This window comes from Caballeronia sp. LZ035, from assembly GCF_031451175.1.
GTDB lineage: Bacteria > Pseudomonadota > Gammaproteobacteria > Burkholderiales > Burkholderiaceae > Caballeronia.
This window is the reverse complement of sequence record NZ_JARUXS010000004.1, coordinates 1104664-1161541: the sequence shown is the minus strand read 5'-3', so window position 1 is coordinate 1161541 and position 56878 is coordinate 1104664. Positions and strand designations below refer to the sequence as shown.

Genomic DNA, 56878 nt, shown 5'->3' with positions numbered 1-56878 from the left:
GTGCTCTTGCTGCTGTACCCGCGGCTCGCGACCGTACGCATTGTGGGCTCGGACGTGGCCCATGCCGTGCCTCTGACGCTGATTGCCGGTGCGGGCCACTGGATGCTCGGTTCAGTGGACTGGTCCCTGCTCGCCTCGCTCCTCGTGGGCTCCATTCCAGGTATTGCCGTGGGCAGCATGCTCTCCTCGAAGGCGCCCGAAGCCCTGTTGCGACACGTGCTCGCCGCCACGCTGCTGCTCGTGGGAGTCAAGCTCGTTTTCAGTTGATGTTAGTCACGTCGCATGATGGTTTCCAGTCGGCCAAAAGACATAAGCCGATTCTGACCCTGCCGCACCCCGGCCCCACCTGATTCTGGATTCGTCCTAGGCCATTCGGCCAGCTTTCATACGGCCGGCCAATGCGGCATCATGGCCGCTCCATCGACCGCCAGGTAATACGGGCGTCTGGCGTGCGTCATCGGGCGCGTGCCGTGTCTTCACGAGGAGTCAGGCGATGAATCAGAACGACCATCCGCAAAAAGCGCTTTCTGGCGAGCATGCATCCTTGAGCAACGAAGGCTCGGCCAGTGACGCTCCCGCGGACCCCGCGCGGCGCAGGCTGCTGGCGGCGGGCGTCGCGGGTGTCAGTTTCGCGGGGCTGACGCTCAGTGGATGCAACCTGTTCGAACAGAAACCGTCGACACCGAAGACAGCGGCAGACCTCGCGCTCGACCGCACCCTTGCGGCCCAGGTCAGGAACATCGTGGTGATCTATGCGGAGAACCGCAGCTTCACCAACCTCTACGGTAATTTTCCGGGCGTTCAATACCCGCTCTCGGGCGTGCCCGCGTCGCATTACACCCAGCTCGACCGCGACGGCGTCACGCCCATGGCCTCGTTGCCGAAGATCTGGGGCGGTCTCGTCCCGCAGGCGCAGGAAGTGGACGGCGTGCGTTACGCCATTACCGAGCAGCAGATCACCGGCTTGCGCAACGGGCCGTTCCAGATTCCCGATGCCCACGGCGCGCCGCTGCCCAATTCCGTCATCACGCGGGATCTCGTGCACCGGTTCTATCAGAACCAGATGCAAATCAACGCCGGACGCAACAATCAATTCGCGGCGTGGGGGGATTCCGGCGGCCTCGTCATGGGTCATTATCAGAACTCACCGGACACCCTGAAGCTCTGGGGACTCGCGCAGCAATACACCTTGTGCGACAACTTCTTCATGTCGGCATTCGGCGGGTCATGGCTGAACCACATCTTCCTGATCTCGGCTCAGCCGCCCTTCTACACAGATGCCAGCACTGGCCCGGCAGCCAAGCTGCTCGCCGTGGTCGAAGGCGACGACCCCACGGGTTCGCGCCTGAAGCTCGCGCCGAATTCGCCTGTGTCGGCCCTCGAAGGCCCGCCGAAGTTCGTCCGCGACGGCGCCCTGACCGCCGACGGTTACGCGGTCAACACCATGTTCCCGCCGTTCCAGCCGAGCAATGTGCCCCCGCCACCCGGTGGCGATCCGAGCCTGGCGGACCGGGCCAACGCGCTCGTGCTGCCGCCTCAGACTTACGCGAACATCGGCGACCGGCTGTCCGCGAAGAACGTCGATTGGGCGTGGTATAGCGGTGCATGGCAGTACGCGCTGGACCATCGCGACACCGGCGCGGTGCCGGATTTTCAGTATCACCATCAGCCCTTCAACTACTTCGCCAACTACGCACCCGGCACGGCCGCGCGCGCCCAACATCTGCGCGACGCCGGCCTTGGCGACGACCCGTCCACGAACAAGCTGCTGGCCGACATCGACGCCGGCCGCCTACCCACCGTCACGTTCTACAAGCCGCAGGGCAATCTCAATATGCACGCGGGCTATGCGGACGTTGCGTCGGGCGACCGCCACATTTCGAATGTGATCGAACATATCCAGCGCGGGCCGCAGTGGCAGAACACCGTCATCATCGTTACCGTGGATGAAAACGGCGGATGGTGGGATCACGTGTCCCCGCCGAAGGGCGACCGCTGGGGGCCCGGCTCGCGCATTCCAGCCCTGGTGATCTCGCCCTTCGCGAGGAAAGGCCATGTCGATCACACCGTGCACGACACCAACTCGATCCTGCGCTTCATCTCACGGGTGCATGATCTTGAACCGCTCGAAGGTGTCAACAGACGGGACTGGGCGATGGCCGAACGCGGGCAGGCGCCGCTCGGCGACCTGACCACCGCGCTCGACCTGACCTAGCGTCGGGCATGTGCCGCTAGCCGCGCTCAACCCACGCGCGCGCGGCTATCTCGATCAGATAGCCGTAGTGCAGCGCGCCCACCGGCACCACGGCGCGCGCCGGCTTCCACGCGCCGAAATGGCGGGCGTAGATCTCGTTGAACGCCTTCCAGTGCTCGACGCCGGCAAGGTACACCGTCACCTCGATACAGTCGTCGAGGCCCGCGCCCGCCGCTTCCAGCACGGTACGCAGATTGGCGAGCGTCTGTTCAGCCTGCTCTTCGAACGGGCGATCGCCGGTATGCGTGCCGTCCGGGCGCACGGGCAACTGGCCTGAGACGCAAACGAGATTGCCCGCCCGCGTCGCGTGGCTGTAATGGCCCGCAGGAATGGGCAGGCCAGGGGCGTTGATGAGTTCGATCGGTGGCATGGCTGTTCTGTCGAATGACGTTGATGAGGAGGAAAGCGCCGCTCGACGAAAACCCGTTGTCGGCGATCGAAGAGCAATCCAGGCGCGTCGGATTCTTGATCTGGAGTCAAGTTTGATTTGAAACTATCACTGTTTTTGCGAAAGTCGAAGCGGTTCATACTCGCTTCATCGAACCTGAATCATCCACTGGAGCAAGAACATGAACATTTTCATTACGGGTGCTGGCGGTTTCATCGGCGGTTCAATCGCCGCCGGGCTCGCGCGTGACGGACATCGCGTCCGCGGACTCATCCGTCGCGCCGAACAGGCCGGCGACCTGAAGCAACTCGGCATCGAGCCGGTCATCGGCAGTCTGGACGACGTCGCGTTGCTCGCCGCCGAAGCCCAGGCAGCCGACGCCGTCATCAACGCCGCAAGCAGCGACCATCGCAGCGCGGTCGAAACGCTCCTTGGCGCGCTCGAAGGCTCGAACAAGCCGTTGCTGCATACGAGCGGCTCCAGCATCGTCGGGGACGCGTCGGGCGGCGAAGCGTCGGAGCGGATCTACGCGGAAGACGATCTGCCCGAACCGACGCAGGACAAGGCGCCGCGCGTGGCCATCGACCGTCTCGTGCTCGACGCCGCCCGCCGCGGCGTGCGCTCGGCGGTATTGTGCAACACGCTGATCTACGGCCATGGCGTGGTGCCGGGTGCATGCAGCGTCCAGTTGCCGCGCCTGGAGAGACAGGCGCGGACAAGCGGCGTCGTGCGCCACGTCGGCCGGGGCCTGAATATCTGGTCGAACGTGCATATCGACGATGTCGTGGAAGCCTACCGGCTCGCGCTCGTGAAGGCGCCCGCCGGCACGTTCTATTTCGTTGAAAGCGGCGAAGCGCAGTTCCGCGACATGACGACCGCGATGGCTCGCGCGCTCGAACTGCGCGGCCCGGAAGACTGGCCGCTGGAAGAAGCAATCAAGGAATGGGGCTATGAAATGGCCTCTTACGGCCTCGGCTCGAACAGCCGCGTGCGCAGCCAGCGCATCCGTGAAACGCTCGGCTGGCAGCCCAGGCGGACGTCCGTGATCGAGTGGATCGAAAACGAACTCGTCACTAAACCGGCGTAAGCACGGCCCACCGCACATGAGCAGCACCGCGCGGCAAACTGGCTTGACCAATTTGCCGCGCAGGCAGAGGGCAACACCTTATTTCAGCGCGCTCGAATAACGCTCGACATCCGCTTGGGGCATGCCGGATTTCTCCGCCGATTCACGAATCTGCCGCCACGTGGTCGGATCGACGGCAATGCCCTTCGCGCCACATTCCGCGCGACGCGCTTCTTCCGCATCGCCCGGCGCCAGGATCTCAGCCACGCCCTCGGCACGCGGCGAAGCCTTCATCCAGGCAAGAAACGCTTCCGCTTCCTGCTGCGCGGCGGGCGCGTCGAACGCGTTCGGGTCGAGAATCACCGAGGTCATGCAATTCATGATCGCGCTCGTCTTCTCCAGCGTGCTTTCATGTGTCGTGTAACCGCCCGACAGCGCCCCGCCGAAAATCTCGCACAGCGCGGCCAGCCCCGAGCCCTTGTGCAGCCCGAACGCAGTCAGCGTACCGAAGGGCTCCTCGTGCATGACCTTCGGTTCGATGGTCGGATGCCCTTCATGGTCGAGCAGCATGCCCGGCGCGACCTTCACCCCCTTGTTGTACGCGACGCGCGTCTTGCCGTACGCAATGCCGGCCGTCGCGAAGTCGAGCACCAGCGGCGCTTTGCCATCGCGCGGATAAGCCGCGCAGAACGGATTCGTACCAAAACGGCTGTCGATCCCGCCGAACGGCGCCACCAGCGGATCGCCCGCGACGTTCACGAAATGGAACGACACCAGGCCGGCCTTCGCGCACTGTTCCGCCCAGTGACCGATCCGTCCGATGTGATGCGCATTGCGCAGACCGACCGCGCACACGCCCAGTTTCCTGGCGCGCTCGATGCCAAGTTCCATCGCCTCATAGGCGACGACCTGGCCAAAGCCCTTGCGGCCGTCGATGCTCAATACCGCGCCGGCATCGCGCACGATTTCGGCGTGCGTGTTGAGTTGCAATTGCCCTTCGCCGAGCGATGCGACATAGCGCGGAATCATGCCGATGCCATGCGAATCGTGCCCCGACAGGTTCGACATCACGAGGTGGTCCGCGATCAGTTCGGCCTCGCGCGGCGCGCTGCCGGCGTGGGTCCAGATGGCGCGGACATAGGCGTGAAGCGTGTCGGCGGCAATGCGCCGCTCCGGGGCGTTTGTGCTGGGCGTGGAAGATGCGTTCATTGCGACACTCGTCTCCATGATGATTGGCTTGCGCGTCCAGCGTCGGGACGCGTGCAGGCCTATCACTTTACCGACGATCAACTGGCCTTACCAGTTTGAATTCGCGGTTTTCCGCGAGCGGCCGAAAAAAAGCCCGGACGAGCCGGGCTACACTCAACCATCTTGCAAGGCCGTCTACGTCAAGGCGCCAGCGCGATCACTTCCGCCACCGACGCCGTCAGCTTCTTCGCGTAAGGCACATGAAGAAATTCGTTCGGTCCATGCGCGTTCGACTTCGGACCTAGCACGCCGCACACCATGAATTGCGAGCGCGGAAAGCCTTCCTTCAGCGTGTTCATCAACGGAATCGTGCCGCCCTGCCCGATAAAGGCCACATCCGCGCCGAAATGCCGCCGTGACGCGTCGTTCAGCGAACCGGCGAGCCAGGGCGCGAGGTCGGGCGCATTCCAGCCTGTCGCCGCTCCGGCTTCCGGCTTGAATGTCACCCGGGCGTTGTAGGGCGGATCGAGTTCGAGCAGCGACTTCAGTTGCGCGACCGCCGCCGTCGCTTCGACGAGCGGCGGCAGGCGCAGCGACAACTTGAACGCCGTGCGCGGCGCCAGCACGTTGCCGGCATCGGCGAGCGCGGGCAGGCCGGCCGCGCCTGTCACGGTCAGCGAAGGACGCCAGGTGGAATTGAGCAGCGCCTCGTGCGGGTCCGTGGTGGTCGGCAGGACACTGCCGCCGTCCTGACCGCAGCTCCACGGCAGCTTTTTCCAGACATCGTCGCCGAGAATATTGGCGGTGACCGCGGCTTCGCGCTGCCGCAGCACCGGAATCTCGCAATGAAAATTCTTCGGCAGGAGATCGCCGGTGCTCGCGTCTTCGAGGCGCTCGAACAGCTGCCGCATGATGCGGAACGTCGACGGCGCAATCCCGCCGTAGCCGCCTGAATGAATGCCTTCGTCGAGCACCTGCACCTCGAGGTCGCCGCTGACCAGACCGCGCAGCGATGTGGTCAGCCACAGCTGATCGTAGTTGCCCGCGCCCGAGTCCAGACAGATCACCAGACCGACCTCGCCGAGCCGGTCGCGCAATGCATCGATGTAGGGCAGCAGGTCGTAGCTGCCCGACTCCTCGCAGGTCTCGATGATGCCCACGCAGCGCGGTCGCTCCACGCCTTGCGCATCCAGGGCCGCGAGCGCCGTGATGCTGGCGTAGGTGGCGTAGCCGTCGTCGGCGCCGCCGCGGCCATAGAGCTTGTCGTTCTCGAGTTTCGGCGTCCAGGGGCCGAGGTCATTGCGCCAGCCTTCGAATTCCGGCTGCTTGTCGAGGTGGCCGTAGAGCACCACGGTTTCCGTGCTTCCCGAACGGGTCGCGGGCGCCTCGAAGAAGATGACCGGCGTGCGTCCGGCCAGGCGCACGATCTCGACCTTGAGCCCTTTGACCGGCTGCGTCTTCACCCAGTCCACCGCGTCCGTCACCACGCGCTCAATGAAGCCGTGGCGCGCCCAGTCGGTGTCGAACATCGGGCTTTTTGCAGGAATCGCGATGTAATCAGTCAGCGCCGGAACGATCTCGTCGTTCCATTTGCGCTCCACAAAATCGCGCAGCGCAGCGGAGTCCAGCCGCACCGCCTCGTCGTGTTGCATGCCGCCGCCGGTAGTCATGAGCGTGTGTCCATTGAAGCAAAAATCTCATGATAGACGGGATTCACGCCAGACTCGAATTGCGAATCATTGCTCATACAATTTGTTTGACTGCGCTCAACGCAGGGGCGCCTGCGTTCCGGCAACATCCTCACGGCCCAGCCGATACCACCACGCGCGTCACAGCCGGATCGGCGTCGATTGCCTGTTCGGTGAACGGAAAACGCGACCAGCGCTTCGCCGCGAATGCGCGGGTCGCGTCGCCGGAGTGAGGCGATGCCGGATCGTCCGATTCCGAGTGCGACAGCATCGTGTCTGCTTCCACGCCATCCGTGCCGTCCGCGCCGAACGTCACGACCTGGACATAGCTGTCGCCCTGCCCGTTCGGATCCATCGGATAGCCTTTCGCGTCCAGCGGCCGCCGCGCGCACACGACCGTGAAATATCCCGCCTCGTCACATCCGCCGTAGAGCGGCACGCGCGCACCCTGGCGCGTCGTGTAGAGCATGTCGCCGCGCCGCGAATCGAGCGCGAAGCCGTTCAGTCTGAGCGCCAGCGCCGCCCCGCCCAGCGCCTGACGCAGATCCTGCAGCACGGCCGGATTGTCGACGTTGAAATCTGCCGGCGTCGCAAGCGGTTTGTCGGGATCGAAACCCGATGCATATAGCCGCTCGGGCGCAATGCGCGTGATGCGCATCCAGAACTCGTCCCACAGGTTGGCGCCGCGCGCATCGATATCCGCCGTCCCGTTCCATTGGCGCAGCACTTCGCAGGCATCGTGCAGGTTGGAGAGCGCATCGTTGACGGTGCAGATGGCATCGAGCAGCGGCTTGCGGAACAGCCGTTCGGACATCGAGTGAGTCTCGAGCACGGCTGTTTCCAGCGCGTCGCGCGTCACGCCGCCTCGCTCGCGTTGCAGGCGCGCGGCGAGCAGATGGCCATAACGCGTACGCAGCGATTGCTCGACGCGCGTGGCCCCCGCGACACGCGGATAGCCCGTCAACGGCGCGTTGGCATTGGTGAGCCAGTAGCTGTCGTTGAAGTTGCCGACATAGTCGCCGCGCACGGTGTTCGGCAATTGCCCGACGGGCAGCGCGCCCGCTTGCGCACTGGCCGGATCCACACGCCACGCGCAGGCGCTCTTGGCGCCGTCGAGGAACGGCACGCCCGGCACGCGCCCCGCGAACGCACGGCCGGCGGGCGTCGTGCAAGTTTCCAGGAGGTCGTCAGGAACATCAGGAATCGGGCCGATATCGGCAAACCACACGCGCGCATCGCCGCGACCGATCGCGAAGGTGTTGACCCACGGCATGCCGGCGTAGCGTTTCTGGATCGCGATGAAGTCGTTCAGCGAACGCGCCTGGTTCCACGCGAAAAAGTTCTGGAAGGCACGCAGGTTGTCGGCGTTGACGTCGGCGAGCGCGTAGGCGCGCTGCGCGTTCCAGCCGAGACCCGCCGCCTGCGCAGACAGATCGACGACCGGACCATAGCGCGTCTTGTACAGCGTGCGCGAGACCGTCTCGTAGGAACCGTCGGGGCGCCGCGCCCGCACCGTGAGCGGCACGGGCGTCATGGTCTCGCTCTGGCCATCGACGAGATAGCGCGTCGGATCAGCCGGATCCAGCGCGAGCTGGAAGATGCCGAAGCGCCGCGCGCTCGACACCGTATGCGTCCACGCGACGTTCTCGTTGAAACCGAGCACGATCAGCGGCACGCCGAGAAACGACACGCCCGCGACGTTCACCTTGCCGGCAATCGTCAGCTGCGCCTGATAGAAACGGTCCGGTCCGCGCCAGAACCAGTGCGGATTGCCGAACAGGATGCTGCGTCCGTCGTTCGTCACCGGCGCGCCGAACGCGAGCGCATTACTGCCGATGCCAGGCGTGTCGCCGATTGCAAAACGCAGCGTGTCCGCTGTCTGCTCCGGCGCGTCGAGTGTGCCGCGCGGCGCGGTCGCGGCGGCAGTCGGCGGATGGGCCGTCGCGATCGGCGTGATGAAGCGCACCGAGCCGCCCGCCAGATTGGCCGCGATCAGACGCCGGTAGATATCGTCCGCGTCGATCTTCCCCAGCCAGGGCTTGCCCCGGCACGCCGCGTGCGCGTCCGGCGAACGGCCGGCATCGAGATCGGCGAGATAGCGGTTGTAGCCGCTGGCGAAACCATCGATCAGATTGCGCAGGTCGGCCGGCTGCGCCGCGCGAAAGCGGTCGAGGTTCGCCTGCTCGCCGATCAGCCTGAAGAAGAAGTCCGAGTCGATGTTGCGCGGCTGACCAAAGGTCGCAGGCGCTGTCGGACGCGCATCCGCACCGAAGAAGGCGGACCGTTCGCCGCGATAGGTGACGAAGGCATCGGCGAGCGTGCAGAGGTTATCCTCCGCCTGTGCATAGCCAAAGCCGAAACCCAGGCTGCCCCAGTCGGCGGCGCGGATGTGTGGAATGCCGTCGCGGGTGCGGCGAATTTCGGCGCTCCACGTTCCTTGCGCGGTCTGTGCGGAGGGGGAAGCGACATCTGAGGATGACGGTGCATACGCGCAACCGGCCAGCAAGGCGCTCGCGAGCACACCGGAGATGACGAGGCTGATGGTCTGATTCATCGCGCGAGTCCTTCGGTCCAGTCAGCGTGAAACCATGAAGCCGAGACGATGGGCGAGCCACCGTCCGCGCGCAGTATCGCATCGGGTGCGAAGCCTGCACCGCCAAAGTCTAGCCGCTCGCAGTTGTCTCGCGAAGCGGTGGTGCCCCTGACCCATTCATCCTGCCGATGACCCAAACCGACGATCCACGCCCCACACCGCCCGAACACCCGCTGCCAGGCGATTGCTGTCAAAGCGGCTGCAACCCGTGCGTGTTCGATCTTTATGACGAAGCGCTGGCGCGCTATCGGTCGGAGTTGGCGGCGTGGGAAGCGCGTCATGATCCGGACGCCGGCTAACGAGACTCGAAAGCGGCTTTCGTCCGCCGATCCAAGCAGTTCCGCGCGCCCGGCGCTATGCTGATGTCCCCTGTCGGCCGGAGCCGATTCCGGTTGCCTGGAAGCAGTCGAAATCCAATCTCAAGGAGCACCGCCCCATGTCTCTCACGATGTATCGCGCATCGATTCCCGTCTTCATCCGCGGCCTCGAAGTGTGCGCGGATCTGCTCGCCAAAGGCGCCGCCTTCGCGGACCAGAAAGGTCTTGTCCACGCCGATGTGATCAACGCCCGCCTCGCCCCCGACATGCTGCCGCTCGTCGCGCAGATTCAGCGCGCCAGTGATACCGCCAAGCTTTCGGCGGCGCGCCTGTCAGGCGTCGAGGCGCCGCGTTTCGAGGACGACGAGGACAGCTTCGCGTCGCTGCAGGCGCGCATCGAGAAGACGATTGCGTATCTGAAGAGCATCGACAAGTCCACGCTCGTCGACAGCGAAGAACGCACGGTCACGCTGAAGTTTCCGGACTTTTCGCCGTCGTTTTCCGGCGTCGACTATCTGCTCGGCTTCGGGCTGCCGAATTTCTATTTCCACGTCGTCACGACGCACGACATCCTGCGCCATCTCGGCGCGCCGATCGGCAAACGGGATTTCCTCGGCCCGCTCAAGTAAGACTCAAGCAAAACGCCGGGCGATGCGGGACGAAACAGTCCCGCTCACCCCTGCCGCGCCGCGATCTGCTTGCGCCAGCCGGACAGAATGCGGCGCGCGAGCGCGTCGTAGTCGCCGCCGAAGTGGTGGTCGCCCGGCAGCTTCACCACGTCGATGCCCGTCTTCGTCAGATCCGGGCACAGCGTGTCTTCTTCCTTCTCGCCGTAGATGCATTGCACCATCGCCGGCGGCACCTTGTTCAACTCTGGCCGCACTTTCAGCGCCTTGTCGCTTGCCGGCATGCCGAGCCAGCCCGTCACGCGAATCTGGAAATCGGCGGCGGGCGAGAAGCCCATCAGCGAGATGTACGACACTTGCTCGCGCACCGTGTCCGGCAGACGGTTGTAGGCGAACGGCATGACATCGGCGCCGAACGAATAGCCCAGCAGCGCCACGTGGCTCGTATGCCAGCGCGCGTTGTAGAAGCGAATCACGCGGGCGAGGTCGTTGGCCGTCTGCTGCGGCGTTTTCTCGCTCCAGAAGTACCGCAGCGAATCGATGCCGATCACCGACACGCCGTCACGCTGCAACGCAAGCGCCATGGTCTTGTCGAGATCGCGCCAGCCGCCGTCGCCGGAAATCACGATGGCGAGCAGATCGGTCGGCTTGTCGGCGCGCAGTTCGATCAGCGGCAGATCGGAAACATCGCCGTCTGCGACCGGCTCGGCCTTCTTCAGATGCGGCGCGGTCATCGCGACCAGCGCGTCGGCCTTCGAGTGACCCGGCTGCGGCGCCGCCGCGCGCTCCAGAAACCCCGGCAAACCCTTGGCGTGGATGATGGTGGGGTCCGGCGGACACGGATCGAAACGGGCGTCGAGCTGGGCATCGGCGCCGAGCGACACCGCGCCTGCCACGGTATTGTCCGGCGCCTGACGCAGCGAACTCTCCGCGAGCGCCGCGCCCTGGCCGGTGCCTGCGAGGATCGGCGAATAGTAGTGGTTCGTCTGCACGGTGCGCTCGAGCTGATGGCTCATGTTCTCCGCATCGCCGACGAGGTTGTGACACTCCTTCTCGCTTTTGTCCGCCTTCACCTGCGCCGCGTATTTCAGCGTATCGACGCCGATCACCATTGCGCCTTTCGCGGCGAGGGCGTCGGCGACCTGCTGGTCGGACGGACTCCAGCCGCTCTTCTCCGAAAACAGCACGACGAAACCTGTCATGTCGCCGGTGGGTTTCGTCAACATCACCTGGCCGTAGCGGCCGCCGGGAATCGATTCGGCGGCATGCGCCGCGCCCAGCCAGGAAACAGCACACACGGCGGCGGTCGCGAAGGCCGCCGCTTTCTTGCAAAGGAATGTCATGAACGCCAGCCGCCCGCGAGAAGCGAGAGATCCGCCAAAGTGAAAAATACGCCGACCGAACCGGACGCCGCCAAGTAACGCGGCTCCCAGCGCGGCTGGAACTTGCTCTTGAATCCGCGCAGGCCGCGGAAGTTATAGAAACGCCCGCCGAAGCGCCAGACCAGGCCGGCGAAGCGGTGCCAGTGCGACGCGAGCGGCGTCGGCTCCATGCCCGACAGCGGCGCGATGCCCAGCGACAGCGACTTGAAACCCGTTTCCTTCAGATGCAGCGCGAGCTTCGTGAAGAGATATTCCATCGCGTACGAAGACGCCGCGTCGACATGGCGCATCACGCCGACGGTCGCTTCCGTGTTCATGTCGGTGGTCATGAAGGTGACGAAAGCGACCGGCTCGCCCTGCTGCCGGACCAGCAATACCGACTGCGCCGACAGATAGTCCTCCGTGAACGCCGCTACCGAGAAACTCTTCTCGCGCGCGGAACGGCTGTCGAGCCAGTCATCGGAGATGGCGCGGAGCATCGGCAGACTTTCGACGATCCGGTCCGGTCCGATGACCTCGGTATCGAAACCATCGCGCTCGCCGCGCTTGAGCGCATAGCGCAGATGCGAGCGGTGCGAGCCCTTCAGGTCGAAGTCCGCCAGCGCGACATGCGCTTCCTCGCCGAGCTTCATCAGCGTCAGGCCGGCATCGAGATACAGCGGCAGCGCGTCGGCGCGCACCTGATAGAACGCGGCGCGGCCGTTGTGCGCATGCGCCAGTTCCACGAACTTGCGGATCAGTTCCGCCCACTCGCGGCGCGGACCGACCGGATCATGCAACGCGGCCCACGTGCGGCCGTGCTTCGCGTACATCAGGAAGGCTTCGCGCGACTCCGAAAACAGGAAACTCTTGTCGCCCATCATCGCGAGGCCGGCGTCGCTGCGCTCCTGCGCGCGGAAGATGCGCGCGGCATCGGCGAGATCCTGCGGCGCGGGCTTCACGAAACGGCCCGCCGCCGGACGCAGCAGCTGCCACACGGCGAACACCGTGCCGAACACGGCCGCGGCGAGCGTCGCGCGCAGCGCACGCGGGGCGCGTTCGTCGAACGCGAACTGCCACCAGAGGTCGCCGCTGTACGGCACGTCGCGAAACGCGAAGAACATGATCCAGAACGCGAAGGCCATCACGACGCCGATCGAGATCAGCCAGGTTGCCGTGAAACGCTCGGCAAACAGCGACGAACGGCGATTGAAGCGTTCGCGCGTCAAAACCAGCAGCACGATGAGGAAGGCCAGCACGCCCACTTCGACGAATGCGAGACCCTTCGCCAGCGACAGCGCCAGGTTGGCGACCGCGAGGCCCAGCGCGAGCCACCAGGCGGCGTCAAGCCGGCGCAGCAGGCCGCGCGCGACGAACAGCAGCAGCACGCCGAGCACCGAGCCGAGCAACTGCGAGCTTTCCAGCACCCACAGCGGCACGATGGTTTGCAGCAGCGCGATGCGCATCTTGAAGGCCGGCGTCGCGCCGGAGATGACGAGCATGGTGCCGGCCGCGAACGTGACGATCGACAGGAACACCGGCGCCAGCTGCGACACGTGATGCGGGCTCAGGAAGCCGAAGCGGCCTTTCAGCGCGCGGCCTTCGAAGGCGGCCATCACGCCGGCCGAGAGGATCAGCGGCAGGCCGAAGTAGATCGCGCGGTACGCGAGCAGCGCCGCGACCACGTCGGGCGTCTGCGCGCTGCCGCCGAGCGCGAAGACCATCGCCGCCTCGAACACGCCGACGCCGCCCGGCGTATGACCGATCATGCCGAGCAGCATCGCGGCAGAGAAGACCGTCATGAAATCGAAGAAACCGACGTGCGGATTCGGCAGCAGCGCCCAGAGCGCGAGGCCCGCGCCGAAGACATCGACGACGGCCAGTGCTGCCTGCGCGACGAAATCGCGCCGCGCCGGCACGGTGAACGACAGCCACTTCCAGCGCGACTGCAACGTGCGCGGCGCGCGGCCGCACAGCAGGACCATCGCGACGAACACGGCCAGCAAGGCCGCGCCGGTCACGCGCAGTGCGGCGGGCGGCAGGTGCACGAGGCCGGAGAGCGTGTGCGCGTCGAACAGCATGCCCGCGGCGGCCATGAAGGCCAGCGAGAGCGCTAGTGTGATACTGGTGAACAGGGTGAGCCGGCCGACTTGCGCGGGCGTTACGCCGGATGCGCCATAGACGCGGCAGCGCACCGCGCCGCCCGTCAGCGCGCCGAAGCCGGTCACATTGCCGAGCGCCGAGCCGACCGTCGCGCCGACCCACAGCAGCGAGCGCGGCAGCGTCACGCCGATGTGCCGCAGCCCGACCGCGTCGCGCCCGACGAGCGCGGCGAAGGACAGCGCGGTGGCGAACAGCGCAGCCAGCCAGGCTTGCGGCGTCATCACGCGCAGCGAATGCACGACCGACTTGTAGTCGACCGCGCGCGAAAGATGCTGGAAGACGATCAGGAGCAGCACGCAGATCACGACCGTCAGGACGGGCGCGGCGAGCCGCTGAAGCTGGAAGCCGCCGGAAGTAAGGCCGGACGGGGCGATGGCGCGAAGCCGGGCGAGCAACTTTGTGCGGGACATGCGTTCTATCAGACTGGCTCACGATGCCGGCCGGCGGGAAATCGCCGAGGGCAGCGGTACATCAGGGTTAGCGGGCTTGCGCACCGTACGCGCCATGCGCTCGAAAAACACGCTTTCGGCTCGGGTCGCCCGCGCTCGCGCCATACAAATGGCTTCAGGCAATGAAACGCCTATATAACGGCGACGGTTGACCCGACTTGACGCATATTGGGAAAAGTACGGACTGTAAGGTTTGCGGGTGCTGTTGCAACGGTGCAGGTCTTACTGTTTGTAATTCGAGGCGCCGAACCAAATGAAGAAAAGCCGCTAAGATCGCACCGGCAACGCGAAACTGACTAAAAAAGGGTTTGAATCATATGAAGAGAAAAATAACGCTCCTGTGCGCGGCGCTGAGTGCTTCCCTGTTGAGCGCGTGCGTCGCGACGGACGACAGCCTGCTCCGAACTGTGCCGATCGGGTCCGGCACGTCACAGAGCAAACCTTACGATTTCGTCCGCTGCGTGAAATCGGCATGGGCGCCGATCGGCGGACGCGTGCGTGAATACTCGCCGGGCCCCGATACGCAGGCCATCTCGATTCCGAGCGGCGGTCTGACGAGTCAATCGGTGGTGTTGTTGATCGCGCAGGCGTCGGCGAACAACACCGGCTACACGATCTACGGCGATATCGGCGTGGCGAGCCGCTATGTCGCGGCCACCCACACTTGCGACTGAGCAGCGACCGAGTGCTCCGCGCGGCGGCTCAGGAAGGCTTGCCGTCGCGCATGTCGACGGTCGCCAGATGGGTGCCCACCACCCGTCCGATCAGATAACCGTCCGACGCGCACGCGTTGACGCGCTCCTTGCCGTCCCACTGGATCTTGTACTGGTCGTCCTGCGAGTGGATCGCGGCGGGATCGAACTTGCGCTTCGGCTTGCCGCCGTTGCGCGCGTCTTCTCCGACCATCCGGTTCCAGGTGAGCGCGTAGCCATAGCGGACGCCGTCGGCAAAGGCGTCGTTATCGCACACCTGGCCGGGGGTCTTCGCCTTGACCATCAGGTGATAGCCGTCCGGGCTGCCCACCATGATGCGGCGCTCGCCCGGCGGCAGACTCGGTGCGGGCGGCCGCACCGGCGTGCGCGCGGCCTGGACCGGCGCCGTGCCCGACGCGGGCGCGACGGTATCCGTGCCGTCCTGCTGTGGAAGGGGCGCACACGCGCCGAGAATCAGCACCGCGCTCGCGGCGAACGCCGCACCGGCACCTTGCATTTTCTTGAACGATAGCCTGCGAATCACCTGCGCTGAACCCGTCTCGAATTAGTCCGGGCTCTACCTTACCATCTCGCGATGAATTCCTCGGAACGTTCCGAAACGCGGACGGGCCGCCTCCGAGGCGGCCTTGCGTGACTGCGCCGGGATCAGGACGCCGACGAGGTATTGCTCATCGGCATTTCGATGCCGCGCCGCGCCATTTCGACGATCAGGAAGGTTCGCCGCGTGACATGGAAGCGCGCGAGCAGATCGCTCGAATATTCCTTCGCGGTGTTCTCGCTGATGTTCATCTTGCGCGCGATCGCCTTGTTCGACAGCCCTTGCAGCAGATAACGCAGCGTCTCGGTGAGGCGCGGCGGCAGGTCGAGCGATTCGACCGTTACGCTCGGATGCGGCGTGACGGGCCTCGGGCTGTGACCGCCCTTGCCGAGCACGGTGTTGGGCAGGTAGACGCGGCCGTTGAGAATGGTCTTCAGTGCCTCGCGGAACACGCCGGCGCCCTGCTCGCTGCCTTTGGAAATGAAGCCGCACGCGCCGTTCTTGATGCATTCGAGCACGGTGTCGCGGTCGTCCTGGGCGGACAGCATGATGGTCTGGACTTCGCGCTCTTCCTCGCGGATCCAGTTCAGCAGGTCCATGCCGGTGTCCTGGCCACGCAGATGGTAGTCGAGGAAGATGAGGTCGTAGGTATTGGCCGAAAGCTTGACTTTCGCCTGTTCGAAACCGTCGGCCTCGTCGATTTCGAGCAAGGGCTCATTCGCCAGGATGAGACTTTTCATCGCGCTCCTGGTGAGCCCTTCGTCCTCAACTAGCAATACTGTTTTGAAATAGCCATTTTCCATTGCGACGCTCCGAGAACGGTTCCGATCTTACGCGGGCCTTGGACGACTTCTACCCCCCTTTCGCAGGGATCCATTCGGCAGTCCCCCAAAATCTCTGAACGCCCCTTCCCGTGCCGGGTTGAGCGATAAGCACGTGCGGTCGAAACTGGCGGCATCGAATCAACCCCATCAAATAACGATCAGGAGGATGAGATGTCAAGCCGTCTAGCGCCCAGCGAGAGCGAGTTCGCGTTGTGGCGAATCAAGCGGGCCCGCACCAGCGACGCTTCACGCCGCGTGCTGATCGCTCACAAGGACAAGTCGATCGGCGATTCGCTCGCCGTGCAACTTCGGCTCAAAGGCTTGCAGGTCATCCATTCGCAGGATCTCAAATCCGTCCGCGCGCTGGTCGGCAGCTGGCAGCCGCACGCGCTGCTGCTCGACACCAGCCTCGACAGCGACTCCGGCTATGTCTTCCTGCGCACGCTCCAGATGGATTCGGAGATGACCGGGCGCCTGCTCGTCGCGATGAGCAACGTCTGGCCCGCCGACCCCGTGCAGATGCTCAAGGACGCCGGATTCGACGCGCATTGCCGCCGGCCGTGCGCGACCTGGCGCATCGTCGATATGGTCGAAGCGTTCTTTTCTACGCCGCTCAGGCGTTGATGTTTGTCGGAGGTGTCGCATGAACCCGCTTGCCTGCGTTGCCTGTCTTGTGGCTGGAGGTCTGTTGCCGGCGAACGCCTCGCGCGTGCGGACCTCCGTGGAAGCGCGCGTCAGGCGCCGCCGCCGTCGCATGGGGCCGGGGTCACGCCGGTTGCCATCGCGAGCGACGCCCGTATTTCACTACCTGGCTCGATGACCGCGACGCCCGTTCCGCCCACGCCGCGCGCCGCGAGATTGAAGCCGTCGCTGACGTGCGAGACCGGCTCGACGCATAGATAGCCCGCCCCGGCCGGACAGTGGACGACGACGTGGCTCAAAGCGTCGCCGGCCGCGAGGGTGAGCGTGCGGCCGTGCGCGTAATGGAGCGTCGCGCGGCCGTTCCAGCCGCTCAGATAACGCGTGTAGCCCTGCATCTCGCGTGTGTGCCGGCCGGGCGGCGCTTCGCTGGCCGGTCCGACCGCGATCTCGGCTTCATGGCGCCACAGCGTGCTCGCTTCGACCTCTGCCTCCCGCGCGGCGAAATAAGGATGAAAACCCAGACCGACCGGCATCGGCAGCGATGAACGGTTCAACACGCGCATCGACAGACGCGCGCCCTCTGGCGTGGCCTCGATCAGCTGCACTGCTTCGAACGCCCACGGCCAGCCATGCTCGTCCGCGCGATGCACGAAGCGCAGCACCGCGCAATCCGGCTCGTGCAGTTCCACCTGCCACGCCGCGAACTGGCCGAAGCCATGCAGCGCGTGCGGCATGCCGGGAAACGTCGCCAGCTCGACGGGCGAGCCGTCCGGTCCGGTAAAGCGCGCGTCGCGCACCCGGTTGGAGAACGGCACGAGCGGATAGCTTCCGCCCTTCGGCCACGCGTCGCAGGGCCAGCGGGCTTCCGTCACCGGCGCGAGCCATTCCTGGACGCCGAGTGCATCGGCGGTGACAAAGCGCGTAACGCGCCCGCCGGCCTGTGGCGCGATCTCCAGCGTATGCGGCCCGCTGGAGAGGACGAGCTTCGGCTCGGCCTCGAGTGTCACGACTTCACGCATGTTCGTCACGTTGCTGCTTCGTCGGGAGAAGCCGGCGCGGCGGCGTCGGCATCGGTCACGGTCACTGTTTCTGTTCCTTCACGCGCGACACGAGCTGCGTCGGGCTCACGAACTGCAGCGCGATCAGCACCCAGACCATCGTGATCGCCATGTAGATCATCGCCATGGCGTCGATGGATTGCGGCGCGCGCACGCCTGTGGAAAACACCGCGTAGTACAGCGCGACCACCAGCGTCTGCGTGGTCGGCCCGGCGGTGAAGAACGTGAGTTCGAACATGCCGATGGTGCGCACCAGCACCAGCAGTCCCGCCGCGAGCATCCCCGGCACGAGCAGCGGCAGCAGCACGTAACGAAAATAACGGAATGTGTTCGCACCAAAAATGCGTGCGGCCGATTCCAGATTTGGATCGATCTGCTCGATGAACGGCGTCATCACCAGAATCACGAACGGCAGCGCGGGCACCAGGTTCGCGAGAATCACGCCGGTCAGCGTGCCCGCGAGATGGAACTTGTACATGACCGTGGCCATCGGGATGCCGTAGGTCACGGGCGGCACCATCAGCGGCAGCAGGAACACCAGCATGGCGAAGCGCTTGCCGGGAAACTGCACGCGCGCCAGCGCATAGGCCGCCGGCACACCGAGCACGATGGACAGCAGCACCACCGCGCCCACCACTTCGAGCGTCACGAGCAGCACGCTCGAGAGCTGGAAATCGCTCCACGCCTGCGCATACCAGTGCAGCGTGAAACCCTGCGGCAGCAGCGTGCCGAACCAGCGCGTCGCCACCGAGTTGACGGCGACGGTTGCAATCAGCAGCAGCACATTGAGCAGGAAGAAGCCCATCGTCGCCCAGACGATGCACTTCCAGAGTCGGTCACGCAGGCTAGTCTGCTGTTTCATCGCACGGGTGGCGCCTTGAGTCGGGGCGCCGGCCTGCCAGCCGGACGCCGCGTGGTTATCGGTCGTCATCAGCCCTTGCCTCCGGTCACCGGACCCGTATAGAAGAAACGGCGCGCGCCGAGCATGCCGCCCACCACGAGCAATTGCACGAAGCCCATGACGATCGCGATGGTCGATGCCAGCGCATAGTCATAACTTTCGAACGCGGCTTCCGATGCGGCGATGGAAATGACGCGCGTCGGGCCAGCCGGCGCGCCGAGCAGCACCGCTGACGGAAACACCGAGAACGCCTGCACGAAGGACAGGCACGCGGTCATCGTCAGGCCCGGCAGCAGCAGCGGCAGATAGACCTGGCGAAACTGCTGCCACGGACCCGCGCCGAGCGTGGCGGCCGCGCGCGCGAGCGTCGGGTCGATGCCGGTCACGTAGGACAAGGTCAGCAGGAACGCGAACGGAAAACCCGACACGATCAGCGAGATCAGCACGCCCCAATAGTTGTGCGTGAGGCGCACTTCATCGCCGTACAGGTGCAGCGCCTGCAAGGCCTGCGGAAACCAGCCGTTCGGGCTGAAGTAGGTGAGCATGCCGTCGGCGATCAGCACCGTGCCGAGCGTCACCGGCACGACCAGCAGCGTGGTGACGAACTTCTGCCACGGCGACGTGCGGCGCAACGCGAATGCCACCGGCACCGAGACGCCCACGTTGATGAGCGTCGCCGGCACGGCGAGCTTCAGCGTGACGATGATGGTCGGCCACATCGACGTGTCGGTGAAGAACGTGATGTAGTTGGCCCAGATGCTGCCGCCGTTCATCGGCTGGAACGACAGCATCAGGCCGTAGGCGAACGGGTAGATGAACAGCGCGACGATGAAGAGCAGCGCCGGCGCGACCAGCCAGCCCTTCGGATCGCGCGGCTGTGCAGGCAGCGCGATCATTTTTCTTCTCCGTACACGAGGATCTTCGAGGGCGCCACGCGCAGCGCAATGCGCTCGCCTTCCGTGCATTCGCCCGCGATGCGCGCCCACAGCCGGCCGAACGCCGTCTTCACGATGATGAGCGAATCGCGGCCGCCATACTCGACCACTTCCACATGCGCATCGAAGGCGTTTTCGGTGCCGGGCACCGTGCGCTCCATGTCTTCGGGGCGCAACGCCACCGACACCTGCTTGCTGTCGAAGCCTTCCATCGGCGTGCCGACCAGCTTCACGCCGTTTGCGTTCACGACGACCGCGTCGCCTTGCGTGCCCTCGAGGGTCGCCGCGACGACATTGCGATAGCCCATGAAGCGGGCGACGTGCAGGTTCTTCGGCCGCGAATAAACTTCCTTCGGCGACGCCACCTGCTGCACCACGCCCTCCCTCATCACGACGATGCGATCCGCCATCGACAGCGCCTCGTCCTGATCGTGCGTCACGTAGAGCGTGGCGCGCTCCAGCTTGCCGTGGATGCGGCGGATCTCCGCGCGCATCTCGATGCGCAGCTTGGTGTCGAGGTTCGAGAGCGGTTCGTCCATCAGCACGAGCGGCGGCTCGATGACGATCGCGCGGGCAATGGCCACGCGTTGCTGCTGGCCGCCGGAGAGCTGGCCGGGCAGCTTGGCGTCGTGGCCGATAAGTTGCACGAGTTGCAGCGCGGCCTTGGCGCGCTTCATCGCTTCCGCTTTCGGCACGCCGCGCATCTTGAGGCCGAAGCCGACGTTGTCGAGCACCGACATGTGCGGGAACAGCGCGTAGTTCTGGAAGACCATGCCGAAGCCGCGCTTCTCGGGCGGCAGCACGTCGATTCGCTTGTCGTCGAGCCAGATGCCGCCGCCCGTCAGCGGCTGCAGCCCGGCGATGCAGTTGAGCGCGGTGGACTTGCCGCAACCCGACGGCCCCAGCAGCGCGATGAACTCGCCGCGCTGGATGTTCAGATCGAGGCCTTTCAGTGCGGCGAGCTGTTGCCCTTCCGCGTTGGTGAAGCTGCGCGAGACCGAGTCGAGGCGCAGTTGCTCAAAGGTGTGCTTCATGACGAATTCCTGCCCGTGGATGGGCGCGTGTCTGGTGCAGGCGGCGACGTTCCTTGCAGGGAACGTCGCCGCATCGAGGCCGCTTCGGGCTTACTTCGTCTTCGCCGCGCCGATCTCGCGATCCCATTTCTGGAAGGCGGCGACCATTGCCTGCGCATTCAGCGGTACGACATGCGGACGGTCCGCGAGCAGCTTCGCGTACTCGGGACGGCCGAACTTCTGGATCACTTCCTGGCTCTTCGCAGGCGCCATCGAGAGCGGCACGTCCTTCACCGCCGGGCCCGGATAGAAGTAGCCGTCGTCATAGGTCAGCGCCTGCTGCGCGGGCTCCAGCATGAAGTTCATCAGCTTGTAGAGCACGTCGAGCTTTTCCTTCGGCACGCCTTTCGGGATCACCATGTAGTGGGCGTCGTTGACCCAGGTCATGTTGTCGAATGCGCCGACCTTGAACTCCGCGGGCACGATGCCGAGCGCGCGCGGATTGATGTCCCAGCCCGTCACGGTCACCGTCATGTCGCGCGTGCCTTCGCCGAGTTCCTTCATCACGGCCGAGGTGCCGCCCGGATAGTACGGAACACAGTCGTTGAGCTGCTTGAGGAACGCCCAGGTCTTGTCCCAGCCGTTGATCGGATCCATCGGGTCCTTGTCGCCGAGCACATACGGCAGGCCCATCAGGAAGGTGCGGCCCGGGCCGGAGTTGGCTGGACGGGCATAGATCAGCTTGTTCGGATGCGCCTTGCACCACGCGAGCAGCTGATCCGGGGTCTTCGGGACGTCGGTGACCTTGGCCGGGTTGTATTCGAGCAGCGGACCCGCGGGCATGTAGGTCACTTCGAGGCCATAGCCTTGCGCTATGTCCTGCATCTTGCGCGGACCGGGCGCGTACTTGTCGAGCACGCCGGGGAAGGCCTTCGACTGATCCGGCAGCAGCTTCTCCCACAGGCCCTGCTGGATGCCGGCCGCGAGCGCGTCGGTGCCGGTCACGACGAGGTCGATGTCCGAGCGCCCCGCCGCCTGCATCGCCTTGATCTTGCCGGGCAGCTGCGGCGCCGGCGCGTTGGTGAAGGTGATGCTGGAAACCAGGTCGGGATACTTGGCCTTGAAAGCCTCGAAGCCCTTTTGCGTCAGTTGCAGATTGCCTGCGACGTCCACGATGTTGATCGACACGGGATCGGCCGCCTGCGCCGCGCTCATGCCGAAGGCCGCGCCGACGGCGATGCACACCGCCGCCAGCTTCACTGACAGTCCTGCCTTGAAAACCATGTTGTCGTCTCCTCACTTCGCTCGCAACCACGGGTCGGGAAGGGGTCGGTCGCGTCATCGACGTTATTTGCCGCGCGTGCGCCGCCCTGTTTGTGATTCTTTCTCTGTGCAGCGTGTTTTTTAATTCGGGCTTGTCTGGTTGTTTGTTTCTGCGCGCGTCCTGATTGCCTCTGGAAGCTGAAAAATAGCTAACGGGGTTATAGGATGTCAAGCAAATTGACTCGTGCGTGCGTGTTACCGAAACCTTAAGAGGCGTTCTTTTCGTCAGCCGATAGCGGCTTGCGGCAGGTTCTCGGGAGATACCCCAAGCCGGCATTTTCGCGGCGGTTTAACCGCGCTCGAAGGATGTTTCCTTGAGCGTTTCCGCGCGTTTCCTTCGAGGGTAAGCGCCGACGGAAACACGCGTTACACGGGCGCCAGCACGTGTGATGCAAGCTTCCGTCGGGTCTGGAGAGACTTGAAAAAAAGCGTTGAGCGTTCCGTTTTTTCTGGAACGAGGTTGTCAGGCAACTTGACTGGCTGAAGATGCCGTGTCGCAAGCCGCCAAGGTTGTATGACAACGTCGGTCAGGAAATCAGCCGCCTCATTCGCCGAACATGCGCTCCAGCGCTTTCCTGAGATGAGCGTCCATGGCGGCCGCCGCGCTCGCCCGGTCATGGGCTTCGATTGCCTGGAGCACCTCGAGTAGTTCTTGCTGGGCAAGCCGGTGGCGTTCGAGGGTGTTGAGCGCCGACAGCGTCTGCGACAGGTTCGAACTGAAGACGATCTGCTCCTCGATGAGAGACAGCATCGTGACGAAGAATGGGTTTTTGGACGCTCGCGCGACGGCAAGCCGGAATGCAAAGTCATCGTGTGCATCGATGCCTTTTTGCGCTTCGACGGCGCCTGCCATCTGGTTCCAGGCGGACCTGAGCGCATGCAGGTCCGCGTCCTCGGCCTTGTCCGCAGCCAGCTCGGCCGCGCCGGTCTCCATCACCCGACGAAAGTCGTAGCAGCGTCGGATGTCGGACAAGGTTTCCACGGGCGCAAAGCGGCGTGCGTCCGGATCCGGCCGACGCCCGACCACGGTACCCGAACCGCGACGCGTCACGATGATACCGTCGGCGCGCAAGCGGGCAAGCGCCTCGCGCACCGTAGGACGCGACGTGGCGAAACGCTCGGCAAGCGCATGCTCCGTCAGCAGCCGGTCGCCTTCCTTGAATTCGCCTTCGACGATGCGGTTGAGAATGTCGCTGTAGATCCGGTCGGCGAGACCGGCTGCCTTGCGCTCGTTCATGTTCTCGCGAGGACCCGCTTGTCAGGGAGGAGCACCGATTGTAAGGCAGCTTTTTCCGAGCCGGCGGATGAGTTTTGCATCAAGAATGCAAAATGCATCATGCAAACGCGTGTGGGCACTGCGTGAAAACAGAAAGGGCGCGCCCCGATGCCCGGCGGCGCGCCCCTCCGTTACTTGCAGAACCGATCGATTGCCTGCCTAGAGCGACAGCAGTTTGCGCGCTTCCTTTGCAGTCGCGACCGGCCGGCCATAGTCCGCGCATAGCGAGGCCACCCGGCTGACGAGTTGCGCATTGCTCCTGGCGAGCGTGTCCTTGTCCCAGCGCACGTTGTCTTCGAGGCCGGTACGGCAATGGCCGCCCATTTCGAGGGTCCAGTGGTTCACCTCGAGTTGATGACGCCCGATACCCGCGGCGGTCCAGGTTGCATCGGGGAGATTCTTGCGCAACTGCTCGACTTCGAACTCGAGGATTTCGCGCCGCGCGGGCAACGCATTCTTTACGCCGAGTACGAACTGCACATGCACCGGCGACTTCAGCAGACCCTGCTTCACCAGATCGACGGTGTTGTACAGCATCGCCAGATCGAAGATCTCGATCTCGGGTTTGACGTGATGATCGAGCATGGTCTGCGCCAGCGAGCGCACGAAGTCCGGCGGATTCTCGTACACGATAGTCGGAAAATTCACTGATCCCGTAGCGAGCGACGCCATGTCTGGCTTCAGATCCAGCATCGCGCCCCGCTGCTCGAACGAGCGGCCGCGTCCGCCTGTCGAGAACTGGATGATGATGTCCGGACAGTGCTTGCGAATGCCCTCCTGCAATTCCGCAAAGCGATGACGGTCCGAACTGGAGCGTTCGTCCTCGTCGCGCACATGCAGATGTACGAGCGTCGCGCCCGCGTCATAGGCTTCGTGCGTACTTTCGATCTGCTCGGCAATCGTAATGGGTACGGCGGGATTGTCCTTCTTGCGCGGCACCGATCCGGTAATCGCGACGGAAATCACGCAAGGTTCCTGGGTCTTCGCTTCAGTCACGCTTCGCTCCTATGCGGCATTATCGTCAGACGGAGCATGCAGTCGCGCAGCGCCATCCAAAATTAACTATCTAGTACGTTTTTGAATGCTGAAGCATGGCCTGCCACGCTGCAAGCCACACAAACCCTTAGATCGTCCATCGCCGACAGTTGGAAACGACCGTTCGTTGTCCAGCCCGTATGACGGCCGCCCGAGTGGCCTCTCTACTGTTTCTCGGCGTGTTCGGCAAGCATTCTGCCGACTTGCTCGTCGGTGATCGCCGGCTTGATATCGAACATGAAGATGTCGGCCCATTCGAGCGCCCAACGGGCCAGCGGTTCGATGTCATCGCATTCACACACGGCGATACCCCAGATCGAGCCGATTGCATGCCATCGACCGATCAGATGGATGCCATCCGGCGGCGCGCCGCGGGTCTGGAGGAATCGCTCGGCGGCCTGTCTTTCCACTTCGGGCTGCGCCGTCCAGTTGACGATGAATAGCATGGCTCGATCCTCCTGGTGGAACGCCACGATGCGGAAGCATGGCGCCGGATGCGCGGCTGCATCGGCGCACGGCCGATGCAATCAATCCAGTATAGGAGGCGGCCGAAAAGAAAAGCGTGAAACGCATTTTGCGTATTGCATTACGCATTCAGCATGCCCCGAATGCACTATGCTCTTGCCACCTGTTGCGTCGAACGGAAGAAGCGTTCAGGGCAGCACGACAACGGGCGTCCGGTAGACGGGCTGCGCGTAGGTGACTCTGATCGCGGGCATCACCGCATAACTCGGCAGCGGGACCGGCGCGACGACGACCGGCCGTCTCGGCGGCGGCGCGATGACCGCCACCGGCGCGGACACCGGCGCAACCATCACGGTGCGCGCGGGCACGTAGTAGTACGGGGGCCGCGGCGGCGGCGCGTAGTAGTACACCGGGGGCCGCGATGCAATGACGACCGCGGGCGCCACGTAGGAAACCTGTACGCTCGTACCGGCCACTGCGGTCTTGGCGCAAGTCAGGGTAACGGCGGCCACGGCGGAAACACTCAGCAAGCGAAAGTTCATGATGTTGGTCCTCATGCACGTCAGACGTTGAAAACGGCCCCGCGAGAGAAGCGTTGGCCGGCGATGAGAACGATAGCGAAGCGTCGCGCAAACCGTGAGCGATGACTTGTGTCAGCGCGTGTCGTGGCCGGCCATGCCGCGCGCATGACATGCGGCGACATGATTCGCGACACGGCCGCGATTGCGCTTGCAACGCGGCTCAATAGAATGAGCCTCACTTGTCTTGTTCATTCGCACCCGATCAAGGAGAGACTCATGCGAACCATCCTTGCCGCTGTTGCTGCCTGCCTTGTGTGCGTCGCCTCGGCCCCGGCCTTTGCGCAGACCGCCACCCAGCCGATGGGCGCAAGCCCGCACGTCGAACGTGCGCTCGGCCAGTTGCAGACCCGCTTCTCGAATGCCAACACCACGCGCGACGGCAAACTCACGCGCGAACAGGCCGCCAGCGGCATGCCGATGGTGGCAAAGCATTTCGACGAGATCGATACGCAAAAGAACGGTTTCGTCACCCTGCCGCAAATCGAGGCGTTCATGCGCGCCCACGCGGCGCAACGTTGATCCCTGACTGACAGCCCGGAGCCCGCTTATGGACGCCCTGCCGAAGATCATCGTGCTCGACGACGAAGCCGAGTTGCGCAACATGCTGCAGCGTTTTTTGAGCTCGCAGGGATTCGAGGTGCGGGTCGTCGAGAACGGCAAGCGGCTCGACCGCTATCTCCAGCGCGAACCCTATGACCTGCTCGTACTCGACTGGATGATGGAACCGGAAGACGGTCTCTCGGTGTGCAAGCGCCTGCGCGCTGAAGGCCAGACGCTGCCGATCCTGATGCTCACGGCGAAGGGCGATCCCGTCGACAAGGTCGTCGGCCTCGAAACCGGCGCGGACGACTATCTCGCCAAGCCGTTCCTGCCGCAGGAACTGGTCGCGCGGGTGCGTGCCCTGCTGCGCCGCCAGAAGATCGCCGCGGGCGATCCGACGCACACCCGGCAAGTCCTTCGCTTCGGCGAGTTCCGCCTCGATCTCGCGCGCCAGCTGCTCTTCAGGAATGGCGAACCGTTCGAGATCCACTCCGCGCAGATGCAGTTGCTGAACGCGCTCGGTTCGTCGCCGAATCGTGGGGTGAGCCGCGACAATCTCATCGCGCGCACGCGAGGACGCGATCACGATGCGCTCGACCGCAGCATCGACGTACAGGTGTTGCGGCTGCGACAACTCGTCGAGGAAGATCCGGGCAAGCCGCGCTTCATCAAGACCGTGTGGGGCGTCGGCTACATGCTGCTCGCCGAAGTCGAGGCGGACACGCCGTGAAGCTCGCGCCGCGCTCGCTCTTCGCGCGCAACGTGCTGTTGCTCGTCGCGCTGGTCGCGGTGAGCCAGGTCTGCGCCATCGCCGTGCTGCTGCATTTCATCCAGACGCCGCGCATCGAGCGCGCCGCCTCTGCTTTCGCGAGTTACATCGTTACCCTCGACACCCTGCTCAAGACGACGCCATCGGATGCCGCGCAAACCGTCACGTCGCATCTCGACATGCGCGCCGAACTGCCTGCGAGCGCCGCGCCCTTCGCACCTGTTTCCCGTCTGCGTTTCTATGAAACCTACCAGCGGCGGACCTTTGTCGAGAGCCTGCGGCGTCATCTGCCTGCGGACCTGCTGGTGCGCTGGCAAAGCGGCGATACGAGCGATGACGGTCAGCAGCGCCTGTGGATCCGCGCGCATCTGTCGAACGAGCCGCGCTGGATTGCGTTGCCGGTTCCGGAAGCCGCCCATGGCGATGGCATCGCCACGGCCCTGCTGCTCTCGCTCGGACTCGGCGCGCTCGCCACCGGCACCGCGTATGTGATCCAGCGGCACCTGAATCGCCCGCTCGCGCATCTCGCGGATGCGGCGCGCCGTGTCTCCGCGGGCGGCGATCCAGGCGTCCTGCCGAACGACGGCCCGACCGAAATCGCGGAAGTCAGTGACGCCTTCAACCGCATGACCGCGGCGTTGCGGGATGCCGATGCGACGCGCGCGCTGATGCTCGCCGGCATTTCGCATGACATCCGCACACCGATGACCAAGCTCCGTCTTGCGATGGCCATGTCGTCCGTGCCGTCGACGGACGCGGCGTTCGCGGCGTCGGCGGAGGGCTACCTCGAGACCATCGACACGATCCTGCAGCAGTTCATGGACTATGCCGGAAGCGGCGCGAAGGAGGCGCCGGTCGTCGGCGATCTCAATGCGCTGATCGCGAACCTCGCGGCCGATTTTGCAGGGCTTGGGCACACGTTCGCGCTCGAACTCGGGGACGTCCAGCCCTTCGCGTTCCGTCCCATCAGCATGATGCGCATGTTGATGAACGTCATGCAGAATGCGGTCCTTTACGGTGTGGTGGGACTTGAGGTCCGCACCTGGACCGACGCACGGACGCGGAGCGTGTGCGTCGTGATTGCGGATCGCGGCAAGGGACTGGCCGGGCAGGATCCCGAGGCGCTCAAGCAGCCGTTCAAGCGCGGCGGCGGCGAAGGCCAGCCGAAAGGCACGGGACTGGGTCTTGCGATCGTCGAGCGCATCGCCAGGCTGCATGGCGGCACGCTCGAACTGCGCCCGCGCGAGGGCGGCGGCGCCGAGGTACGCATCGTCCTGCCACTCTGATGCTTAGGTCGGCAACGGCGGGTTGTCCTTTCCGCGATCCGTGAACCATACTGCAATCAGCAGGAGGATCGCGCCATGGAACCCTCGCTTCACCGCAACGCGACAGCCACGCTTCACGTGCGCTTCGCCGACGCCGACGCCATTCCGTTTCCCACCCGCACCCTCGAGCGAGGCGCCGCGCTCTATACCACGGGTGAGCCGCTGCGCTCGCTCTACACCGTGCACAGCGGCTGCTTCAAAAGCGTCGCGACCTTTCCGGCGAACGATCTGGACAGCGCGCCGCACACCCAGGTCACCGGCTTCCATCTGCGGGACGAAACGCTCGGCCTCGACGGCATCTGCACGGGACGACACGAAAGCGATGCCATCGCACTCGAGAGCAGCGTGGTGCGCATCATGCCCGTGGGTATCCTCGAACCGTTGTGCCGCGAATATGCGGCCATGCAGCACGAACTGCTTGCCATCATGAGCGCCGAAATCGTGCGCGCCTCGCGGCTCGCGCTGATGCTGGGAACGATGCCCGCGCGTGAGCGCGTCGCGGCGTTCCTGTTGGACCTGTCGGAACGCCTCGACGCGCCGACCCCGCTCGCCGATCTGCTCCTGCCGATGACGCGCGGCGATATTGGCAGCTATCTCGGTCTCGAACTGGAAACCGTGAGCCGGATGCTGTCGAAGCTGCAACGTGAGGGCCTGATCGGCCTCAACGGCAGGCAGTTGCATATCGTCGATCGCATGAGGCTGGAACGTGTTTGACGGAGACGGTGCCCGATCCATTGCGCCATGCCCACGACGCCTGGTTCTTTGCATGATGCATTTTGCATTCATTGTTGCGCCGCACACGTCACGGATGTTGCCGGGAACGCTGGGTCGAGTGGGTCGCAACCTGTTGGGGCGTTCGACGTCCGGCGTGGTGCAACACGCACGAGTACGGGCGGATCGCGCGCAGTCGCCGGCGTCAATGCCGCTTGCGTGACTGAGTTGTCCGCGGCGAAATGCCTACCGAAAGCCGTCATATTGACGGGCTAGACTTGAACTGCTGTGCCAATGTTCTCGCGGCGTTATTCAAAGTTTATCGGCATTGGATTTGCTTTATGCGTGAGCGCTGCGCCATGCTGCAATGCGCAAGCGCTTTCGATAGAGGCTCCCTTTCCGAACGTCGCGCCGATGAAACTTGTCCATGCGGCGCCATTAAACTTATTGGCCGTATGCCGTTCGAAACTGACATTGCGATTGCGGCCCTCGGCGCGCAAGGCCCGAACCAATACGCGCGGCGCAACGCACTGAAGCGAGTGCTTCGAGACGCCGCCTTTCATTCCACGACGCTCATGGCCGGCGTATCTGCGCCGAGCGTCATGTCCATCGATTCGTATCATGGAGGATGACATGCGTATCACCGTGAAGCTGGATGGTTTCGAAGGCGCTCAATCCGCGGCATACGCCATTCTGTGGCTCGACAAGGAGACGCGCCGCTGGTCGCGCGAGGGACACCAAGCGGTCGAGGTGCCTGACTGGGGCGGACTGCGCGCGGGAACGAACGGAACGATGATCTGCGGCCAGCACGTCGAGGAGCCGATCTGCGTGCTGGAACGTCTTGACTTCGATGCACCCGGCGGCCCCTGCGAAGGCCTCGCCGGACGCGTGCTGTGGTATGCCGACGGCGCCGATGGCGCGAACCCGCACAGCACCGGACGGTGGCATGTGCAGTGCATCGACCGTGAACAGATCCAGGCCGAGCACAGCGTGTTCGCGGGAGGAGAAGGCCGCTGAATCAGCGTGCGGAAGGGTCAGGGATCGTCGCCTGGCAGAGGCGTGAGCATCACGACAAACGACGCCGCCCCGATCACAATGGCGAGCACGCCGTACCAGGTTACGGCGGTCTCGTCGAACAGCAGTCCGCGCAGCGCCGCATGGATCCCGCCTAGCGTCACGAACACCGCGCCCAGCGCCGCAACGATTCGTCCTTCGCCATTGATCATGATGCGCTCCCGCTGCTCGCGCGGTTGAAGCGCGGTCCGGGCGTGATCCGCTCGCGACCGTCTGCCCCTGCTTTCATGGTCGTTGCGGCGGCGTGGCGCACGTTGACCTGCATCAAGCGGGCATCATGGCGAGCGCCGCCGCATGAATCGCCTACATGGCGTTTTCCCTTGCCCCAAGATCGGCCTTTAAATTGGTAGTATCAGGTGCCGGCGGCGCCTCGGCCTGGGGACGCACGCAAGGTGAGACAGCCCGGTCATCCGCGCTCTTTATGCAGTCGGACAGCGGGATCCGCGCTCGACCGAACGAATCTGGGAGACATGATGAATCAAAATTTCAGCGATCCGTTCAGCCAGTTTGCCGCCATGTTCCAGCAATACCAGTTGCCGGGATTCGATGTCGCCGCGATCATGGAATCGCGCCGCAAGGACGTCGAGGCACTCGCGGCAACGAACCGCGTCGCGTTCGGCGGCATCGAAGCGTTGCGCGACAAGCAGCTTGAAATCCTGCGCCGTACCCTGAGCGATCTGGAAGGCATCGCCAAGCAGTTCGCCCATACGTCGGCGCAACCGCCCTTCAATGCCAACGAAGTCGTCCAGCGCGCGTTGCACAACGCACTCGCCGACATGCAGGACATCGCGCGCACGACTCAGCAGACACAGGCCGAAGCCTATGCGCTCGTCAGCAAGCGGATGGAAGATGCTTTAAAGGAATTGAAGTCATCGATGGAGAAGCCTCAAAGCTAGGCCCTCCGGCGCGGTTCCGTTCGGCTCGTCTTTGAGTCCATGCGAACGGAACCCGCTTCGACCTCCCGTTACTGCTTCGCCTGCGTCGTGATCTGGAACATGTCGACGGCCACCTTGTCGCGCCCGTACTTGTTTGCCAGCGCCGCCAGGCGTTTCTCGACTGCGCGCAGATAGTCGGACTTCGCTTCGCTGTCCGGACGCGGTGCATCGAAGAGCGGCGCGGGCGCGAGCATCAATACGATCATCTCCGAACCGAATGGCTTGCCGACGATCCAGTCGCCCATCGAGCCGATCGTCGCCGTGTAGTTCGCCGGCGCCTGATTGTCGCGCGAGCGCTGGTTCGGCAGCAGATGCACGACGCTGCCGTCGAGCGTGAAGTAATCGACGTTGACGCTCGAATCGAAGCCGGGCGTCATCAGATCGACGATCAGCGGCTGACCTTCGGTGAGCCGCGTCGCCTGCGATCGTGTATGCACCGAGGCCGGCCGTCCCGACTGACGATTCGCCGACCAGTACGGCGCGAATACCTTGAGCAGATCGCACTTGTCATCCGCGACCTGCTGCACGCCGAAGTTGGTGGTCTTCACGCCGGGCACGCGTCCGAGCGCATCCTTGAGCCGCGCGAGGCCATACCGCTGCGAGACGAAGCCCTGCACGTCGACGGTCTGGTCATGCACGGAAGCCACCAGCGCCGAGCACGGCACGCTGGCGAGCACGGGCGTGACCGCCGCCATCGTGAGCACCGGCGCGGGCGGCGCGGGCAGGACGGGCGTGATCGCCACCTGCGAACCGTTTGACGGCGGCGCTGCGGGTTCAGTGCGCGCGACGGGCGGCGGCGGTGCTTCATGAGCCGCTTCCGTCACCCCTTGGCCATGCTCATGGTAGTAATACCCGCCACCGGCAATCAACAGCGCGGCCACCGCCGCCGCAGCGCCGATCGCCAGTTTCGGCGCACCGCCCTGCTTGCTCTTGCGCGTCGCCGCAGTGGTGGGCTGCGGGTCGCTGATGTCCTCCAGCAACTGCACGACGCTCGGCGTGCGCGCCTCGCGTTCGAACGCCAGCGCCGCCTTTAGCGCTTTCCATTGCTTGTTGCCGAGATGCTCCGGCCGCTGGGGCTTCATGCCCGCGGCTTTGGCCTGTTGCGCGGGCACGCGGTCGAACGGATGTTTTCCTGTCAGCAGCTCATAGGTGATGCAGCCGAGCGCATAGATATCGTCGCGCGGGTCGGGCTCGAGATGCTCCAGCATCTCCGGACTCGCGTAGGCGGGCGTCAGCGCGCCGAGGCTGCCTGGATCGAAGACGGTTGCCTCGCTCTCTTCCTCGGGCCGCTGGATCACGCGCGAAATGCCGAAGTCGATGACCTTCACTTCCGACGTATCCAGCAGGAACACATTGGCCGGCTTGAAATCGCAGTGGACGAAGCCGCGCTCGTGCGCATAGGCGAGCGCGTTGGCCATGCCCTTGAAGATGGGAAACATCTCGGCGAACGGCATGCCCTTGAAATTCGGATTGCGCAGCAGACGCGAGAGCGGCTGGCCGGTGAGATATTCCATCGTCAGATAGACGACCGGGCCGTCGCGGTCGAAGTCATACACCGTAACGATGTTGCGATGCGCCAGTTGCTGCGCCTTGCGGGCTTCGCGCTGCAAGGCGATCAACGACTTCGGATTGCCGCGGAACTGCAGATTGAGCACCTTGATCGCCACATACGGGCGACGATCCGATGCTTCGAGCTTGCGCAAGTCCAGCGCCTTGTAGACGGTGCCCATGCCGCCGATACCAAGACACTCCTCCAGCACGAAGCGACTGTTGAGCGTGTCGCCGACGCCCTTCATGCGCTGGTCGTGGTCGGTCCTGACCTGGGTCGCCTGGCCGAACGTGCCGCCGGTGCCGCTGGTGCCACTCGTTCCGCTGGTCGCGCCCGATCCGCCGGCGCTGCTGCTCGGATCGCGCTCGGGCAGCGAAGGCGGCATGGGTGGCGGCGCGAAGCTCGTCATGGTTTGCAGACGCGTCTCGTCGCTGCCGATGGGGCCCGTGTCCGAATCCAGCTCGGGACGCATGCGCGCCGCATGGTCGACACGGCGCCGGATGGCCGCGTAGACATCCGGGGGCAGAGGCTTGACCGCGTGCTCTTCGTCGAGCATCTCCAAGAGTTGCTTTGGCGTGGATTGCTCGGTCGCGAGGGCGCCGTCAACCCGGGCAAAGAACTCGTCGCGCGACCCGCTGTTGCTCTGAAAAGTACGTATCGCTTGCGCAAAACTTGTCATCTGTGCGACGCGATGCGGCTCCTGTTCGATCGGCCAAGTCCACTTGTCGTAACAAATACTTCATGCTGGTTCGATACTAGACTTCGCATGCGCCTTAAGCAAATGACGTTTTGGATTCTGCGCGGCATCGCGCACATGTCGTTCGGATACCGACACATTTTGTGCATGTGTTGGCTTGACGACGCCAAGTGCATCGCCAAACGTCGGCTGCTGCGCGTTCAAACGCGCATGGAATGCCCGCCGCGTGGGCCTCGGACCCTCTGACGCACGGATCACGCGGTCTCTGGCACGCGTTTCGCATGATTCGGCGCGAGCGATCACGCGCCGTCAGTCAGGGCGGAAGGTTCAGACCTTCGGCCCCGCAGGCGCTGGCGCGTTTTTTGTGTTTTGCACTCAAAGAGCCAAGCAGCGCTACGCTCGAAATCAACCCGGCTGAAATCCGGCGCACCGGCTCACGAACCTCTGGAGGAACTCACCATGGCCGTCATCAAAATCAGGGATCTCCCCGACAGCGTCGAACTCGACCGGCAGGCGATGCATACGATCGTCGGCGGCGCGCGAAACGGGCTCAAACCATCGTTCCGCATCCGCACCGCGGCGAACCCGAATCGCGTCGTCGACTATCCGGGCGTGCCGGTGAAAGACGTGCCGGTGCAGCCGCCCGGCCCATTCACGACGAAGATCGTCGGCAAGAAGGCAGACTGACGCCGCAACGGGCGCGGACGACGCATCATCCCTGGCGCGCCGGCAGCGTCCCGCCCGTCAGACCGCCGCCCGGTGCGCTCGCCGACAGCGCGAGTGAACGCGCCGTGCGCTTCACCAGCGCGAGGCGCACCTGCTCGCGCGTCGCGGGATCGAACTCGCCGAGATAGCGCGTCTTGCTCGCGATCACCGCGCCCACCGGCACGCCATCGAGATACAGCACCCGATTGCCCGCGAGCGCCGGCACCTTGTCGCCCGGCAAAAGCGTACCGACCAGATTGAGCGGATCCACCGCCGACAGCGCGACGAATGCCCCTTCCCGCGCGCGGCGGCGCATGTCGCGCAACAAGGGCACGGCCTCCGGCAGCGCGAACTGCTCGCCCGCCAGACCGGCGACGAAGCGTCCGCCGCGAATCTCGCCACGCGCCTCCAGCCGGTGATAGATGCGCAGCAGATCCCGCCAGGGCGGCAGCCATCCGGCTTCGCGTTCGAGCAAGCGCCAGAACACGACGCCATAGCGCCGCAGCAAGGTGAGCGCGACGTGTTCGAGCGCGCCGTCATCGCGTTCGCCTTCATCGCGGGCGCGACGCAGCAGTGCCCAGCGCCCGGCGTCGTCCATTCCGCCGATGAACAGCCCGCCACGCCGCGGACGCCGTGCAAAGGCGTTGCGCTTCGCCGCGGGCGCGAGCAGCGCGCGCAGACCGGCGAAGCTGTCGGCATTGACGAGCCCGAGCGACACGAGTTCGCCGAGCGCATCTTCGAGCTCGGTGCGAAGGAGACGCGCGTCGGCGAGGAGTTCATCGAAGAACATGGCGCCGTGCGTGCTCAACGCTTCGAACACCCGCTGCGCGCGCGACGACATCTGCGGCGCTTCGTCGGCGGACAAGAGCGCGTTCCATGCGTCGAGATGACGGCGCGGCAGCAGCACGATGGGCGTGCCGCGCACCGGGCCGCCCGTTGCGCGCGCGCGTCCCGCTGGACGCGTCCAGACGAGCTTGCCGGCGCGGCAGAGTTCGTCGAGCCAGAGTCCCGAATAATCGCCGATGCGGGCCGGCAAGATCTCGTCTTCCCACGCAACCGCCGGCGCCTCGAAACCTTCCAGTTGTTCCAGCACGGCGCCGAGCGCCTCACGCCCCGCACCGCGCGCATCCGCCCCGACGCGCTGCCATTCGAACAGAAAACGCATGAAGTCCTGCCGCTCGACCGGCTCGATCTCGCGCCGCAACCGCCGCACGGTATAGCGATGAATCCGCGCGAGCAGATGCCGCTCGCACCATTCCTCGGTCTGCGCGCCTGGCGTGAAGCGCCCGCGCATGACATAGCCCTGCGCCTCGAGCCGTGTCAGCGCCAGCGCAATCGCCGAGGCCGGCAATGCAAGCGGCCGCGCAATCTCCGGCACCGTCAGCGGCCCGCAACCGGACAGGCGCGCCCGCACGATCTCGACGAGCGCGTCGTCGGCGGTCCAGGCCTCGTCGAACCCGGAGGGCGGCTGCAACGGCGGCTGCATCGGCGCGTGCTCATAGACCGCGCGCAGGCACGCCAGCCGCTCGACCGGCGTCCACAGCGCGTCGTGTTCCGCAACCTGCAGCCGCGTCGCCCGGCCGCCGCGCGCCAGCGTCTCGAGCCACGCGGACCATTGCGCGTGGCGCTGGGCTTCGCGCTCGGCGATGCAGGCGAGCGTCGTCAGCGCCTCGTGCATTTCGTCCGCGCTGGTGACATCGGGCCAGGCTTCGGCGCGCACGCTGTCGATGGCTTCGGGATCGAGCGCGCCGAGGTCGTCCACCAAGTGCGGATCGGTCCAGCGACGCGCCAGCACCGCCTGCGTGCGGCGCTCTTCGAGCGGCGCGTCGTCGAGGAACGCATAGGGCTTGGCCGACAGGATCTCGGCCGCGAGCGGCGACGGCGCCGGCAATTCGCGCGTCACCAGCCGCACGGCGCCGCTCTCGATGCGCCCGAGCAGCGCGAGCCACGCATCGCTGTCCATGGCGTCGTGCAGGCAGTCGTCGAGCGTCTGCTCGACCAGCGGATGCGCGGGCACCTCGCGTTCGCCTGCGAGGTTTTCTGCGCACGCCACCTGGTCCGGGAACACCGCCGCCAGCAGGTCCTCGCTTTTCATGCGCTGCAATTGCGGCGCCACTTTGCGGCCGCCCGCATAACGCGGCAGCGCGAGGGCGTTGGTCGCGTTCCAGCGCCAGCGCACGCCAAACAGCGGTGCATCGAGCAGCGCCTGAATCAGCACGTGCTCGGCCGTGTTCGACTTCAGATAGCGCCACACGTCATCGAGTGCGAAGCTGTGGCTGCCCGTCAGCGAGAGCACGATGGCGTCCTCGGTCGCCGCAGCCTGCAATTCAAAATTGAAAGTGCGGCAGAAGCGCTTGCGCAGCGCGAGGCCCCACGCGCGATTCACGCGACTGCCGAAAGGTGCGTGGATCACGAGCTGTGTGCCGCCGGATTCATCGAAGAAGCGCTCCATGACGAGCGTCTCCTGTGTCGGCAAGACGGTGAGCGCGGCACGCGAACGCGCCAGATAATCGACGATCTGCCGCGCCGCCTCGCGGTCGATGCCGCTCTCCTCCGCCAGCCACGCGATGACCGAGTCGATGCCGTCGTCCCGCGCCAGTCGCGTATCGATACCGGCGCGCATGCGTGCGATCGCATGGGACAGTTCGTCACTGCGCCCGGGCGCTTCGCCGAGCCAGAACGGAATATTGGGCGGCTGCCCGTTGGCGTTCTCCACGCGCACCCGCCCGCCTTCCACGCGCACGATCCGATACGACGTGTTGCCGAGCTGAAAGACATCGCCCGCGAGACTTTCAACGGCAAAGTCTTCGTTCACAGTGCCGATCTGCAAACCTTGCGGCTCCAGCAGCACCGCGAAATCGGCGTTGTCAGGGATCGCGCCACCCGAGGTCACGGCGGTCAGCTTGCCGCCGCGCCGTCCGCGCAACGTCCGGCTCACCGCGTCGCGATGCACATAGGCCGCGCGCACGCCCTGACGTCCCGTATAGCCTTCGGCGAGGGTACGCAGCACGGCGTCATAGCGGCTGCGTTTCAGGTCGGCATACGGAAACGCCTGCGTGATGCGCTCGTATAACGCGTCCTCGCTCCATTCGCGGCACGAGACTTCGGCGGTGATCTGCTGCGCGAGCACGTCGAGGGGCGCGGGCGGGATCTTCAGCGCATCGAGTTCGCCGCGCCGCACGCAATCGAGCAAAGCGGCGCATTCGATCAGGTCGTCGCGCGAAGTCGGGAACAGCCGCCCTTTCGGCATGCCGCCCACGTGATGCCCCGAGCGCCCCACGCGCTGCAGGAACGCTCCAATCGACCCCGGTGAACCGAGCTGGCAGACGAGATCGACATCGCCAATATCGATGCCCAGTTCCAGCGACGCCGTTGCTATCAGCACGCGCAACTCGCCGCGCTTGAGGCGCTGTTCGGCGGCCAGCCGCTGCTCGCGTGCGAGGCTGCCGTGATGCGCCGCGACGGCGTCCTTGCCGAGGCGCTCGGTGAGATGACGCGCCGCGCGCTCCGCCATGCGCCGCGTATTGACGAAGACGAGCGTCGTGCGATGTTGCGCCGAGAGATCCGCGAGGCGGTCGTAGACGCGCTCCCACATGTCGTTGGACATGATGGCTTCGAGCGGCATCGGCGGGAGATCGAGCGCGAGATCACGTGCGCGAACATGGCCGACATCGACGATCTCACACGCCTCGTTTCCACCGACGAGAAACCGTGCCACGCGTTCGATGGGCTTCTGCGTTGCCGAGAGACCGATACGCACGGGCCGCTGCCGGCCCGCCTCCTCGCACAGCGCATCGAGTCGCGCAAGCGACAGGCTCAGATGCGAGCCGCGCTTGCTGCCCGCCACGGCGTGGATTTCATCGACGATCACGGTGCGCGTGGTGGACAACATCGCGCGGCCCGAATCCGACGAAAGCAGGACGTAAAGCGATTCGGGCGTGGTGACGAGAATATGCGGCGGCCGCTTCCTGACCGCATTGCGCTCCTGTTGCGTCGTGTCGCCCGTGCGCACGGCGGCCCGAATCTCGGGCGCCGCCGCGCCGGATTCGAGCAAGGCTTGCGCGATACCCGTGAGCGGCTCTTCCAGATTCACGCGAATGTCATTGGACAGCGCCTTCAGCGGCGACACATAGAGAACGCGTGTCTCGTCCGGCAACACGCCGCCGGCGGCGATGCCGTCGCGCACGAGTTCATCGAGCGCGGCCAGGAATGCGGTGAGCGTCTTGCCCGAGCCGGTGGGCGCGGCAACGAGCGTCGAACGGCGCGCCTGCACGAGCGGCCAGGCACGCGCCTGGGCGGGCGTCGGCGCGGCGAAGCGTGCGCGGAACCAGCCGGCGACGGCAGGATGAAAGCCTTGCAGGGCGTCGTCCGCGGGAGGAGATTGTCGGGGCATCCAGCTATTCTAGGGGCGCTTTCGAAACGGCGCGGGAGCGTTGAATATGCGTGCTCGCGGGCGTAAGACAAGCCCCGCGGTGGATTGTCGCCTTCGCTGTCCGATTGCGCGTACCGCTCTATGATGTCTGCCGATACTTGCTCGTCAAACCAGCGCCACGAACGCGTCCGATCATGAAGCCATGCGCGGGACCCGATCTTGCGCCACGCCGCACGCACGACGTTCACCACTCATCCCACCTGCAAGGAGAAGCCATTGAACGACGACGTCACCCCGACTGCCCTCGAGACGCCTCTTGCCCCCGATCTCCTCGCACAAATCGACGCGTACTGGCGGGCCTGCAATTATCTTTCGGTCGGCATGATCTATTTGCGCGCCAATCCGCTGCTGCGCGAGCGCCTGCAACCGGAGCACATCAAGCGACGTCTGCTCGGGCACTGGGGCTCGGACCCGGGACAATCATTCGTGTGGGTGCATCTGAATCGCCTGATCAAACGCGACGATCTCAACGTTCTGTTCGTGTCGGGCCCGGGTCATGGCGCGCCCGCGACGCTGTCGAATTCGTACCTGGAAGGCCACTATTCGGAAATCTATCCCGATCGCAGCACCGACGAACGCGGCATGCTGAAATTGTTTCGCGCGTTTTCGTCGCCGGGCGGCATTGGCTCGCACTGCACGCCGGAAACACCGGGATCGATTCATGAAGGCGGCGAGCTGGGCTATAGCCTGTCGCATTCGTTCGGCGCCGCCTTCGACAATCCGGATCTGATCGTCGCCACCGTGGTGGGTGACGGCGAGGCGGAAACCGGCCCGCTCGCCACGTCCTGGCACTCGAACAAGTTCCTCAATCCGGCCACCGACGGCGCCGTCCTGCCGATCCTGCATCTCAACGGCTACAAGATCGCCAATCCAACGATCCTTGCGCGCATTCCGCATGAGGAACTCGCCGCGCTGTTCAAGGGCTATGGCTACGAGCCGCATTTTGTCGAAGGGCACGAGCCCGAAAAGATGCATCAACGCATGGCGGCGACGCTTGAACGTTGCATCGCCGATATCCGCGCCATCCAGGCAAACGCACGCGCGAATCCCGGCAATGTGACGCGGCCACGCTGGCCGATGATCGTGCTGCGCACGCCGAAAGGCTGGACCGGGCCGAAGGAAGTGAATGGGCACAAGGTGGAGGACTTCTGGCGCTCGCATCAGGTGCCTATTGCGGATCCGGCGAGCAACCATCGCAATCTTGCCTTGCTGGAAGAATGGCTGCGCAGTTACAAGCCCGAAGAACTGTTCGATGAAGATGGCCGGCTGATCGAATCCTTGCGTGCGCTGGCGCCCGAAGGCACGCGGCGCATCAGCGCCAATCCGCACGCGAACGGCGGCTTGCAGCGCCAGTCGCTGGATCTGCCCGACATTCGCGAGTACGCGTTCGAATTCAAGCGGGCAGCGAACACGTATCAATCGCCGACGATGGTGCTCGCCACCTTCCTGCGCGACGTGATTCGCCGCAACATGACGAGCTTCCGTCTGTTCGGTCCGGATGAAACGGCGAGCAACAAGCTCGACGGCGTGTACGAAGTGTCGGGCAAGCGCTGGCTCGCCGAGACGCTGCCGGAAGATGCCGACGGCGGCGCGCTGTCCGTCGACGGCCGTGTGATGGAGATGCTGTCGGAACACACGCTGGAAGGCTGGTTCGAAGGCTATGTACTGACGGGCCGGCACGGTCTGTTCGCAACGTATGAAGCCTTCGTGCATGTCATCGATTCGATGTTCAATCAGCATGCGAAGTGGCTGGAGAAAGCCAAGAACGAACTCGACTGGCGCAAGCCCATACCGTCGATCAACCTGCTCATCACGTCGCTCGTGTGGCGTCAGGATCACAACGGCTTCACGCATCAGGATCCGGGTTTCCTCGATGTCGTCACCAACAAAAGTCCGGGCGTGGTCCGCATCTATCTGCCGCCCGACGCCAACTGTCTTTTGAGCGTCGCGGACCATTGCCTGCGTACGCATGATTACGTGAACGTGATCGTCGCGGACAAGCAGCCGCATCTGCAATACCTGAGCATGCAGGATGCAATCGTGCATTGCGCGAAAGGCATCGGTATCTGGGACTGGGCTTCGACCGATCAGGGCACGGAGCCCGACGTGGTGGTCGCATGCGCGGGCGATATCGCGACCATGGAGGCGCTTGCCGCCGTCGAGATTCTCAAGGCGAACTGCCCCGATCTGAAGATTCGTTTCGTCAACGTGGTCGACCTGTTCAGGCTCATGCCGGACACCGATCATCCGCATGGTCTCTCCGACCGCGATTTCGACTCCCTCTTCACGCGCGACAAGCCGGTCATCTTCAACTTCCATTCCTATCCGACGCTGGTGCACAAGCTCACCTACAACCGCACCAATCACGAGAACATGCATGTGCATGGCTATCGCGAACGCGGCAACATCAACACGCCGTTCGAACTGGCGATCATCAACGGCGTGGACCGCTTCACGCTGGCTATCGACGTGATCGACCGCGTGCCGCGCATCGCCGAAAGCAGCGCGCATACGAAGGAGTGGCTCAGGAACGAGATCATCGAGAGCGTGCGGTATGCGCATGAGGAAGGCATCGATCGTGACGAAATCCGCGACTGGACCTGGAAGGGTTGACGCCATGAACGAAGGCATTCTGGTGCTCAACAGCGGATCGTCGTCGCTCAAGTTCGGCGTGTTCACCCCACGCGACGGCGACGAGCATGCGTGGCTCTCGGGCAGCGCGAAAGGCATCGGGCGCGACAACGGATCATGGTCGATGAAGTCGTCGGACGGCCGTATCGATGTTGCGCAGGATCATGTGATGGAGACGCAGCACGATGCGCTGAAGCGCGTCGCCGACGCGCTTACCGAGCATCTGGATGTGCCGCTCGCGGGCGTCGGGCATCGTGTCGTGCATGGGGGCCCGCGGCTGCGTGAGCATTGCCGCATCACCGATGACGTGAAGCACACTTTGCAGGAAGCGGTGCCGTTCGCGCCGCTGCACCTGCCGCCCGCGCTGGCGCTGATCGACGAGGCACAGCGCATCTTCGCCGATGCGCCCCACTTCGCCTGCTTCGACACCGCGTTTCACCGCACGCTGCCCGAGCGGGCAACGCGCTTCGCGCTGCCGCGCGAATACGCGGAACGAGGTGTGGTGCGTTATGGGTTTCATGGGCTGTCTTACGAGTCCATCGTCGGCGTGCTTGGCGCGGACCTGCCGGCGCGCACGGTGATCGCCCATCTCGGCAGCGGCGCCAGTCTGTGTGCGCTGGAGGACGGGCGCTCCGTCGATACGTCGATGGGCATGACGCCGGCTGGCGGGATTCCGATGGCTACACGCAGCGGCGATCTCGATCCTGGTGTGCTGATTCATCTGCTGCGGCATGCTTCGCTCGACGCCGACGGCATCGAAACGCTGGTGAACCGACGCGCGGGAATGAAGGCGTTATCGGAATCGGATGACGACATGCAAGGACTGCTTGCGCGCCGGGCGCAGGGCGATGCGGATGCGTCGCTGGCCGTCGATGTGTTCTGTACGGCGGTGCGCAAGACCATCGGCGCGTATGCGGCGCTGCTGGGCGGCGTCGATCTGATTGTGTTCAGCGGGGGGATCGGCGAGCACAGCGACGCGGTGCGTTCTCAGGTGCTCGAAGGGCTCGGTTTTTTGGGGGCGGCGCATCGCGTGATTGCTACTCAGGAGGAACGGCAGATCGCGCGGCACTGCAGGAGGATGGTGGGGGGAGAGTGAGGCGGCGCTTGCGTTGCGTCGTGCAGGTCATACGATGCGCATCGTTGAATCGGTCTGCCTCGCCCGGATATGCTCTGTTGTGCTCGGTACTGCTCGCTCTGTGGCACTTTGCATGCAGCATGAGAAATGCCATTTGGTCGAAGGCATTCGAAATTCTGAATGCAAGAGACCTGGATTGGAATGCCGGGCGAGACGTATTGCGACGGAGCGAGGCATAGTGCGATCTTGCGCTGCTTCATTCCTCCTTTTTGTCCCACTGTCTCGCGCAGCCGCGGTTTGCTCGTCCTGCGGCATCTTGCATGTGGAATGCGTAATGCTATTTGGCCGAATGAATGCAAAACACTATATGCGGGAAGGTCCAACACGCTTGTCGAGCAGTCGCGATGAGATCTCGCGTTGCTCCGTGTCATGACGCGGCAGATCACTCATTCACCGCGCGTCCCTTCTGGCTCGGCTCACGGCATTTTGCATTCAGCACGCGAAATGCCATTGGGTCGAACGCATGCAAAACGCCAGAGGCAAGAACCTTCAACAGACTCCCCGAGCAGGTCGTGATGTGACCTTACCTTGCTCCGTGTCATGGCGCTGCGGATCACTGATGCGCCGCCCATTGCGCCTGGCTCGTCTTGCCGCATTTTGAATGCGGCATGCGAAATGCCATCTGGTCGAACGCATGCAAAACAGCAAATGAAAGAAATTTCACCAGACTCACCGAGCAAGTCGCATTGCTACCTTGCATTGCCCAGTCTGAAGGCACGGCGGATCCCTCATACGCCGCGCGTCGCCGCGGCTCGTCTCGCTGCATTTTGCATGCGGCATGCGAAACACCATCTGGCAGAACGCATTCAAAACGCCAAATTCACTATCCAAACCTAGACGCTACAAGAAAGGCGCCCACCGAACCGAATCTCCCATACGCGCCTTCCAGACCTCACCCCCGAACACCCTCACCCGCTTCCGCATGATCCCGCTGCCTCAGCGACTGCGGCAACCCGAACAGCAGCAACAGCGCACACAACACGCTCATCGCACCGATCGCATAGAGCGCGGGCGTCGTGCTGCCCATCGTGTCACGAATGCGGCCGACCATCACCGGGCTTACGATGCCGCCAAGTTGCCCCAGCGTATTGATCAGCGCGATACCGCCCGCCGCGCCTGCGCCGGTCAGAAGCTTCGGCGGCAGCGCCCAGAACGCCGGGATCGATGCGATCACGCCCGCACCCATCACGCCCAGCGCGGCAATCAGCAAACCGGTTTGCTTGTCGAAGATGCCCGCAGCGAAGAACCCCACAGCCGCCATGATCAGCAGGATCGCGACGAACTTGCGCCGCTCGCCCGAGCGATCCGACATGCGGCCGACCACCACCATGCAGATCGCGCCGCAGATATACGGCACTGCCGTGAGCAGGCCGATGATCGTCGGGTTCTGCGTGCCCGCCGCGCGAATCAGGTGGGGCGCCCAGAAGTTGAGGCCGTATGACGCGATCTGGATCAGGAAGTAGATCAGTCCAAGCATCAGGAAGCCGGGCGTCCTGATCGCGCCGAACAGCGAATGGCCAGTATCCGTATGCTGGCTCTGCGTCGAGATCTGGCTCTTCAGACAGGTCTTCTCGGCGCTGCTGAGCCAGGCGGCGTCATCGATACGATCCTTCAGCACCTTCAACACGAGAATGCCGAGCAACACGCACGGCATGCCGCCGAGCAGGAACAGCCAGTGCCAGCCGGCGATGCCCGCCACGCCGTTCAGATGTCCAAGCACGAGTCCCGAAAGCGGCGCGCCGAACAAGCCCGAAAATGCCGACGCGAGAAACAGCATCGAAGTAATGCGGCCGCGATAGCTCGCCGGGAACCATAGCGTCAGGTAGTACAGCACGCCGGGCGCAAAACCCGCCTCCATCGCGCCGATGATGAAGCGCAGTCCGTAGAACTGCCATTCCGTCTGCACGAAGACCATGAGCGCCGTCGCAATGCCCCACGAAATCATGATGCGCGCGATCCAGCGGCGCGCGCCCACCTTGTAGAGCAGCATGTTGCTGGGCACTTCGAAGATCACGTAGCCAATCACGAACAGACTGGCGCCGAGACCGTACGCGGTATCGGACAGCCCCAGCGAACTCTGCATCTGGAACTTCGCGAAGCTGATATTGATGCGATCGAAGAACGCGAAGAAATAGCACAGCATGATGAGCGGCATCAGCCGCCATGCCACCTTGCGAATGATGTCCGATGTGTTGGCCAGCGAATGCGGCTCGTCGGCCGCGTGGACGCTCAGGTCGCTCATGTTTGTCTCCAGTATTGTTGTCTTGGGGTGAATCAGATGGCGCGTACGTATTCGGGCACCGCATGCACGTCGCAGTTGCGTCCCGCCTTCGCGACCTGCCCCGGCACCTCGTGTCCGACCAGCCCAGGGAGCGTGCGCGACAGGCCGATCAACCGCACAAGATCGATCCCCGACGGAATGCCCATCTCGTCGCACAGGTTCACGAGGTCTTCGGTGCAGATGTTGCCGGACGCGCCGGGCGCGAACGGACAGCCCCCGAGTCCGCCCAGCGCCGCATCGAAACGGCGGGCGCCCGCGTGGTAAGCCGCGAGCACATTGGCGAGCCCGAGCCCGCGCGTATTGTGGAAATGCAGCGTAAGGTCGGCGGCGGGGACCTCGGCAAGCACGCGCTCGACGAGCCGCGCAACCTGACGCGGATTCGCCATGCCGGTGGTGTCGGCGAGCGTGATGCCGGCAATGCCCATCTCACGATAGGTCCGCGCAATCGACACCACGCGGTCTTCATCCACACGGCCTTCGAACGGACAGCCGAACGCCGTCGCGACCGTCGCGTTCAGCGAGACCGGAGCCGAGGCGCCCTGCACGAGCCGCACGATATCGCCAAAGCCCGCCAGCGAGTCTTCGCAGCTCATGCGCATGTTGGCGCGGTTGTGCGTCTGGCTCGCCGACATCACGAGATTGAGTTCGTTCGCCCGTGCCGCCAGCGCGCGCTCCGCGCCCTTCACGTTGGGCACCAGCGCGACATAGATCACCCCCTCCTTGCGGACGATGCCGTTGAACACCGCTTCGCCGTCGCGCAACGCAGGAATCGCCTTCGGCGACACGAATGAACCCGCCTCGATGCGCGTGAAACCGCATGCGGCAAGCGCATCGATCAGCGCAATCTTGTCCGCCGTGTCGACCCATTGCTTCTCGATCTGCAAGCCATCGCGCGGCGCGACTTCCTGAACAATCAGCGGTTCTTTGTATGCAAAATTCATTGAACCGCTCCTTCCGCGCGCAGGTGTTCGACCTCGCCGGCATCGAAGCCGAGCGATTCCAGCACCGCTTGCGTGTGTTCGCCCAGCGCCGGACCTTGCCAGCGCACTTCGCCCGGGGTTTCGGAGAGCTTCGGCACGATGCCGGGCATCTTCACCGACGCCCCGCCCGGCAGGTTCGCGTGCAGCAGCATGTCGCGGGCTTGGTAGTGCGCGTCGTTGACGATGTCCGCGACCGAATAGATGCGGCCTGCGGGCACTTCTTCGCGCTCGAGCGTGGCAAGCACGTCGTCCATCGAGTGATGCGTGGTCCACGCCGTGATGGCTTCGTCGAGCATCGCGCTGTGGCGAACGCGGCCGTCGTTGCGGGCGAGCGCGGGATCGTCGGCGAGGTCGGGCCGGCCGATCACCTGCATCAGGCGCTTGTAGATCGGGTCGCTATTGCCCGCGATCACCACAAAGCCGCCCTCTTCCGTGCGATATGTATTCGACGGCGCGATGCCCGGCAGCGCACCGCCGCTGCGTTCGCGCACATGGCCGAGCAGGTCGTACTCCGGAACCAGGCTTTCCATCAGGTTGAAGACGCTTTCGACGAGCGAGACGTCCACTACCTGTCCGTCGCCCTGTCCGGTCTTGACGCGCAACACCGACATCAGGGCGCCGATCACGCCATGCAGCGAGGCCAGCGAATCGCCGAGGCTCACGCCGACGCGCGCCGGCAGTCCTTCCGCGTCACCGGTCGTGTAGCGGATGCCGCCCATTGCCTCCCCAATCGCCCCGAACCCCGGACGGTCGCGATACGGTCCGGTCTGACCGTAGCCGGAGATGCGCACCATCGTCAGCTTCGGATTGATGGCGTGCAGCACGTCCCAGCCGAGGCCAAGCTTTTCGAGCGCGCCGGGACGCATGTTCTCGATGACGATGTCCGCGTCCTTCGCAAGACGCTTGATGACTTCCGCGCCGTCCGGCGACTTGAGGTTCACGCAGACCGACTTCTTGTTGCGCGATTGCAGATACCACCAGAGCGACGTGCCCTCGTGGAGCTTGCGCCATTTGCGCAACGGGTCGCCGCCATTGGGCGTCTCGATCTTGATGACTTCCGCGCCGAACTCGGCGAGCATGCGCGCCGCGAAGGGTGCGGCGATCAACGTGCCGATTTCGATGACCCGGATGCCTTGAAGAGGTCCGCTCATGCTGCTCGTCTCCTGGTTTCGATTGTTGGAGACAAGCTTATTGGCGAACGCTCGGGGGCGTCCAACCGCATTTCGGCAAGGATCGTTCGCGAAACGCGAACGATCGCGGGGTTTTTGAAAGCTAGGCGGGCGCGCCGGACGCTTCGATCGTGCGCAAGTGATCGAACAGAAGACGGCTGACCGGCGACAGCGCATCCGCGTCACGCACGACGATCACGAGACTGCGCGCGGCCCATTCCTCATCGAGCGCGACGGCAGCCAGGCCAAGCTGCCGCCCGATCGCCTCGAACACGTGCAAGGGCAGCACGCCCACACCCATGCCCGCCTGCACCATGCGGCACACGGCGTCGAAGCCCGGCACGTGGATCCGCAGCCGCAACGCGCGACCCGCCTGGCGCGCCGCCAGATGCGTGCGCATGTTGATCGAACTCGCTGAATGGAGGCCGATGTGATCGAAGTCGAGCGTATCGGCGAAGCTCACGCGGGCGCGCTTCGTCAACGGATGCGAAAGCGGCGTCACGATGACGAGCCGGTCGTGCCGGTAATGCACGGTGTCGAGGCCGCGCGTATCGGCGTCGCCGGAACAGATGCCGAGATCGACGAGACTGTCCGCCACGCCCTCGATGATGCCGCCACTCGGACGCTCTTCCAGGTCGATCTTGATCTGGTCGTGCACCGAGAGGAACGCGCGCAGGTCTTCCGGCAGAAATTCCACGATCGCCGAGAGATTGGCCATCATGCGCACGTAACCGCGCACGCCGCTCGCATGTTCCGCCAGTTCGATGCCGATGTTCTCGACATCGCGCAACACGCGGCGCGCGTGATGCAGCAGCGTCTCGCCGGCGGGCGTGAGCGCCATGCCGCGCGCCTTGCGCTCGAACAGCACGGCGCCGACGGCCTGTTCCAGTTCGAGCAGCCGCTTGCTGGCCGCCGAGACCGCGATCGCCTCGCGTTCCGCGGCGCGCGTGAGGGTGCCTTCCTCATGGACCGCGAGGAAGAGTTGCAGGGTCGTAAGATCGAGACGCCGAAGGAGATTCTTGAGGGCCATCGCCGGATGGGCGCGCTTAGCGAGCGTATTTGAAGGTGCCTTGCGCGCTCGCGATCATCACGCGACCATCAACCCACGCCTCGCCCCGCGCGAAATACACCGAGCGTCCCTGACGCTCCAGAAAACCCTTGGCAACGACCTTGTCGCCGACGCCCCGGTCCAGATAGTTCACCGTCAGCGAAAGCGTGAAGCCGTGCACGGGTGCGGAGCCGGTCGTGAAGAGGCCGGCGTAGCCGCATGCGGCATCGAGCAGCGTGGCGATCGCGCCGCCCTGCAAAATGCGTTGCCGGTTCAGATGCCCGGCGTGTATCGGCATCAGGAATTCGGCATAACCCGCGCGCCATTCGCTGAACGTCGCGCCCAGCGCTTCGAGAAACGGATTGTCCAGGTCGAGGTGCGCCACCATTGCTCCTTTTCTCGCTTTTGATGCGTGCGATTGTGCCATCGCTAGCCTCGCATTGCCGCACGGCACAAAAAAACCCGCCAGAAGCGGGTTCGGTGCGGCCGGGATTGGAACGCGTAAAACACTGCCGATTAGCAAAATCTGCAAGCTTGAAAACCGGGATTTTGAGAGCGAAGACGCTCGTCTGACTCCGCCGCTTATTCGCCGGCTTCACACAACTCATGAAACCGGATCATGAATTGAAATGACATAATTTGTTACGCTTAAAATGCCTGGTGACACACCGTGCCGCGCGCGCAACACATTGCCAAGTTGCGCTCAGTTATATCCGCGAATGACGCAGGATTTCTGTTCTTCCTCCGATTTCTCACTGGCGAAACGTCCACAGATTTCCGCGACATAATCCGGCGCCGCCGATACCTGGCTGGAGCGGTGCGACACGGTCACGCTCGTATCCGGGGGCAGTTCGCCGTCTTCGATCCAGGCGTAGTAGTGTGTGCTCGTATTGGCATCCATCATGAGTCTCCTTTCGGTCGATGCACTCGATAAGATTGATGGTTCCAGAATGCGCCTCCATGAAGCGGCTGGCCCTAGTGGATTTCATTAATGGACGCGGCCGAAAAACGAAGCAAGACTCAAGAGAATGTCTGCACGTAGCGCATGCGGAATCGTTTCAATCCGCCTATCGTTTTAGGTAGCGAAAAAAATGCCCGGTCGAAGCCGGGCATTGTCGAATCGGATCAGTGCGAAAGCGGTGGTTTATCGCGCTCCCCGTTCCGCACTGCACTCTTCTATTAGTTACACCACATTCTTTTCCACGATCGGCCTGCCTTCCAGCACGCGCGTCCAGTCGAGCGGCGACAAATCCAGCGTTTCATAGCGCCCGTGCAGAATCATTTCACTGACGCCGCGACCCGTCGCCGGACCCTGCTGCAATCCGTGCCCGCTGAAACCGTTGGCGAAGAAGCAATTCTCCACCTCCGGATGCGCACCGATGATCGCGTTCTGATCGAGCACGTTGTACTCGTAATAACCGGACCAGCAACGCTCGACCCGCAGCGCCTCGAAGCCCGGCACGCGATGCGCGAGCGTCGGCCAGATCACGTCGTCGAAGAGCGCGTGATCGACTTCGTCGAGCGGCAGGTCGTCGGGATCGGCATCGGCGGCGGGCGACGTGCCGCATATGTACGTCTGCCCTTCGGGCCGAAAGTAGACCCCGCTCGGATCGATCAGCAACGGCGCGCCTTCGAGCCGCGCCGGGGACGACACATTGAAGATGCTGCGGCGCCGCGCATGCACCGGCAGGTCGATGCCCAGCATCGTCGCCACCGGCCGCGCCCATGCGCCCGCGGCGTTCACGAGCACGTCGCACGCATAGGTTTCGCCGTTCGCCGCCTGCACGGCCGTCGCGCGCCCGCCGTCACGCCGGATGCCCGTCGCCTCGCTTGCCACGTAGCGCGCCCCGAGCGCCTGCGCCTTGCGCCGCAAGGCCTGCACGAGGCCGTAGCCGTCGAACCAGCCTTCGCCGCTCTCGCCGTACGCGCCCGCCGCCAGATCTTCCGTATTGAGCCAGGGAAAGCGCACAGCGAGTTGCGCGGCATCGAGCAGGCTGATGTCCGCGCCGAGTTCGCGTTGCAGCGCGTGATTTTCGCGCAGCGTCGCGGCCCCGGGCGCCGTCGCGAGAAACAGATAGCCGCCTTCATGCAGATCGATCGACGGCCGTTCGCCATTCACTTCCAGCCGCTCGCCGATCGAGCGCAGGAACTCGATGCCATAGAGCGACATGCGCACCGAGAGCGGCGTCGAGAACTGCTGGCGGATCGACGCCGCCGACAGCGCCGACGACGAGCGCGCGTAAGTCGGATCGCGCTCGATCACCGTGACCTGCACGGTCGGGTCCGCCGCCCGCAGAAAATACGCGACCGAACTGCCGATCACGCCGCCACCCACGATCACCACTTGAGAAGCCACGCCGCCTCCGTATGAATGCCGCTGCCGATTCAGATGCCGAAGCCGAAGCCGCCGCGCGCTCAGCCCAGGTTGAAGTCGATGCCCTGCGCCAGCGGCAATTCCGACGAGTAGTTGATCGTATTGGTCGCGCGGCGCATGTAGCCCTTCCACGCATCGGAGCCGGATTCGCGTCCGCCACCGGTTTCCTTTTCGCCGCCGAACGCGCCGCCGATCTCCGCGCCGCTCGGTCCGATGTTCACGTTGGCGATGCCGCAATCGCTGCCCGAGGCCGACAGGAAGCGCTCGGCTTCGCGCAGGTCGGTCGTGAAGGTGCACGACGAAAGGCCATGCGCGGCCGCGTTGTTGGCGGCGATGGCTTCATCGAAATCGCTGTAGCGCATCACATAGAGAATCGGCGCGAAGGTTTCCTTCAGCACGACTTCCGTCTGCGACGGCATCTCGACCAGCGCCGGCCGCACGTAGTAACCGTTCTCGTGCCCCTTCACGGCGACGCGCTCGCCGCCATGCACGGTGCCGCCTTCGCCCTTGGCTTGCTCGAGCGCGTCCTGCATGCGCGCGAACGCCTGCACGTCGATCAGCGGCCCCATCAGCACGCCCGTCTCCAGCGGATTGCCGACCGGCACCTTGCCGTAAAGCTCTTTCAGACGGGCGACGGTTTCGTCATAAATGCTCTCGTGCACGAACAGCCGGCGCAGCGACGTGCAGCGCTGCCCCGCCGTGCCGACCGCCGAGAACAGGATGCCGCGCACCGCCAGGTCACGATTCGCGGTTTGCGAGACGATGCCCGCGTTATTGCCGCCGAGTTCGAGAATCGAGCGGCCGAAACGCTGCGCCACCGCGACGCCGACCTTGCGGCCCATTTCCGTGCTGCCGGTCGCGCTGACGATATCGGAACGCTTGTCCGCGACCAGCGCCGTGCCGACCTCGCGCCCGCCGATGAGCAGCGCAGCCAGTCCGGCCGGCGCCGAGCCGAATTCGTCGAGGGCGTCGCGCAGGATGCGATCGACGGCGAGTGCCGTGAGCGGCGTCTTTTCCGAGGGTTTCCACACGACGGCGTTGCCGCACACGAGCGCAAGCGCCGCGTTCCACGACCACACCGCCACCGGGAAATTGAAGGCCGAGATGATCGAACACACGCCCATCGGATGCCAGGTTTCGGCCATCCGGTGACCCGGACGCTCCGATGCGATCGAAAGGCCATAGAGCTGACGCGACAGGCCGACGGCGAAGTCGCAAATGTCGATCATCTCCTGCACCTCGCCCAGCCCTTCCTGAAGAATCTTGCCCGCTTCGAGCGACACCAGCCGGCCGAGCGCTTCCTTCTTTTCGCGCAGCCGGTTGCCGAGCAGGCGGACCAGTTCGCCGCGGCGCGGCGCGGGCACGTTGCGCCAGGTGGCGAAGGCGTCGCGGGCGGCGGCCAGCGCGGCGTCGACGTCGGCGGCGGTGTGCTGCTTCACGCGGCCGATGACATCGCCCGTGATCGGCGAAGCGACGGCGAGGTCGCCATCGGCGACGAGGTGCGCAATGCCGAGGTCGGCGAGGATCGATTGTGCGTTCACGATGTTTGTCCTTTCGAAAGTAAGTCCGGCTCGCACCCTGCCGCGCGACGCGGCGGAGCAGCTGTTTCTTATCAGAAACTTGAGTCAATTTCGGAAACTATACGCGCTGCGGCTCCGCGCGACAACCGCGGTCAATATCAGGGTTGTCACGCATGCTTTTCAGCGCTTTCCGGCAACCGCACGCGGCCCGTCCGGCGATATGGCGATGTTATGATCGGAAACAAAACGATGTCCTCCGCGACCCACGACACCCATCTTCCCATGGCCAGCCCCAGCACGAAAAACCCGCCGGACACCTCCCCGGCCGATCTCGGACAGCGGGTCAGGCACGCGCGGCTCGCGCTCGACCTGACGCTCGAAACCGCAAGCCGCGTGTGCGGCGTGTCGCGTTCGGCGCTGTCGAAGATCGAGAATGGGCTGATGTCGCCGACCTTCGACGTGTTGCAGAAGATCGTCCGCGGTCTGCGCATCGATCTCGGCGCACTGTTCGGCACGGCGCCGGCGCCCAGCGCGAGCGGGCGTCGCGCGCTCACGCGCCGCGACGCGGGGCAACGTCACGCGTATCGCGGCTATCAGATGGAACTGCTTGCCACCGATCTCGCGCACAAGGCCATGCTGCCGTTCCGCATCCGCATCTCGGCGCATACGCTCGACGCGTTCGACGACTGGGGCCGCCATGAAGGCGAAGAATTCCTGTATGTGATCAGCGGCAGCGTGTGCCTGTATTCCGAGCTGTATGCGCCCACCCAGCTGAATGCCGGCGACAGCATGTACTTCGATTCGCGCACCGGCCACGCGGCCATATCGACGAGCGAGGAAGATGCCGAAGTGCTGTGGATGGCGACAGGCGGCAGCGTGCCCTCTGGCGATCTACCCGCCTAGGTCGCGCGCAACGTGAGTCGCATCGGCATGGCGCTCGGCCCTACGGTGAACGCGCAGATTTCCTGGATCCGCGACGCGTCCGTCGCGAGCCGCGCGGTGAAGTTCGCCGTGAGCATCGAGATCACGAGCCGCATCTCGACCGCCGCCAGATGGCGTCCCGGACACACCCGCGGCCCCGCGCCGAACTGCAGGTAGGCATGCGGCTCATGCGCGCCGCGCTGCGCCGGACAGTCGGCGGGTGCGCGCTGTTGCAGCCGGTGTTCATGCAGCCAGCGGTCGGGATCGTAGCGTTCGGGATCGGCGAAGTTGTGGGGGTCGAGCATCGCGGGACGATGCAGCAGGAAAATCTTGGTGCCGGCCGGCAGACGCACGCCGCGCAGCCGCACGTCTTCGATCGGTTCCAGCGAAAGATACGGGGCGACCGGATGCAGACGGCTCGCTTCCATGCAAAGCGCTTCGCACAGGTCGAGCGTGCGCATCGCGGTATAGCCCGGGCACACCGCGGCATCGCCGAGGACCGTGCGGGCGTGCGCCGCGACGCGCTCCTGCAAGGCTTCGTCCGCGCCCAGGAACAGCAGCGCCCAGGCGATGCTCGTCGCGGTCGTCTCCTCGCCCGCCACGAGCATGGTCAGCACGTTGGCGGCGACTTCGTCGTCGGTAATGCCGGAGCCGGGCACATCGCGCAGCGCGAGCATCGCTTCGAGCAGGTTGCGCGGTTCGACGTCGAGATCCATGAACGGCATCTCGCAGGCTTCCGCGCGGGCTTCCTCGCGCATGCGCGCACGCGTGCGCGCCATCAATGCCCGGATATGGCGATGCACGTCGATCATCGCGGCGTCGAACTGGCGGTCGCGCGGGAGCTTCACGTAATGCCACCATGCGAACGGCGAATTGACGCGCGCCATCAGCGTCGGCAGCAGCATGGCCAGTTGCTCCTGGATCAGCTCGCGTTCGTCCTCCAGCGTGTTCGGGTCGTCGCCGAGTGCGAGCGCGCTCGTGACATCGACGGTGAAACGCTTCAGGTCGTCGAGCATGTCGACCACCGCGCCCGCGCGCGCCGCGGCTTCCCAGCGGCGCCGCAGACGCTCGGTGATGGCAGCCAGCGTCGGATAGAACGCCTTGATGTGCGGAATGGACAGCGCCTGCATGACGAGGCGGCGTTGCGACTCCCAGGCATCGCCTTCGATCGAGAACAGCCCGTTACAGCCGAACTCCTTCAGGATTCTCTCGATGGGCGCATAGCGCCGGTAGCGATACGGACGTTCACGCAGCACCGTATGGGACAACTCGATGTCGTCCCAGACCGTCACGCGTGTGGTGCCGAAGCGGAAGACATAGGGCGTGCCCAGTTCGGCGGCCCAGCGTTCGAGCGTCAGATGGTGCGTGGCCGGCGGCAACTGATGCAGATTGCCCAGCAGGGGAAGGCCGCGCGGCGACGGCAGGTCATCGACTTCGCGCAAGGACGGCGTAACGGGCGCTGCGTGCATGATCGGCCTCGCGAAGGCTGGATCCGGGCAGGAGGTGCGGGAGCAATTTCAGAACAGAGTCATGCGAGGCGCCGACTCATGCAGCGCTTCGCCAGAGTCCACCTACGCCCGCAAGCCGCCCCCGCGGTTCACTTTCACTCACGCGGATAGCGTTGTCGCGCGTGGATCACGTTGACCACTTCGATCACCCCATCCATGACACGATAAACGACCAGATAATTCGGATGCGCAACGATCTCGCGTGTCCCCGGCTCGCGGCCGGTTCGAAACAGGTAAGGAGACACTGCAGCAGGAATCACAGCGGTTTCGATCACCTCGAACATCGTCTTCGCTGCCCAAGGGTTCTATTCAGCAATGTAGTCCGTGAGTTGGTCGAGGTCATCCAATGCCTGAACCGTCCAGCGAATCGGCAGCATCAGGATCCAGACCTTTCCTTTTCTTTGATCTTCGCGTCCAGCTTGGCACGAATCCGCGCCATGGCTTCGTCGTGCGGAATGCGCGGCCGAGTATCCGCCATGGACCGTCTCACCTTCTCCCGAAACCACTTGTCATAGGCTTCGGCTTCTTCGACGGTGGCGAACTCGGACACGATGGGATCGAGCGGAGTAGTCATTTGCGGTTCTCGTTTCATGATGAATTCATGATATCGCAGGGCTGCGCGGCACGTCGCCTCGGCCATTCGGCCAGCGCGCACCGCCGCTTACCCGGCCTTCGACTTCGTTCTGCCCTTGCCGCCTGCGGCCAAAGCCGGCGCTGACGCCGCATCCGAAGCCACGTCCACCTTCCCCGCCGAGCGCTTGAAATAAGGCGAACTCAAGGTCGCCGCGCCCATGTCCGAAGCCGCTTCGAGCAACGCGGGCGCGAGCGCCTCCAGGCGGGCATCGGGCAGGCGGCTGGTTGGCCCCGCCAGACTCACGACGCCCACCACCACGCCCGTCACCGGATGATGGATCGGCGCGGCCATCGACGTCATGCCCGCCTCGTAGGTCTCGCTCGCGATGCCGTAGCCACGTTCGCGGGCCGCCTGCAAGCCGGCAAGAAACTCCTGGATGCCTTTCGGCGCCTTCGGCCCGCCCGCACCCGGCTTGCCGAGCCCGCCCTGCCGCGCAACGAGTTCGAGCGCGGCCTCGTCGGTCAGCGACGACAGCCACGCCTGCCCGCTCGCCGTGCAATGCAGCGGCGGCTGGCTGCCCATGTCCGGGTCGTAGCGCAGACCGGATTTCGCGCCCTGCGCCTTGCCGACAAACGTAATGTGGTCGTCCTCCACGACGCCCAGCCGCGCCAGTTCGCCCGATTGCGCCGCGAGCCGGTCGAGCACCGGCTGGGAGACGTCCAGCACACCGCCCGTCGACAGATAGACCAGCGCCAGCGACACCAGCTTCAGCGCCAGCATGTACTCGCCGTGATCCTCATCCTGACGGACATAGCCTTCGTCGATCAGCATCGCGAGCAGCCGGTGCGTGCCGCTGCGCGGAATGTTGAGCGTGTCGGCGATGGTGGCGAGCGGCATGCGCCCGCCGTTTTTCGCCAGCAACTCGATGATCGACAACGCCCGCTCCAGGTTTCCTGCCATCTTCAGCCTCTCGAAGTTCCAGTGCGGAATGAGAACACGATTCCACCTCGGAATTCAACCGCCGGATGTCATTCTTTTGCGTACGCCGCCTCGACCACGGCCAGTGTCGCCTCGCGCAGGCGCGTGGCGCGCGTGAGCGCATCGGCGGTTTGGGCCCACTGGTTCATCGGCGTTTCGATCGACAGCGGCAAACCCTCCGGCAACGCGCGCAGGATGCCCGTCAGATCGAGGCCGCCTTCGCCCGGAATCATGCGCTCCGCGCGTGCCTGATACAGCAGCGTGTCGAGGTCTGCGGGACGCTCGGCGGGCGCGTCGCAAAATTGCAGATAGCCGAACCATTCGCGCGGCAGATCGGCGAGCGTGGCGGTCGACGAACCGGCGCGGTCGAAATGGATCGGATCGACGATCAGGCCCGTGTTCGCGCGCGCCGCCGCCCGCACGATGCGCGCGCCCTGCACGATGTCCTTCGCATCCGTCCAGGGCATCGGTTCAAGCGAAGGCGACAGGCCATAGGGCTGCGCAAGATCGCACAGCGCCGCGAGACGCGCGGCGGTACGCGCCTCGTCCGGATCGTTGCCCGCGACCAGCACACAGCGCGCGCCAAGCTCGGCGGCGGTCGCGAGCATCGGCTCGAACGCGGCGACGTCCGTGTCGGGCTTCAGGCGCAGGATCTCGGCATCGAGCACGCCGATGCCCGTGTCGCGCAACGCCGCGAGCGTCTCGCGCTTGAGCCGCGTCGCGCCGACGATCTCGTGGCGCACCTCCGTGTCCGTCGCCGGCAGAAGCCGCAGGCCGACAAAATCGTAACCGGCGCGCGCCGCGCACTCGACCATCTGCGGCGGCGTCAGCTCCAGCACCGTCAGGGCCGACAGGGACAACTTGCGTCGTGACATGGCGACGTCTCCCCTCAGCGCAGCGGCGAGAACGGCGCCGGCACGTAGATGGTCGATTCCATCGTCGTCAGATGGGCCGGTCCGCCCTTCGGCGGCCAGATGCCGTCCGCCACCGCCTCGGCGCGAATGCGCGAACGCTCGTCGACGCTCGCGTACGGCCAGATGTTGAGAAAGCGCGGCACCGTGCCGTCGAGTGCGTACATGGCGCCGATCAGCGGCGAACGCTTCGTGCGTTCCGGCAACGCGCCCTGCCACGCGTCGATCGTGTGTTGCAGGCTCGCGAGCTTCGTGCCGTACACGCGCATCTCGTAGATGCCGCCATGCACGGCGGGCTCGATCGGCGGAAGGAACGGGAACAGCGCGTAGCTGCTCACCTCGACGTCGGTGACGAACTCGCCGCAGCCGAACGGATTGCCTTCGAGCAACAGCCTTTGCCGTTCGCGCACGAGTGCCGCTTCCGAATCGAATCCGCGCAGCACCATCACGCGGCCCAGTGCGCCGATGTCGGAATACCAGCAGCCGAGCAGCTTCACGCCCGATGCGGCGGGGCTCGCCTGGATGTGCTCGAAGACCCGCGCGTTCGCGCCGAGCTTCACCGTCAACGTCACTGTGTCGTAGAGAGTCATTGAAAAGTCCTTGCCTGTGTGGAATGGGGTGGTTGCGCGGGGGGGGGCGGGCGCCGGGCGGGGGGCGGCCCGGGCCGGGGGGGGGCCGCGGCGGCGGCGGGCGGGCGCGGCGCGGGCCGCCCGC

Annotated in this window: 51 protein-coding genes and 1 pseudogene (1 of these 52 cut by a window edge); 17 read left to right on the top strand and 35 right to left on the bottom strand. The window is 64.8% G+C overall.

All coding sequences use genetic code 11. The features are described 5' to 3' along the window. Both QCE88_RS35675 and QCE88_RS35670 read left to right on the top strand, forming a co-directional pair. Positions 1-267 carry the 3' portion of a sulfite exporter TauE/SafE family protein gene (locus tag QCE88_RS35675; RefSeq protein ID WP_309911021.1) on the top strand. The gene continues 528 nt to the left of window position 1, outside the view, so the window shows 267 of its 795 coding nt (coding positions 529-795); its start codon lies off the left edge, out of view; its stop codon occupies positions 265-267. A 226-nt stretch (positions 268-493) separates the two neighbouring features. Beyond that, positions 494-2215, top strand: a complete 1722-nt coding sequence (locus QCE88_RS35670) for an acid phosphatase (protein WP_309910244.1) — start codon at positions 494-496, stop codon at positions 2213-2215. 16 nt (positions 2216-2231) lie between these two features. Here QCE88_RS35670 and QCE88_RS35665 read toward each other — a convergent pair whose 3' ends face one another. After that, positions 2232-2624, bottom strand: a complete 393-nt coding sequence (locus QCE88_RS35665) for a RidA family protein (protein WP_309910242.1) — start codon at positions 2622-2624, stop codon at positions 2232-2234. Between the two features lie 199 nt (positions 2625-2823). Here QCE88_RS35665 and QCE88_RS35660 point away from each other — a divergent pair, with 199 nt between their 5' ends. Then, positions 2824-3729 carry an NAD-dependent epimerase/dehydratase family protein gene (locus tag QCE88_RS35660; protein WP_309910241.1) on the top strand — a complete coding sequence of 302 codons (906 nt, stop codon included), beginning with the start codon at positions 2824-2826 and terminating at the stop codon, positions 3727-3729. A 78-nt stretch (positions 3730-3807) separates the two neighbouring features. On the opposite strand, the gene QCE88_RS35655 is transcribed toward QCE88_RS35660, so the two are convergent. The 3 genes from QCE88_RS35655 to QCE88_RS35645 all read right to left on the bottom strand — a co-directional run bounded on the left by QCE88_RS35655 (position 3808) and on the right by QCE88_RS35645 (position 9138). Beyond that, positions 3808-4917, bottom strand: a complete 1110-nt coding sequence (locus QCE88_RS35655; protein WP_309910239.1) for a malate/lactate/ureidoglycolate dehydrogenase — start codon at positions 4915-4917, stop codon at positions 3808-3810. 179 nt (positions 4918-5096) lie between these two features. Beyond that, positions 5097-6566: a M20 family metallopeptidase gene (locus QCE88_RS35650; RefSeq protein ID WP_309910237.1), complete on the bottom strand. Its 1470-nt coding sequence runs from the start codon at positions 6564-6566 to the stop codon at positions 5097-5099. A gap of 130 nt (positions 6567-6696) precedes the next feature. Then, on the bottom strand, positions 6697-9138 hold the full coding sequence (locus tag QCE88_RS35645; protein ID WP_309910236.1) for a penicillin acylase family protein: 2442 nt from the start codon (positions 9136-9138) through the stop codon (positions 6697-6699). Positions 9139-9305: 167 nt separating this feature from the next. On the opposite strand from QCE88_RS35645, the gene QCE88_RS35640 reads away from it, so the two are divergent. After that, positions 9306-9476 (top strand): oxidoreductase-like domain-containing protein, encoded by a 171-nt coding sequence (locus tag QCE88_RS35640; protein ID WP_309910235.1) that lies wholly within the window; start codon positions 9306-9308, stop codon positions 9474-9476. Positions 9477-9613: 137 nt separating this feature from the next. Continuing rightward, the gene (locus QCE88_RS35635) at positions 9614-10123 is read left to right on the top strand and encodes a DUF1993 domain-containing protein (RefSeq protein WP_309910232.1); all 510 of its coding nucleotides are present in this window, start codon (positions 9614-9616) and stop codon (positions 10121-10123) included. Positions 10124-10167: 44 nt separating this feature from the next. Here QCE88_RS35635 and QCE88_RS35630 read toward each other — a convergent pair whose 3' ends face one another. Further along, entirely contained in the window at positions 10168-11463 is a 1296-nt protein-coding gene (locus QCE88_RS35630) for an AcvB/VirJ family lysyl-phosphatidylglycerol hydrolase (protein WP_309910230.1), read from the bottom strand. Then, positions 11460-14054 carry a bifunctional lysylphosphatidylglycerol flippase/synthetase MprF gene (mprF, locus tag QCE88_RS35625; RefSeq protein ID WP_309910228.1) on the bottom strand — a complete coding sequence of 865 codons (2595 nt, stop codon included), beginning with the start codon at positions 14052-14054 and terminating at the stop codon, positions 11460-11462. The genes QCE88_RS35630 and mprF overlap by 4 nt, the downstream gene beginning before the upstream one ends. A gap of 500 nt (positions 14055-14554) precedes the next feature. On the opposite strand from mprF, the gene QCE88_RS35620 reads away from it, so the two are divergent. Then, positions 14555-14767, top strand: a complete 213-nt coding sequence (locus QCE88_RS35620; protein ID WP_309910227.1) for a hypothetical protein — start codon at positions 14555-14557, stop codon at positions 14765-14767. A gap of 28 nt (positions 14768-14795) precedes the next feature. On the opposite strand, the gene QCE88_RS35615 is transcribed toward QCE88_RS35620, so the two are convergent. Together QCE88_RS35615 and QCE88_RS35610 are read right to left on the bottom strand one after the other, a co-directional pair. Next, the gene (locus QCE88_RS35615) at positions 14796-15302 is read right to left on the bottom strand and encodes a hypothetical protein (protein WP_309910225.1); all 507 of its coding nucleotides are present in this window, start codon (positions 15300-15302) and stop codon (positions 14796-14798) included. A 149-nt stretch (positions 15303-15451) separates the two neighbouring features. Then, positions 15452-16147, bottom strand: a complete 696-nt coding sequence (locus tag QCE88_RS35610) for a response regulator transcription factor (protein WP_309837991.1) — start codon at positions 16145-16147, stop codon at positions 15452-15454. A gap of 192 nt (positions 16148-16339) precedes the next feature. On the opposite strand from QCE88_RS35610, the gene QCE88_RS35605 reads away from it, so the two are divergent. Then, positions 16340-16792, top strand: a complete 453-nt coding sequence (locus QCE88_RS35605; RefSeq protein WP_309910224.1) for a histidine kinase — start codon at positions 16340-16342, stop codon at positions 16790-16792. 110 nt (positions 16793-16902) lie between these two features. On the opposite strand, the gene QCE88_RS35600 is transcribed toward QCE88_RS35605, so the two are convergent. From QCE88_RS35600 to QCE88_RS35560, 9 genes are all read right to left on the bottom strand, one after another. Next, positions 16903-17829 (bottom strand): aldose epimerase, encoded by a 927-nt coding sequence (locus tag QCE88_RS35600; protein ID WP_309910222.1) that lies wholly within the window; start codon positions 17827-17829, stop codon positions 16903-16905. Between the two features lie 61 nt (positions 17830-17890). Then, positions 17891-18730 (bottom strand): ABC transporter permease, encoded by an 840-nt coding sequence (locus QCE88_RS35595; RefSeq protein WP_409018302.1) that lies wholly within the window; start codon positions 18728-18730, stop codon positions 17891-17893. Between the two features lie 68 nt (positions 18731-18798). Beyond that, on the bottom strand, positions 18799-19665 hold the full coding sequence (locus tag QCE88_RS35590; RefSeq protein WP_309910220.1) for a sugar ABC transporter permease: 867 nt from the start codon (positions 19663-19665) through the stop codon (positions 18799-18801). Further along, on the bottom strand, positions 19662-20738 hold the full coding sequence (locus QCE88_RS35585; RefSeq protein ID WP_309910218.1) for an ABC transporter ATP-binding protein: 1077 nt from the start codon (positions 20736-20738) through the stop codon (positions 19662-19664). The genes QCE88_RS35590 and QCE88_RS35585 overlap by 4 nt, the downstream gene beginning before the upstream one ends. Positions 20739-20828: 90 nt before the next feature. Further along, a complete protein-coding gene (locus tag QCE88_RS35580; RefSeq protein ID WP_404986155.1) occupies positions 20829-21932 on the bottom strand; it encodes an ABC transporter substrate-binding protein in 1104 nt (367 codons plus the stop codon). 652 nt (positions 21933-22584) lie between these two features. Next, positions 22585-23277: a GntR family transcriptional regulator gene (locus tag QCE88_RS35575; protein ID WP_309910216.1), complete on the bottom strand. Its 693-nt coding sequence runs from the start codon at positions 23275-23277 to the stop codon at positions 22585-22587. A 198-nt stretch (positions 23278-23475) separates the two neighbouring features. Beyond that, on the bottom strand, positions 23476-24312 hold the full coding sequence (locus QCE88_RS35570) for a 3-keto-5-aminohexanoate cleavage protein (RefSeq protein WP_309910214.1): 837 nt from the start codon (positions 24310-24312) through the stop codon (positions 23476-23478). Between the two features lie 203 nt (positions 24313-24515). Then, positions 24516-24797, bottom strand: coding sequence for a DUF3303 family protein (locus QCE88_RS35565; RefSeq protein WP_309910212.1), 282 nt, complete (start codon positions 24795-24797; stop codon positions 24516-24518). Positions 24798-25004: 207 nt separating this feature from the next. Beyond that, positions 25005-25358, bottom strand: coding sequence for a hypothetical protein (locus tag QCE88_RS35560; protein WP_309910210.1), 354 nt, complete (start codon positions 25356-25358; stop codon positions 25005-25007). Between the two features lie 255 nt (positions 25359-25613). Here QCE88_RS35560 and QCE88_RS35555 point away from each other — a divergent pair, with 255 nt between their 5' ends. From QCE88_RS35555 to QCE88_RS35540, 4 genes are all read left to right on the top strand, one after another. Beyond that, positions 25614-25916: an EF-hand domain-containing protein gene (locus QCE88_RS35555; RefSeq protein WP_309910208.1), complete on the top strand. Its 303-nt coding sequence runs from the start codon at positions 25614-25616 to the stop codon at positions 25914-25916. Positions 25917-25944: 28 nt separating this feature from the next. After that, positions 25945-26667, top strand: a complete 723-nt coding sequence (locus tag QCE88_RS35550; protein ID WP_309910206.1) for a response regulator — start codon at positions 25945-25947, stop codon at positions 26665-26667. Next, on the top strand, positions 26664-27992 hold the full coding sequence (locus tag QCE88_RS35545; RefSeq protein WP_309910204.1) for an ATP-binding protein: 1329 nt from the start codon (positions 26664-26666) through the stop codon (positions 27990-27992). The genes QCE88_RS35550 and QCE88_RS35545 overlap by 4 nt, the downstream gene beginning before the upstream one ends. Positions 27993-28067: 75 nt before the next feature. Beyond that, entirely contained in the window at positions 28068-28745 is a 678-nt protein-coding gene (locus QCE88_RS35540; RefSeq protein WP_309910201.1) for a helix-turn-helix domain-containing protein, read from the top strand. A gap of 305 nt (positions 28746-29050) precedes the next feature. On the opposite strand, the gene QCE88_RS35535 is transcribed toward QCE88_RS35540, so the two are convergent. After that, complete coding sequence (locus QCE88_RS35535) at positions 29051-29305, bottom strand: hypothetical protein (RefSeq protein WP_309910200.1); 255 nt, start codon at positions 29303-29305, stop codon at positions 29051-29053. 70 nt (positions 29306-29375) lie between these two features. On the opposite strand from QCE88_RS35535, the gene QCE88_RS35530 reads away from it, so the two are divergent. Then, positions 29376-29759, top strand: a complete 384-nt coding sequence (locus tag QCE88_RS35530) for a DUF3564 family protein (protein WP_309910199.1) — start codon at positions 29376-29378, stop codon at positions 29757-29759. Between the two features lie 17 nt (positions 29760-29776). Here the strand turns inward: QCE88_RS35530 and QCE88_RS35525 are convergent, their stop codons facing one another. Continuing rightward, complete coding sequence (locus tag QCE88_RS35525) at positions 29777-29968, bottom strand: DUF2964 family protein (RefSeq protein ID WP_309910198.1); 192 nt, start codon at positions 29966-29968, stop codon at positions 29777-29779. Positions 29969-30286: 318 nt separating this feature from the next. On the opposite strand from QCE88_RS35525, the gene QCE88_RS35520 reads away from it, so the two are divergent. After that, complete coding sequence (locus QCE88_RS35520) at positions 30287-30712, top strand: phasin family protein (protein WP_309820004.1); 426 nt, start codon at positions 30287-30289, stop codon at positions 30710-30712. Positions 30713-30780: 68 nt separating this feature from the next. Here the strand turns inward: QCE88_RS35520 and QCE88_RS35515 are convergent, their stop codons facing one another. Beyond that, positions 30781-32979, bottom strand: a complete 2199-nt coding sequence (locus tag QCE88_RS35515; protein ID WP_309910197.1) for a protein kinase domain-containing protein — start codon at positions 32977-32979, stop codon at positions 30781-30783. A 477-nt stretch (positions 32980-33456) separates the two neighbouring features. On the opposite strand from QCE88_RS35515, the gene QCE88_RS35510 reads away from it, so the two are divergent. Next, on the top strand, positions 33457-33684 hold the full coding sequence (locus QCE88_RS35510; protein WP_309910196.1) for a hypothetical protein: 228 nt from the start codon (positions 33457-33459) through the stop codon (positions 33682-33684). A gap of 25 nt (positions 33685-33709) precedes the next feature. On the opposite strand, the gene QCE88_RS35505 is transcribed toward QCE88_RS35510, so the two are convergent. Next, the gene (locus QCE88_RS35505) at positions 33710-38095 is read right to left on the bottom strand and encodes a DEAD/DEAH box helicase (RefSeq protein WP_309910195.1); all 4386 of its coding nucleotides are present in this window, start codon (positions 38093-38095) and stop codon (positions 33710-33712) included. A 255-nt stretch (positions 38096-38350) separates the two neighbouring features. Here QCE88_RS35505 and QCE88_RS35500 point away from each other — a divergent pair, with 255 nt between their 5' ends. Beyond that, positions 38351-40747: a phosphoketolase family protein gene (locus QCE88_RS35500; protein WP_309910194.1), complete on the top strand. Its 2397-nt coding sequence runs from the start codon at positions 38351-38353 to the stop codon at positions 40745-40747. 4 nt (positions 40748-40751) lie between these two features. Beyond that, the gene (locus tag QCE88_RS35495; protein ID WP_309910193.1) at positions 40752-41861 is read left to right on the top strand and encodes an acetate/propionate family kinase; all 1110 of its coding nucleotides are present in this window, start codon (positions 40752-40754) and stop codon (positions 41859-41861) included. 931 nt (positions 41862-42792) lie between these two features. Here the strand turns inward: QCE88_RS35495 and QCE88_RS35490 are convergent. From QCE88_RS35490 to QCE88_RS35455, 8 genes are all read right to left on the bottom strand, one after another. Next, positions 42793-44142 carry an MFS transporter gene (locus tag QCE88_RS35490; RefSeq protein WP_309910191.1) on the bottom strand — a complete coding sequence of 450 codons (1350 nt, stop codon included), beginning with the start codon at positions 44140-44142 and terminating at the stop codon, positions 42793-42795. Positions 44143-44174: 32 nt separating this feature from the next. Further along, entirely contained in the window at positions 44175-45122 is a 948-nt protein-coding gene (locus tag QCE88_RS35485; RefSeq protein ID WP_309910189.1) for a hydroxymethylglutaryl-CoA lyase, read from the bottom strand. Then, positions 45119-46312: a CaiB/BaiF CoA-transferase family protein gene (locus QCE88_RS35480; RefSeq protein WP_309910188.1), complete on the bottom strand. Its 1194-nt coding sequence runs from the start codon at positions 46310-46312 to the stop codon at positions 45119-45121. The genes QCE88_RS35485 and QCE88_RS35480 overlap by 4 nt, the downstream gene beginning before the upstream one ends. A 121-nt stretch (positions 46313-46433) precedes the next feature. Beyond that, positions 46434-47360 (bottom strand): LysR family transcriptional regulator, encoded by a 927-nt coding sequence (locus tag QCE88_RS35475; protein ID WP_309910187.1) that lies wholly within the window; start codon positions 47358-47360, stop codon positions 46434-46436. A 16-nt stretch (positions 47361-47376) separates the two neighbouring features. Then, positions 47377-47766 (bottom strand): PaaI family thioesterase, encoded by a 390-nt coding sequence (locus QCE88_RS35470; RefSeq protein WP_409018273.1) that lies wholly within the window; start codon positions 47764-47766, stop codon positions 47377-47379. A gap of 315 nt (positions 47767-48081) precedes the next feature. Beyond that, positions 48082-48282 (bottom strand): hypothetical protein, encoded by a 201-nt coding sequence (locus QCE88_RS35465; RefSeq protein WP_309910185.1) that lies wholly within the window; start codon positions 48280-48282, stop codon positions 48082-48084. Between the two features lie 279 nt (positions 48283-48561). After that, positions 48562-49833 (bottom strand): NAD(P)/FAD-dependent oxidoreductase, encoded by a 1272-nt coding sequence (locus tag QCE88_RS35460; protein ID WP_409018300.1) that lies wholly within the window; start codon positions 49831-49833, stop codon positions 48562-48564. Then, positions 49794-51293 (bottom strand): aldehyde dehydrogenase family protein, encoded by a 1500-nt coding sequence (locus QCE88_RS35455; protein ID WP_309910183.1) that lies wholly within the window; start codon positions 51291-51293, stop codon positions 49794-49796. The genes QCE88_RS35460 and QCE88_RS35455 overlap by 40 nt, the downstream gene beginning before the upstream one ends. A 261-nt stretch (positions 51294-51554) precedes the next feature. Between QCE88_RS35455 and QCE88_RS35450 the strand changes: the two genes are divergently transcribed. Beyond that, the gene (locus tag QCE88_RS35450) at positions 51555-52175 is read left to right on the top strand and encodes an XRE family transcriptional regulator (protein WP_309911016.1); all 621 of its coding nucleotides are present in this window, start codon (positions 51555-51557) and stop codon (positions 52173-52175) included. Here QCE88_RS35450 and QCE88_RS35445 read toward each other — a convergent pair. The 6 genes and pseudogenes from QCE88_RS35445 to QCE88_RS35420 all read right to left on the bottom strand — a co-directional run bounded on the left by QCE88_RS35445 (position 52172) and on the right by QCE88_RS35420 (position 56754). Then, positions 52172-53662, bottom strand: a complete 1491-nt coding sequence (locus QCE88_RS35445; RefSeq protein WP_309910181.1) for a cytochrome P450 — start codon at positions 53660-53662, stop codon at positions 52172-52174. The two genes, QCE88_RS35450 and QCE88_RS35445, sit on opposite strands and share 4 nt — an antisense overlap. A 134-nt stretch (positions 53663-53796) precedes the next feature. Continuing rightward, positions 53797-53994, bottom strand: a pseudogene (locus tag QCE88_RS35440) (type II toxin-antitoxin system RelE/ParE family toxin); the annotation flags it as partial. An 83-nt stretch (positions 53995-54077) separates the two neighbouring features. Then, positions 54078-54275, bottom strand: a complete 198-nt coding sequence (locus QCE88_RS35435) for a stability determinant (protein ID WP_309910179.1) — start codon at positions 54273-54275, stop codon at positions 54078-54080. A gap of 87 nt (positions 54276-54362) precedes the next feature. After that, positions 54363-55235, bottom strand: coding sequence for an IclR family transcriptional regulator (locus QCE88_RS35430; protein WP_309910177.1), 873 nt, complete (start codon positions 55233-55235; stop codon positions 54363-54365). A 68-nt stretch (positions 55236-55303) separates the two neighbouring features. Beyond that, positions 55304-56128 carry a TIM barrel protein gene (locus QCE88_RS35425; protein WP_309910175.1) on the bottom strand — a complete coding sequence of 275 codons (825 nt, stop codon included), beginning with the start codon at positions 56126-56128 and terminating at the stop codon, positions 55304-55306. A gap of 14 nt (positions 56129-56142) precedes the next feature. Continuing rightward, positions 56143-56754 carry an NIPSNAP family protein gene (locus QCE88_RS35420; RefSeq protein ID WP_309910174.1) on the bottom strand — a complete coding sequence of 204 codons (612 nt, stop codon included), beginning with the start codon at positions 56752-56754 and terminating at the stop codon, positions 56143-56145. Positions 56755-56878 lie beyond the last annotated feature (124 nt).

Coding starts and splice junctions, on each gene's coding strand:
- QCE88_RS35555 (WP_309910208.1), top strand. CDS start 25,614: ATGCGAACCATCCTTGCCGCTGTTGCTGCCTGCCTTGTGTGCGTCGCC.
- QCE88_RS35490 (WP_309910191.1), bottom strand. CDS start 44,142: ATGAGCGACCTGAGCGTCCACGCGGCCGACGAGCCGCATTCGCTGGCC.
- QCE88_RS35530 (WP_309910199.1), top strand. CDS start 29,376: ATGCGTATCACCGTGAAGCTGGATGGTTTCGAAGGCGCTCAATCCGCG.
- QCE88_RS35420 (WP_309910174.1), bottom strand. CDS start 56,754: ATGACTCTCTACGACACAGTGACGTTGACGGTGAAGCTCGGCGCGAAC.
- QCE88_RS35520 (WP_309820004.1), top strand. CDS start 30,287: ATGATGAATCAAAATTTCAGCGATCCGTTCAGCCAGTTTGCCGCCATG.
- QCE88_RS35485 (WP_309910189.1), bottom strand. CDS start 45,122: ATGAATTTTGCATACAAAGAACCGCTGATTGTTCAGGAAGTCGCGCCG.
- QCE88_RS35430 (WP_309910177.1), bottom strand. CDS start 55,235: ATGGCAGGAAACCTGGAGCGGGCGTTGTCGATCATCGAGTTGCTGGCG.
- QCE88_RS35435 (WP_309910179.1), bottom strand. CDS start 54,275: ATGACTACTCCGCTCGATCCCATCGTGTCCGAGTTCGCCACCGTCGAA.
- QCE88_RS35615 (WP_309910225.1), bottom strand. CDS start 15,302: ATGCAAGGTGCCGGTGCGGCGTTCGCCGCGAGCGCGGTGCTGATTCTC.
- QCE88_RS35495 (WP_309910193.1), top strand. CDS start 40,752: ATGAACGAAGGCATTCTGGTGCTCAACAGCGGATCGTCGTCGCTCAAG.
- QCE88_RS35560 (WP_309910210.1), bottom strand. CDS start 25,358: ATGAACTTTCGCTTGCTGAGTGTTTCCGCCGTGGCCGCCGTTACCCTG.
- QCE88_RS35610 (WP_309837991.1), bottom strand. CDS start 16,147: ATGGAAAATGGCTATTTCAAAACAGTATTGCTAGTTGAGGACGAAGGG.
- QCE88_RS35470 (WP_409018273.1), bottom strand. CDS start 47,766: ATGGTGGCGCACCTCGACCTGGACAATCCGTTTCTCGAAGCGCTGGGC.
- QCE88_RS35445 (WP_309910181.1), bottom strand. CDS start 53,662: ATGCACGCAGCGCCCGTTACGCCGTCCTTGCGCGAAGTCGATGACCTG.
- QCE88_RS35595 (WP_409018302.1), bottom strand. CDS start 18,730: ATGAAACAGCAGACTAGCCTGCGTGACCGACTCTGGAAGTGCATCGTC.
- QCE88_RS35535 (WP_309910200.1), bottom strand. CDS start 29,305: ATGAAAGGCGGCGTCTCGAAGCACTCGCTTCAGTGCGTTGCGCCGCGC.
- QCE88_RS35650 (WP_309910237.1), bottom strand. CDS start 6,566: ATGACTACCGGCGGCGGCATGCAACACGACGAGGCGGTGCGGCTGGAC.
- QCE88_RS35515 (WP_309910197.1), bottom strand. CDS start 32,979: ATGACAAGTTTTGCGCAAGCGATACGTACTTTTCAGAGCAACAGCGGG.
- QCE88_RS35540 (WP_309910201.1), top strand. CDS start 28,068: ATGGAACCCTCGCTTCACCGCAACGCGACAGCCACGCTTCACGTGCGC.
- QCE88_RS35670 (WP_309910244.1), top strand. CDS start 494: ATGAATCAGAACGACCATCCGCAAAAAGCGCTTTCTGGCGAGCATGCA.
- QCE88_RS35660 (WP_309910241.1), top strand. CDS start 2,824: ATGAACATTTTCATTACGGGTGCTGGCGGTTTCATCGGCGGTTCAATC.
- QCE88_RS35580 (WP_404986155.1), bottom strand. CDS start 21,932: ATGAGCGCGGCGCAGGCGGCCGATCCCGTGTCGATCAACATCGTGGAC.
- QCE88_RS35510 (WP_309910196.1), top strand. CDS start 33,457: ATGGCCGTCATCAAAATCAGGGATCTCCCCGACAGCGTCGAACTCGAC.
- QCE88_RS35475 (WP_309910187.1), bottom strand. CDS start 47,360: ATGGCCCTCAAGAATCTCCTTCGGCGTCTCGATCTTACGACCCTGCAA.
- QCE88_RS35640 (WP_309910235.1), top strand. CDS start 9,306: ATGACCCAAACCGACGATCCACGCCCCACACCGCCCGAACACCCGCTG.
- QCE88_RS35600 (WP_309910222.1), bottom strand. CDS start 17,829: ATGCGTGAAGTCGTGACACTCGAGGCCGAGCCGAAGCTCGTCCTCTCC.
- QCE88_RS35630 (WP_309910230.1), bottom strand. CDS start 11,463: ATGACATTCCTTTGCAAGAAAGCGGCGGCCTTCGCGACCGCCGCCGTG.
- QCE88_RS35665 (WP_309910242.1), bottom strand. CDS start 2,624: ATGCCACCGATCGAACTCATCAACGCCCCTGGCCTGCCCATTCCTGCG.
- QCE88_RS35465 (WP_309910185.1), bottom strand. CDS start 48,282: ATGATGGATGCCAATACGAGCACACACTACTACGCCTGGATCGAAGAC.
- QCE88_RS35575 (WP_309910216.1), bottom strand. CDS start 23,277: ATGAACGAGCGCAAGGCAGCCGGTCTCGCCGACCGGATCTACAGCGAC.
- QCE88_RS35565 (WP_309910212.1), bottom strand. CDS start 24,797: ATGCTATTCATCGTCAACTGGACGGCGCAGCCCGAAGTGGAAAGACAG.
- QCE88_RS35635 (WP_309910232.1), top strand. CDS start 9,614: ATGTCTCTCACGATGTATCGCGCATCGATTCCCGTCTTCATCCGCGGC.
- QCE88_RS35590 (WP_309910220.1), bottom strand. CDS start 19,665: ATGATCGCGCTGCCTGCACAGCCGCGCGATCCGAAGGGCTGGCTGGTC.
- mprF (WP_309910228.1), bottom strand. CDS start 14,054: ATGTCCCGCACAAAGTTGCTCGCCCGGCTTCGCGCCATCGCCCCGTCC.
- QCE88_RS35550 (WP_309910206.1), top strand. CDS start 25,945: ATGGACGCCCTGCCGAAGATCATCGTGCTCGACGACGAAGCCGAGTTG.
- QCE88_RS35585 (WP_309910218.1), bottom strand. CDS start 20,738: ATGAAGCACACCTTTGAGCAACTGCGCCTCGACTCGGTCTCGCGCAGC.
- QCE88_RS35605 (WP_309910224.1), top strand. CDS start 16,340: ATGTCAAGCCGTCTAGCGCCCAGCGAGAGCGAGTTCGCGTTGTGGCGA.
- QCE88_RS35450 (WP_309911016.1), top strand. CDS start 51,555: ATGGCCAGCCCCAGCACGAAAAACCCGCCGGACACCTCCCCGGCCGAT.
- QCE88_RS35655 (WP_309910239.1), bottom strand. CDS start 4,917: ATGAACGCATCTTCCACGCCCAGCACAAACGCCCCGGAGCGGCGCATT.
- QCE88_RS35480 (WP_309910188.1), bottom strand. CDS start 46,312: ATGAGCGGACCTCTTCAAGGCATCCGGGTCATCGAAATCGGCACGTTG.
- QCE88_RS35505 (WP_309910195.1), bottom strand. CDS start 38,095: ATGCCCCGACAATCTCCTCCCGCGGACGACGCCCTGCAAGGCTTTCAT.
- QCE88_RS35425 (WP_309910175.1), bottom strand. CDS start 56,128: ATGTCACGACGCAAGTTGTCCCTGTCGGCCCTGACGGTGCTGGAGCTG.
- QCE88_RS35645 (WP_309910236.1), bottom strand. CDS start 9,138: ATGAATCAGACCATCAGCCTCGTCATCTCCGGTGTGCTCGCGAGCGCC.
- QCE88_RS35525 (WP_309910198.1), bottom strand. CDS start 29,968: ATGATCAATGGCGAAGGACGAATCGTTGCGGCGCTGGGCGCGGTGTTC.